Genomic DNA, 54,444 nt, shown 5'->3' with positions numbered 1-54,444 from the left:
TTGAGCCCCCACGGACGCCGCCCGCGGCGGGCGCTGAGACAGAACCCGCCTCAGCCTCAGCCAGTTCCCCACTGGAAGTTTTTTCCTGAAAAATTGTCTCCCCGCCTGCTCTGCAGTGCAGGAAGCTGCCCGCCTCTGGGTTTCCCGGCTGACGGCGCCATGCCTTTACAATCTATATTGTGGCAATTTGACGCTTTACATGGGGATTTACAGCTATATCAGTTTAACAGAAAGGTCTGTGAGCTTAAGCTCTACTGCGTCACCCAAGTAGTGATGCGTACCTACCTTTTGTGGCAATCCGCTTTTATCTCTCTATAAGAGGAGTTTCGCCTCCTACTTTTACAGATCATTTCTCTTCTTTATAATGGAGGGATAGTTTGCTAACTGCTTTACTATATCGCAACTTCTACTATCTCTTACCTTATCACAAGAAAGTGGCTTTAATTATTAGGTTGGATTCAGCTTCTCCCGCACGCTTGCAGAATGATGGTTCACTCTCTTTCTTCCGTCTGCTTCTTCTCTCTATATATTGAGCACACTACCTATATATATATATATATATATATAAGAGCGAGCCCTCATGCTTTACCAGGACACTACCTCTACTATTATATAGAGGTAGATTATATATAGAGAGGTAGACTAGTAATTCATCTACATATATAGACTACGGTGTTAGCGTTTCCTGTTTTTGAGCTGTTTTTCAAAAATCAGCTCAAAAACAGGAAACGCTATTCTTACGGCTAAGCTCCTTCTGCCAATTCATTTGCCCCACCACTCCTTATAAATAGAACAGCTCCGTTTTCTTTTGTAAATATTTTTTAGAAGCCCGTAGGGGAAACCTTGCTAAGCTCTGTCTGGAATACAGGGCAACGGCTACAGGTTGCAAATATAGAGGTATTCCTTCTGCTGTTTTCATAGCTGTACGCCCTACACAAACCATACTACTTCTGAACCCTTATTCTTTTCAGCTCACTCAACCTATGAAAAAATTAGCGATTCTGGTGGCAGCCATTTTCTCTGCCGCTTTGGCCCAAGCACAGTCAGGGGTACAGCTTGGTTTGAAAGCTGGTTTCAGCTATAGCACGTTCACCGGCGAAGAGTCTTCAGACGAAGAAGACATGGGGGTAGGCTTTAAGAAAAAGTATACGCCGGGCTTTCATGCTGGTGTTTATGCTAACTTCAAAATCACTGACAATTTCTTTATTCGGCCAGAGGCGCTGTACTCCATGAAAGGCTCCAGGTTATCTTTCATGTTTCCTGATCTTTCTACTATTGACTTAGGAGATTGGGGAGACCCTTCTGACTGGGAAAATGGAGGCTTTGGTTTCATATTCGAAATGAAGAAGTACCATGCAAAAATGACGCTGCACTACCTTGATGTTCCCGTAATGGCCCGCTACCAGTCTGGCAACTTGTTTGTAGAAGCCGGCCCCACTGTTTCTTACCTGGTCAAGTCTAAAATAGATATGCGTGAGTTTGAAGAGGCCATGGATTTCTGGGCCGAAGAAGAGGGAGATGTAAAAGAAGAAGTCATTAGCAGCGAAGATGACCTGAGAAAAATTGACCTAGGATATGCCCTGGGCGCCGGCTACCAGTTCAGCAATGGCCTGGAGTTAGGCTTACGATATAACGGCGGGTTTACCACCGTCTTCAAAGACGATGAGTCTAAGCTAAAGAACTCAGTTTTTCAGCTGTCATTGGCTTACAGTTTTGGTGCTAAATAAATTCACCTGGCCAAGGATGTTTATTTTAAACCTGTACTTAACTTACAACCATCAATCAAAAACAATTAACCAATTTTCTATTTTTTAAACCCTCAAAACCTTTATGAAAAAGCTATTATTATTTGTTGCCGCATTTTTCACTTTTTCTTTTGCCCAAGCACAAGATGGACTGAAACTAGGCTTGAAAGCTGGGGTGAACCTAAGCAATTTTGCCGGTGACGGTGCTGATGCAGATTATAAATTCGGTGGCCATGGTGGTCTGTTCGCCAATTTCGGGATTTCAGAAATGGTGTCAATTCAACCCGAGTTACTTTTCACTATGAAAGGTGCGCAGGAAAAGGAAGGTGACATTACTACTAAAGTAAAACTAAACTACATTGATGTACCAGTACTAGCACACATTAATGCTGATGGCCTATTTTTTGAATTAGGCCCAACTTTATCGTTTAACGTCTCTTCAAAAGTGACAATGAACGATGAAGACGGAAATGAAATTTCTGGAGATTTTGATGGAGTAAATTCAGTTGACTTTGGGTATGCCGCAGGTATAGGCTATCAGCTACAGAATGGCATCAGCATTGGCCTTCGTTACAATGGCGGGTTGTCTGATATTGCAGAAAATTCAAAAACCAGAAATTCTAACTTCTTATTATCTGTAGGTTACACATTTACCAGATAATCCGTCTTTTCTTATAAACAAAAAGGGCTCCCACACAAATGGGAGCCTTTTTTGTTACCCTCCAAGTAAGGGTATCTCCTTTACTTTAACAAGTAAAATAAATAGAAATTTATCTTTTTCTAAGTCAACACCTTATCTGAACAACATCTGTTTCTTAGCTGCAATACCTATGCAGAACAAGAACCTTTCTAGCTATAGCCGTATATAGGGTTGTTTTAAACGCCATATAATAAATGGCAATGTTTTACATTACCAAATGAAACAATGAAAAAGATTGTATTATTCATAGCAGCTGCTTTTTCTATCAGCTTTGCTCAAGCACAAAACGGGCCTAGAGTTGGGATCAAAGCCGGGGTAAGCTACTCTAATCTCTCAGGTGATCTGGACAACCAGGACATCTATGACAACAAGTTTGGGTTTACAGGTGGCCTTACCGCTAACTTTCCCCTCACCAGTGACGGCTTCCTGTCTATTCAGCCAGAGCTCCTTTATACTCAAAAGGGATATCAGTACAGTGATGAAAAGTTCAGTAGGGCTGGAGTTGATTATAAGTACAAAGGTGATGTAAACTTCAACTACCTGGAGCTCCCTGTGCTACTTAGAGTAAATGCCGGAGGTTTGTTCTTTGAAGGCGGGCCTCAGCTGTCTTACCTGTTAGGGGTAAGAAACAACACGGAGATCCAGGTTGGCGGCAATAAGTATGAAGATAAAGACGTAATTGACAAAGACGATCTTTCTGAGCTGGAAATTGGCTATGCGGCCGGTATTGGCTACCAGTTGCAGAATGGCCTCAGCATAGGCTTACGTTACAACGGCAGCATCAACAGTCTGGCCAAAGAAGATAAGGATGAGTTGACCAACGCTCGCCATTCAGCCTTCTTATTAACGGTTGGCTTCCTTCTTCCCAGCGGAAGATAAGGCACCGTTCATTTTGCACCCATTATTCTGGAGGCCGCTCATGGAGCGGCCTCTTTTTTTTAGCGGTGCAGTCAACCCCAGGGGCAGGCCGCTGTTTTCTGAAAAACAGCCCAAAAACAGCAAATTCCCAAAACCAGCTGTTCCCAAATAAGCCCCCCTCATATAGAGGCATTTACAAAAGAACAAAACCAAATAAATAGCAGCCACACCTCTCTTTTGTAAAAACAGGCACAGTCTTTGAAATAAAGTTCCCACCAATGGAACTAATTTAACTCATAACATTATGAAAAAGCTATTCATCTTAGTGGCCGCCGTAGTAGCGTCTTATGCCGCACAGGCGCAATCAAGTTTCGGGATAAAAGGAGGCGTGAATTACTCCAACCTTTCTGGTGATTTAAAAGAGGAGTCACGTTTTAACAATAAGCTGGGCTTTCATGCCGGCCTATACCTGAATGCGCCTATTGTGGGCGACTTCTTCTCTATTCAGCCCGAAGTGCTTTACTCAAACAAAGGGTTCAAGTATGATGACAAAGTCATTGCCACGCCGCTGGGCGAAACCCGCTATGAAGGCTCCGCCAACTTCAACTACATAGATATTCCGGTGTTGGCCCGTGTCAAAGCCGGCCCGCTTTTCTTTGAGGCGGGTCCGCAGGCATCTTACCTGCTCAGCATCAATGACAAGACCAAGAAATATATTGACGGCGAACTGGTCACCAGTGAAACCAGCACCAAGAGCAAAGACAACTACTCAGATTTTGAAATTGGTTATGCCGCAGGCGTGGGTTTTGCCACCTCCGGCGGAATCACCCTGGGCTTGCGCTACAACGGCGCCTTCACTGACTTCACAGAAAAAGTGAACATGAACAATGAAGACTTCAAAGACGCCCGCCATTCTTTGTTTCAGCTATCTGTGGGGTTCCCTATCAGCAGATAGAGCTGGCCCACGCCCACAGGTAATAAAAAACCCCGTTGCCCAAAGAGCAACGGGGTTTCTGTTTTAAGGCTGTTTTTCTGAAAACAGCCTTAAAACAGAAACTACGCCTGCGCCTGGTGCAGCTGCGCAAAGTGCTGGTAGAACCTGGGAATGGTTTCTATACCTTTCATGAAGTTGAAAATGCCATAGTGCTCATTGGGCGAGTGAATGGCATCAGAGTCCAGCCCGAAGCCCATCAGCACCGTATCCAGCCCCAGCTCAGACTTGAACATGGCCACAATAGGAATACTGCCCCCGCTGCGCACCGGCACCGGCTTTTTGCCAAACGTATCTTCCATGGCCTTGGCCGCCGCCTGGTATCCCGCCGACGTGGTAGGCGTCACCACCGGTTCTCCGCCATGGTGCGGTTTCACCACTACTTTCACGCTAGGCGGGGCAATAGACTCAAAATGCTTCTGAAACAATGCACTGATCTCCTCATGGCTCTGGTGCGGCACCAGGCGCATAGAAATCTTGGCATACGCTTTAGACGGAATCACCGTCTTGGCTCCCTCACCCGTGTACCCGCCCCAGATACCGTTCACATCCAGGGTTGGTCTAATAGAATTGCGCTCCATGGTCACATAGCCTTCCTCGCCGTGCACATCAGGCAAATCAAGGGCTTTTTTATAAGCCTCCAGGCTGAACGGCGCCCGCGCCATCTCGGCCCGCTCCTCCTGGCTCAGTTCCTCTACGTCATCATAGAAACCGGGAATGGTGATGTGGTTGTTCTCATCATGCAAGGAGGCAATCATCTTGCAGAGAATGTTGATGGGGTTGGCCACCGCCCCGCCGTACAGCCCGGAGTGCAGATCCCGGTTGGGCCCTGTCACCTCCACCTCATGGTAGCTGAGGCCACGCAGGCCGGTAGTGACAGACGGGATGTCATTGGCCAGCATACCCGTGTCTGAGATCACAATCACATCGGCTTTCAGCCGATCTTTGTTCTCTTTCACAAAAGTGGCCAGGTTCACAGAGCCTACTTCCTCTTCGCCCTCAATCATGAACTTCACGTTGCACGGCAGCGCCTGGTGCTGCATCATGGCCTCAAAAGCTTTCACGTGCATATAGGTCTGGCCTTTGTCATCACAGGCCCCGCGGGCATAGATTTTTTCATCTTTGATCACCGGCTCAAACGGCGGCGAGTCCCACAGTTCATAGGGGTCAGCGGGCTGCACGTCATAGTGGCCGTACACCAGAACCGTGGGCAGTGCGGGGTCTATGATTTTTTCGGCATACACAATGGGGTTGCCGGCGGTCTCAAACAACTGGGCGTTTTCAGCTCCGGCCTGCGCCAGCTTCTCCCTCAGGAAGTCAGCGGCTTTTAGTACATCGCCTTTAAAAGCGGGGTCAGCACTCACAGACGGGATACGCAGCAGGTCCAGCAGTTCCTGAATGAAACGGTCTTTATTCTCTTCTATGTAAGCGTTCATAGCAGATGGTTTGGTGAGAGGTGTGTAGAATAAAAAAGCCACCCTGAGCAGGAATGGCTTCTGTTGAAACATTTATTTTTTGCCGAAGAGGTAAATCTTGCTTTCCACGCCCTGCAGCAGACGGGTAATGTTCTTGCGGTGCGTCCAGATTACCATTAGGGCAATTAAGATAGCAAAGACAAAGAGCATGGGCTCCTCTGGCCTGAAAGAGGGCAGCAACAGAAGAAGAGGAAAGCAAACGGCCGCGGTCATAGAACTTAACGACACATAGTGGGTGATGAGCAGCACTACCAGAAAGATACCCAGGCAGATCAGGGCGGCCGTCAAATGCACGCCCAGCACCATGCCCATGAGCGTGGCCACGCCCTTGCCTCCTTTAAAACCCACGTACACCGGAAAGATATGCCCTACCACCGCCACCGCACCCAAGATAATCTTGAACAGGATCAACTGGTCAGGGGTGACAGCCCCCCACTGCACCAGCAGATATGCCAAGGAAGTAGCTGCCCAGCCTTTAAAGATATCTACAGCCATGACCAGCGCCCCGGGTTTTTTGCCCAGCACCCTAAACGTGTTGGTGGCCCCTGCGTTCCCGCTGCCGTGCTGGCGCACGTCAATACCGTAGAACTTTTTGCCTACCCACACGGCCGTAGGCACGGCCCCTATCAGGTAAGCCGCCAAGACAACTCCTGCAATGATCATCCACTCCATAGAACTCTTCTGGTTAACGGTTTGGTTTAGCGGCAGATGATACTGAAACAGCCCGCTGCGCCATAAAATGAGTTTTCAAATATAGGAAAAAGCCTCTACCTACGCCCCTCCTGCTTACGCAGATCCCTTAAAAAGAAAACCCGTTTTTGGCCTGTTTTCTGAAAAACAGGCCAAAAACGGGTTCCTCTGGCTTTCAGTGGAAAGACTAGCCACCAACGGGCGGTCAGTTCCCTACCTGAATATCTGGCGGGGTCTCTTCCTCCTCCTTTTTCTTCTTCTTTTTCTTCTCCTTCTTGCCCTCCTCCGGCTCTGCCACCGGAATGTCTGGGGCCGGGGCTACTTCCTCCTTCTTCTTTTTGTCTTTTTTGCTGTTCTTCTCAGAACCACCCTCAGTGGCCGGGGCAGCTACCGGAATGTCAGCGGCGGGCTGGGTCTCCTCTTTTTTCTTCTTCTCCTTCTTAGACTTTTCAGCCGGTGCTTCCTCTGCCGGAGGGGTGTCAAAGCCGGGAGGCATGGCGTCTGTTGCTTCGTCTTTCTTGTTCTTTTTGCTCTTCTTGGCTTTTTTACCAGAGGCCTCTTCCTCATCTGCTGAGGCAAAGGTGTCAATGGTAGGCTGCACCACTTCTTTTACCGGCCCTTTGCCCAGGTAGGTCTTCCGGAAGTAGTTCACAAACTCCATCTTCTCCACCTGCTCTACCGGGTAGAAGTTATACGAGCCGGAGCCCGGGCCACCTTTTGACTTGTTGGCAATAATGCTGTTGAAATCCCCATCGGCGGCAGTCAGGCCTAACCCTCCCTCATAGAAGTTCAGGTAGTACCAGGAGTAAGGCGTTGGCTCCAGGTACAGAGACACCACATCACCGCTGGCACCGCGCTTGATCTCTATGTACCCGTTCATTTTGGCGTTAATGTCTGTCTTGCCAATGCCCGCCACACTAAGCGGCCCCACGCTGTACCAGGCGTTGGTCTGCGGCGACCACTTCAGTTTCACATCATTGAGCACCAGGGAGTGCACCAGCTTAGATGAAACCTGCGCAAACGGCACATAGGTACTGGCCGTTTTGGCTTTGAAATCTTCTACCCCTTTGTCACCAATGAAGGCGGCCAGCTTGTACGGCAGCGTGGGGCTGTTCAAATCAACCGCCTCAGGTGCTCCCTCTGCGTTCTTAGCCACAATCTTGGCCATGCTCTCAACAGCCTGCGCCGGCACATCAAAGTTAAAGGCCATAAAGGTGTCTAGCTGGTACAGGCTGCTATCTGTACGCCCAGAGCCGCTCCCCGCCACCTGCAGGTCAAAGCCTTTTACCGGCTCAATCAACTTGAACTTGCCCTCATAGGTCACCTCTTTGGTGGCATCATTGTATTTGAGCACGTTACCGGTGTACGAATTGCCGTAGGCCCGGCCTTCATCTCCCAGCTTGAATTTCTTTTCTTCTTTGTTGAAAGAGAGCAAACCTTCTACCTCAAACACGTCCAGGTCAGTGTCATCTTGCTTCTTGGTCACAAAGGTGTTGTAGATCTTGCCGGTGGCGGTGCTTACGTGAATACCGGTTTTTAACGGGGTACCGTCTGCCAGCTTAGGATCTTTGATCTCCAACCGCACGTCTTCCGGGTTCAGGCCATCACGTTTGTACGGAAACCAGTCAGAGCTTTCATTGCCGCTGAACAGCAGCTTGGCGTGCCCGTCAAAGTTCAGCAGCTTCTGGTTAGACATCAATTTGATTTCACCGTAGTACCGCACGTTGGGCAAGATGAACAGGGTGTCTGTCTCTTTCACCGTGGCTGAGGCCAGGAAATACGGCGTGGCGGCCTCTCCTTTTTTCTCAGCTTTCTTGTCTTGCGCAGGCTGGTTCCAGGCAAAGTTGTCAAACTTGATGTTGTAGGCCTCTGAGGCTGAGTTGGTGAACTTGTAGATGGCGTTTCCGGTCAGGCCGAACGCATTGTCAAGATGCACTTCGCCGCGCACCATCTGGTGGTGCTTCTGCACGGAGTCCATGGCAATGCCCGCGTTCTGGAAGGTCTTTAGTTTGGCATCCTTTAAAATATGCACCTGGTTGCTGTCTGGGATTAGGTAGCTGTCCCCCACCGGAATATAAGGTACGCCTGAGGCTACCAGAGTGAAATCACTCAAATCATACACCGCCCCGGTAGCTTTGAACCGCAAGGAATCAGGCCCAGATTTCATGGAGTAGAAGTAGGAGGTGTTGAGGTCTTCGTTTCCGCTGGAAAGGGTAAGTTTCTTGGTTTTGAAATCCCAACGGCCACCCCCCAGCGAAGACTTGTACTGGGCCAGCGGGAAGACAGTGCTGGCAAAGCCTTTCCGCTCTGGCGCATACTGGGCATAGCCGTCATCCAGGTAAAAGTCCAGGAACACGTCATAGGTGGTGAGCGCCGGCACTTTTTTGTCTGAAGAATTCACCTCCATAGAAGCCCGGTTCCCGTGAATCAGCCCCTTCTTGAACATAAAGAGCGGTGATTTAATGGCCACCTCCTTGCTTTCGGCCACGCCGTCACCAAACAGCGCAGACGGGGTAAAGCCCAGCATCCCTTTATAGGTAAAGCGGTCATTGAACATGCTCATGAGCTCTTTGCCTTTAGAATGCACTTCCAGCGTATCACGGTACGGCCACCAGTCCATTCTGAAGCTCTTGAACGACCCGCTTGGATAGGACCCCTGCGCCACAGAACCTGCCTTGAAACTACCTTTGGTTCCCACCTCGGTCACGGCTGAGTCTACAAAGAACACAAACCCCGGCGAATGCATGGTGGCGGTTTGGTAGGTAAGAACCCCTTTGCCGCGCAGGCCTTTGGTGTTCATGGTAACAGTGTCATTGAAGTGGCCCTTGCCGCCATACACGGCAAAGCCATTCTTGGGCACCACATACTCAAAGCCCAGCGCACCGTCTGGCTGAATAGAAAGTTTAGTATCAAACGGGGGGAAGATACCGCCCGAATAGAAGGTACCGTTAAAGCCAATGGCACTTTTGGCGCTGGTGATGCTGTCAATCTTAAACGGCGGTATGCTGAAATACACACTGGTATCATACACGCCGCCCAGAATCTCAGGCTTGTTAAAGTAGACCGTAGCCCCAGAAACCGCATCTAATGAAGGGTATCCCGGCACTTTTTTACGCCCTGATTTATTGTCTGGCCTATTCAGGTACAATTTGGCCTTCCCTTGTCCGCCGCGGTTTACCAGGGTAAAAGGCGTTTCCTTTACTTTCCCGTCTTTGTCTTTTGACTGGGTGGTCAATACAGTTGAATCAATCTTAGCCAGGTCTACAAAGAAGCCGTCATAGTCAAACACGAACTCCTGCCCCTTAAAGGTGAAGTTGGCTGACTTGACCCGGCCGTTGAACAGGATATTCCGGTTCTTTTGGATCCTGACGATCTGGCTGTCTGGCTCAGCAATGACAGAGGAGTCACCAGTAAAGGCAAATTTCTTTACCCCTCTCAGCAGCAGCTCCCCGGTAGTCATGTCAAGGGTGGCGTTTTTACCGGCCGGCGACAAGGCGTTCAGGTGAATGTAGTCATAGTCTCTCTTGTCACGGGAGGCATCTACGTGGTGGTACGCCTTCTCTTTCAGGTACACGTAGCCCGTGCTGGGATCATAGTCTACATAGTTGCCCTGCACCAGGGTGGTGAGGGCGTTGTGCAGGGTCTCAGGCCTGATTTTAGTCTCTTCTGCCATCTCCAGCATGTAGAAAGAGCGCTTGCCCAATTTAGTGCCGTAGCCCACCACCGCATACAGCGGATGGAAGTTGGAGATGGTTTTGATCTGCTGGAAACGGGTCTCTGTAAAATATTCTTTAGAGTTCACCTGCGCCGGCACCTGGTTTTTAGCCGTTAGAATGGCAAAGTCAATCTGGGGCTTCTGAATGTTCCAGACTGCCATGTCAGTGGCCAACTCTACCTGGTTGTATGAGTGGTAATAGGGGGTAGTCTTGTAGACCCCGTCTGCGTTGAGCAGCACCAGGCGTTTGGCGTCTTTGTTGTACTTGAACTTAACGCCCGGGTGGGTGATGGAATCCTGCCCCTGCAGGAGGGTGATAGACGTCACGGGCGCGGTGATGAGGCTGTCACTGATGGTGTAGTTGCGGGAGGAGGCCCTGAATTTCTTCTCAGCACCGTCCAGCACCCAGATGGTAGACGGGCTTCCGTCTAAGGCGGCACTCATGAGCGTGCTCCCGCTCAAAGACATACCGCCCGTGTACTGAATGTCTGCGCCAAACCGCTTGATTTTGGCATCATTGGTATGGGAAATAAACCGCGGATACGCTTTCTCGCCTTTGGCATTGGGCCGAACCATCTTGTACTCCAGGTTTCCCCTGATGCTGTTGTCCAACACCGCCGGGAAAGTAAGGGTCACGTCTTCGGCTTTGAAGCCGGCTTTGCTCACATCAATGGCTAATCCTTTAAACTCTGCCGTGGCATCACCGCCTAACGTGTTCCAGACATATTTCCCGCCCTGGCCCACAAACAGTTTGCCGTCTAAAGACATGGCCCCGGAGGTACCTTTGATGGTCACCGAGTCAAACGGGGTGGTAAAAAACAGATCTGCCCCGTTTAACACCACCACCGGCCCCGCCAACACCGGTAGCGGATCTGCCATGTACTCAAACTTTGGCACCACTGGGGCCGCCTCTTCTTTGGGAATGGGCGTACCTGTGGGCTTGGCCGGTGCTTTCTCTTTTGTGGGCGTGGCAGCTTTGGCAGACTTGCTGGCCGTGGTCTTTTTAGGAACGGTTTTCTTCTTAGGCTTTTCCCACGCCGCCCACGGGTCGTCTTCGGCGGCTACTGCTTTGGGGGCTTCCCAGTCATCCCAAGGGTCGGCTTTTTTGGGAGCCGCTTTTTTGGGTGCTGTTTTAGCAGCCGCGGGTTTTGCAGCCGCAGGTTTCTCTGGGGCCGGCGCTTCTTTCGCAACCTCAGGCTCCTCGCCCCAGCCGGCACCGGCGGCCCCGGCAATAGCGGTCCCGTCGCGGTATTCAAAGGCAAAGCTGCCGCCCAGCACCCGCAACCCGTTGGTTGGACCCTTAAACAGGGTTTTGGAATCCAGGAACTGGTGGGCATTGGTCAGAAACTTCTCATACACTTTGGCATCCTGCTTTTGCAGGGTCTGCTCAGTCACGTTCAGGAACTGGTCCAAAGCACCTCCCGTGTACTGGTGCACATTTACGCCACTGGCCAGCGCCCCAAAGAAATGCTCAAAATGCGGACGGGACTTCAGTTTCCTCTTCAGCATTTGCTGAGTCAGGTCCATCACCTTGGCTTTCTGGGAGGCACTTACCTTGCCGCTGTTCCAGGCGGTTTCCAGACCGTTGGCTACCTGTATGGCGGCCTCATTCTTGGTGCCGGCCATCATGGCCTTCACGTCTGTAATAAACTGCTGCTGATCCTCTGCGGCTATCTTATAGCTCTGGGCAAACCCTGCACCCCAACCCAGCAAGAGAAATAAGAATAGAGTAAAGTGCTTCATATGTTGTAAGATACCGTTTATCAGGCGTTTTTTCTAAAAACCGCTGAAACCCAGTTGTTTTTGGTTCGCATGCTTTCAAACGCAAGCCCCTGCTCCTCGGCTTTCGCCTGAATGGCAGGGAGGTCTTCTGTGTAAAAGCCGCTCAGCACCAGGGGCCCTTGCGGCAGCAGCAGACGGCTGTACTCAGGCATGTCTTCCAGCAGCACATTGCGGTTGATGTTCGCCAGCACCAGGTCAAAGGGGGCTTCAGCGGCCAAGACCGCGGCATCACCTAATTTCACCTCCAGGGTAGAGCAGCCATTCCGCGCCGCGTTTTCTTTGGCGTTCTCTACCGTCCAGTCTTCAATGTCAACAGCCAAAACATTTTGCGCGCCCAGCTGTTCTGCCATGATGGCCAGGATACCTGTGCCGCACCCCATGTCTAATACGCGCTTGCCTACGTGATTCAGGGTTAATTGGTTCTCAATCATGAGCGTGGTGGTCTCATGGTGCCCGGTGCCGAAAGACATTTTTGGGGTAATTACCACGTCATAGGTGACTCCCTCTGGTTTAGGGTGAAAATCTGCCCGCACGCTCACCTGCCCTGAAATCAGCAACGGCTCAAAGTTCTTCTCCCACTCCTCGTTCCAGTTCTGCTTGGCAATGGTTTTCACCTCATAGGGGAACGCACCGGCAAACTTATACCGCTCCAGCACCTCCTGCACGGCTTCTTCTGAGAACTGGTCTTCATAAATGTAGGCCTGAAACCCGGTGTCAGTCTCCTGAAAGGTGTCAAACCCCAGCTCGCCCAGTTCTGCAATGAGAATGTCTGCGTAGTCTGGGGCGGCGGTAACGGTAACTTCAATAAAATCCATAGGTGAAAGAATGAAGAAGCCACCTGGTCTGGCAGATGGCTCCAAGTTTAAATTGAACGAAATTACAGAAGAAGAAGTACGTTTTAGGCCTATTTTCTGAAAAAGAGGCCTAAAACGTAAGTGCATGGCGGGAGATGGCAATAGATTCAGCAGAAATCAGGGGGAGCGTATGCTGGAAAAAACTCTCAGGGGGAGAGTATTGCCGTTTAGGCAACTGTGAATTCTTAGACCCTGTGTCCATTTGTCTTTTGCGCTGCAAACGGGCCTCAATAGAACCTGCCCTCGCGGTTGCCTCGCCCCATAACGCTGCTACGCCGCACTAAAAACGGGATAGAAGAACCTTTTGCTCCCCGTTCTCGCCTGCAAAAGCAAAAAGTAAAGAAGCTCTTAAATGAAAGCTGTTTTAGGCCTGTTTTTCAGAAAACAGGTCCAAAACAGCTTTCATCACTTACTCACCGTCTTCATCTGGCAGAATCTCCACGTCCTGTACCAGCACCAGCTTCTCTATTTCCCTACCTCTGGGGGTGTTGGCAAGTCCGCCCAGGGCGGTTTCTTTGTACTTGGTTTCCATGCTCTGGCCCACTTCACCCAAGGCCAGCACACACTGGTCTACCGGAATCACCGGGTTCACCCCGGCAATGGCAATCTGGGCGCTGGAGAAGGCAATGGCGGCGGCACTGGCGTTGCGCACAATGCACGGCACCTCCACCAGTCCCGCCACCGGGTCACAGATCAAACCCAGCATGCACTGAATGGTAATGGCCACGGCGGCAAAAGTCTGCTCAACCGTACCGCCCAGGCAATAGACAATGGCCCCGGCCCCCATGGCAGCCGCACTGCCGGTTTCGGCCTGGCAACCGCCCACGGCTCCGGCCAAAGAAGCGTTCTGCTCAATGATCAAAGCAATACCGGCGGCTACCAGCAGACCTTCATGAATTTTCCGGTCATCCAGTGTATGCAGGTCCTGAATGGTGGTGAGGATACCGGGCAGAATGCCTGAAGCCCCCGCGGTAGGCGCCGCTACCACCCGGCCCATGCAGGAATTCACCTCCTTGGCCCCCAGGGCGCGGCTGATCAACTGCTGAAACTCTGGTGACAGCACGGTCACCGGGGCCGCGGCTACTTTCTTGGCGCCGTTGTTCACCATGCCGGAGCGGGAGGTCATGTCTTGGGTGAGGCCGGTTTGCACGGCGTCACGCATAACTTCATAGGCGCGGGCCAGGCCAGCCCATATTTCTTCCTCCGTGCGCCCCTTCTGTTCTATCTCATAGCCCAGCACGGGGCGGTACAGCGGTTCCCCCGTTGCGGTGCAGTGCTGTTCCCAGCTCCTGAAATCATTAAAGAGCAATGCCATCTTGTTTATACGAATGTTAGTTTTAGCAATAGGCGCACCAAGGTGCCCCTCTGGTTCTTCCTTACGCGTTTAAGGTTGCGCAGGAGCAATTAACCTTTAAATTTACAGGAAAGATCTGGGCTTCTGCTACACCCTCTCCCCCACCTGATAAAGAAAAAAAACCGGGGTTAGTACCAGCGCCTGTTTCTGGCTTACTTTTCTGAAAACAGCTCCAAAATGCAACCCATGCTGGCGTCACTGCTTCAACAAGTGCCCTATTTCACCCCAGATGACATTGCCGCCTTTGTGCCGCTGTGGCATAAAAAGGTGACGGTGAGCCGGGGCGATTTCCTGGTCAGGGAGGGGCAGGTGGAGCAGCACCTGTACTTTGTGCTGAGCGGCGCCTTCTGGCTCTATTACCCCACCCCGGCAGAGAACATCTGCGTGGGTTTTGCCTACCCCAACACGCTGGTCACGGCGTTCCCTTCACTGGTGACGCAGCAGCCGTCTACGTACTGCATTCAGGCGCTACGCAAGGCTGAGCTGCTGGCCATCACTAAATCTGATTTTGACACAATTCAGGAAAAACGGCCGGTATTTGGCAAATTCTGGCGGCTGGAGCTGGAGAAGGCACTCATGGGAAAGATGGAGCGCGAGATTGACCTGCAGCTCCTTACTCCTGAGCAGCGGCTGCAACGCTTACTGGCCCGAAGCCCGCACATCTTTCAGCTGGTGCCCCGCAAGTACATTGCCTCGTACCTGCGCATGACCCCAGAGACGCTGAGCCGTATTCTGTAAATCTTGATTCTGGTCAAGGTTTGCCGTTGCCCCGCCCGCTACCTTTGCCCGCAAGAAAACGACAAGCACATATGGACACCTCTACCCTTCTCTCACAGCTCCAGACGCAGGTACAGGCGCTACAAGGCACTGTTTCAACAGAGTTCCTGACATTGGAAGACGCCGCACTCCACTTCAAGCCCCACGCCACCGGCTGGAGCATCTTGGAGTGCCTGGAGCACCTGAACCGCTACAGCCGCTTTTACCTTCCGTATTTAGAAAAAGCCGTGGCGGCCGCTCCCGCGCTTTCTGAGCCCCAGCCCGTGCGGTATTCCTGGCTGGGCAGGAAGTCGCTGGATTTGGTCAACCCCGGCAACGTGAAGAAGCACAAGACGCTTCAACACATGAACCCGCGCCACAGCACTCTTTCCCCAGAGGTCCTTCCTGAGTTTCTGCAACACCAGGAAAAGCTGCTATATCTATTAACCGCTGCAGCCAAAGCCGATCTCAATCAGAAAACCATACCGGTAGAGTTCTTCCGGCTCCTGAAGCTGCGCACCGGCGAGGCTTTCGCGTTTGTGGTTCTGCACCAGCAGCGCCACGTACGGCAGGCCCAGCGGGCACTGGCACAGGTGCCTGTTGGTTTGGTGGCGTGATGGTGTTACAGAACCGCGGTTAAAACCATCACCAAATTTCTCCTTTCAGGGGAACAGGCTCTTCGTATGCAGAAGCCTCTCTGCTTTTAACAGCGGGGCAGCCACTCAGCGTCGGGTAGGTTGGCCGTAGCAGGGAACGCGGTTCTGGGATAACTCCGTCACTGCCGCAAGCGTCTGTTTGTACCTGTTATCAGCTCAGGTCCTGTTTTGGAGCTGTTTTTCTTAAAACAGCTCCAAAACGCAAAACTTATCTGCTCAAGATCACAGAGGCAACCGCACGTCTACCACTTCCCGCTCCCAGGTCTCCAGGTGCACCCGCCAGAGTTCATGGGCGTTGGTGTTGGTAATCCAGAGATACCCTTGGTGCACCAGCACATCATTGGGTTCCTCCAGCCCGGAGACTATGGTTTTGATGCGTTGCCTTTCCAGGTCCAGAAACTTAATCTTCCCGTTGTAAGTGTCTGCCAGAAATAAATTCCCGGCATGCGCGGCAATGCCCAGACAGTGCTGCAGGTAAGCCTCATCAAAATCGCCGTCTTCATCTCCAAACTCAAACAGGCCGCGGCCTATGAGGGTGGTCACGGTGCCTTGGCACAGGTCAACGGCCCGCACGGCGCTGGCCTCTGGGTCTGCCACATAGAGCGTGTGGTTGATAAGGGCGAGCCCGCTGGGTTGATTAAAAGCGGCATCAGGGAGGGGGCCGTCTGCGAGGGCTTCGCGGCCGGTGCCCGCAAAGCGGAAGACTTTCTCAGTGGCCAGGTCCAGACGCAGGAGCTGGTGGTTGCCGGCGCTGGCAATGTAGAGCTGGTCTTCTACCACGGCCAGGTCCCAGGGGCTGTTGGGGTTCACCGGCACACCCACCTGCTCATAGAAGAAATAATAGCTCAACTCCCCGGTTCCGGCAACGGTGGTTACTTGCCGGGTGGCAAGGTTTACTTTTCTGATGGCATTGTTCTTGGCATCTGCCACGTACAGAAACTGGCCGTGCAGCGCCAACCCGTGCGGCTCATTAAATTGGGCTTCGGCGTAGCCGCCGTTGGTGAACCCCTGCCGACCGCTGCCAATGACCGCCACCACCTGCCCCTGAGGTGTGAGCCTGAGCAGGCGGTGGTGCCCGCTGTCTGCGAGGTACAGGTGGCCGGTGTCATCTGCCATGAGTTTAGAGGGAAAGCGTAAAGGGGCTTCTACTGGTTTTTCTTTGATGAAAGGCAGCGGGTCCCGGTTCAAACGATCTCCAAACGTCTGGATCAGTTCCTCCAGATACGGTTTGATAATGTCATAGATCCCTTCGCCTGACTTCTGCCCCACCACCTTGCCGTTGGGGTCAATGAGCACCACCGTTGGCCACGCGTTGACCGCGTACTGCTTCCAGACCTCAAAGTCGGCGTCATTGACCACGGGGTGGGAAATCCCAAATTTAAGGATGGCCTGCCGTATGGCAGCCGTTCGTTTTTCAGCGTCAAACTTGGCTGAGTGCACGCCAATGACCACCAGTTCAGTGGGGTACTCCTGCTCCAGGCGCTTCAGGTCTGGCAGCAGGTGCTGGCAGTTAATACACCCAAAGGTCCAGAAATCCAGCAGTACAACCTTCCCCCTGAAGTCTTTGAGCGTGTAGTCCCGATCTGTGTTGAGCCAGCCGTGGCGGGTGTTGATCTCAGGGGCATTGACGCGTCCGGTAAGCATGCGTTTAAAGTGGTATATGTGTATTCAATTAATCTTTTCAGAAACCAGATAACTAGCAGAATTCTGTCTACCAACTATTGCGTTGAAACCTTATTTTTGTACGGTCCCTTCTTCTATCAAAAACATTCTTTCAGATTTCCTGATTTAATACTCATTTTATATCCTATATGTTCCTGAGCAGGCATTTCATAAGGTTTTCAAAGCAGATTCTTCTAGGGCTGGCTTTCCCATTCCTGCCGTTCTTACCGTGTTGGGGCCAGGAAACTACGGCCAAAGATGATTATACCGTCTCTTACAGACAATTGGGGCCAGACAGTGTGGTGTTCTATTATGAGGCAGGGTGGCACTTAGTGAAACCGCAGTGCGCTGTGACGTACCGCTACACCAGGTTAACCCCAGACGGCTTTTTCACCGGTGCCGTGAAAGACCTCTCCAGAGACAGTGTGGTTACGTTCACCGGCAACTATGAAAACAGGAAGAAAGAGGGCCTGTTTTCAGGTTACCACCATAGAACCGGCCTCCCGGCCTTTAGCGGCCACTATGCAGACAATAAGAGGCAAGGGCTTTGGTATTACTGGTATGAAAACGGGAAGCCACAGATCACCCTAAGGTTTTCCCAGGACTCCCTCTATGTCTTAGAAGCCTGGGACCGGGACGGAAAGCAAACAGTAGCCAATGGAAACGGGACAGTAAAGATTGAGAACTTTGATATCATAGAAGGCAAGGTCAAGAACGGGTTAATGGAGGGCAATTGGCTATACCACAGAAGAGACGGGTACGTCTACTTTCAGGAAAAATTCAAAGAGGGTAAATTTACCAAAGGCACCTCCCCCAGAGACACCTACCAGGACAAGACCCGGTTCAGGTTTTTGCAAGAGCCAGATCAGGTGCTCAAAGGCGAAACATTTCTATTCAGCCCCAATTGTGTAGTGGTCAAGCCCAGGGACAAGCGTGCCATCAAGGTTCCTTGGTATAGGGGCGGGAATGAAAATCTCAACAAAGAAATAGTTGCCCAGATCAGAAACCGGCCCCGCAGTGCAGAAGAAACTCTTTTCACGGGCATTGTCAACATCAATTTTGAGGTGAATACGCAAGGCGAGGTAGTCAACATTCACCCCTCCAACTCCTTTGGCACCCCACCGCCTTCTCTGGTTGAACACCTTAAAAAAATAGTGGCCAGCACTGGAAAATGGCAGCCTGCCCTGGTAGACCAACAGCCCAGCCGGTATTCTATGCAGCTGCATGTCTCCTTTAAAGAAAACAGCTTTTATGCGGAGACAAGGTTTTTCGCCCCACTTGAAGAGGGAAAATAGCATTCTGTTTTAGGGCTACTTTTAGGAAAACAGCCCCAAAACAGCACCTTCCGCAATAGCCCCAGGCAAAACTGCCACACCCGCCGGCAAGCCACCGCCTCTCCCGTAAGAACCGCTCGGCTGTACAACATGCCCGGCCCCGGCGCTTTGTTCCCAAGGCAATGGACCGGCCGCGGGCGGAAGGGGGGGAATCTGCAAAATATGGTGAAGGATAACTAGACCACTGTTTGCGCGTACAAACGGAAGTTCTACTCACCAGACCACGTTTGTTATGACACAGATTCCTACCTTCAATCTCCTTGAGTCACTGCGCCACCTAGCGCTAGTGCCTTGCCTATGGTTCGCCTTACTGCCAGCCCCGGCCCTGGCGCAGGTGACGTCAGACACGCTGCAGACCACGGTGACGTTAACGGAACCAGATACCACCAAGGCCGGGGTGCCTGTCTCTACGCTTGACCCTGCCTTACAGAAAGGGGCGCTGCGCAAAAGGCTTATTGCCCCCGCCATCTTTGTTGGGGTGGGCCTGCTTATGATTGACAACGGCCTGTATGACCGGCAAGACTTCAGATATGACTTCAGAACCAAGCCGTTCCCTAATTTTAAATCAGATGTTGATGACTTCCTGATCTTCGCACCGGCGGCCGGGCTGTTGGTGTTTGATATTTTCTCGTCTCAGAACCGGCACGATGTCACGCGCCAGGTGGGGCTGCTGGCGGGATCAGCGGCGCTGGCCTCTGCCCTGCTGTGGCCTCTGAAAAAAGTGACGGCAGTGCCCCGCCCCAACGAGGAGAACAGCTACTCCTTTCCTTCCGGCCACACTACGTACGCCTTTGTGGTAGCCACCATGGTGAGCCGCGAGTTCAGGGGGAAAAGCAAATGGATTGGCATTGCCAGTTACACCACCGCCGGGGTTACCGGTATGATGCGGGTGCTCAATGACGCCCACTGGTTCTCAGATGTACTGGCGGGTGCCGGCGTAGGCATACTGTCTACCAACCTGGTGTACCTGGCGCATGACCGCTGGTTCAAGAACAGAGGCTTCAACGCACAAGTGGTGCCAACTGTGATGTTTAACGGCACGCCGGGGGTGGCCATGGTGATTCCGTTGAACTAACATATACACTGTTTCCTGTTTTAGGGCTACTTTTGGGAAAACAGCCCTAAAACAGGCAATCAACTTAAGGGCATGTTTACATGTTGTCATTATTGTTGAAGCGGGGCAAAGGGAGGTTCTCCAGATGAGTTTTTTTGCCTGGGAGCAGTGCTACCAGGCAAAAAATGCGGCAAGGCAGGTTCCTGGCGGGACCCTTGGCAGCACGAAAGACTTATTTTAAACAGGCTCTACGCACAAAACCGGTTACAGTAACCCGGGTTCCCCTATTTTGATGATGCTCCTAACCGACGCAGCTACCCTATAACAAAGAAGACCGTGGCGCTAACCAAGTTTATCACAACGCATCTCCTCTGGGTTTCTTTCACCTTGGGGGCCGTGGCCCAGAACCAGGCCACAGACACCTCTGCAGTTGTTGCCGCCAGAGAGGTGACGGCTACACCCGCCGCCCAAGACAGTCAGTCTAAGACGGGGAGGTTTATAAAAAGGGCGGTAGTTCCCTCTGTTATTCTCATTGCAGCCGGTATCTCCACCATAAGAGACAACGGGTTTTACAGCAGCTATGACGCCAGCCGTGATGCACGCCGGGCATTCCCCAACTTCCAGACCAAGGCAGACGATTATCTGTTTTTTGTGCCCATTGTTGGCTTGTACAGCTTTAACCTCTTCTCGTCACAGAACAAGCATGACATCAGAAGGCAAACGGGGTTGCTGCTGGCTTCGGGGTTGTTGACTACGGCCATGACCTATCCTATCAAGATCTCAACGGGGGTTGAGCGGCCTAACGGCGAACCAAGGGCCTTCCCTTCGGGCCATACCTCGTATGCCTTTACCATTGCCACCATTGTAGACAAAGAGTTCAGAGACAAGAGCCCCTGGATCAGCGTGGGGAGCTACACCATTGCCTCGGCCACGGGGGTCATGCGCGTTCTGAACAATGAACACTGGATGTCTGATGTGCTGGCCGGTGCCGGCATAGGCATTCTCTCTGTCAATGCCGTATATTTTGTGCATGACCGTATCATGCGGAACAAAGGCCTGAACGCCACCCTCGCCCCCACCGTTCTCCCCAACGGCGAACTGGGAATGGGATTCGCCCTTCAGTTTTAGATTGTTAGTTGTGAATGCGCAATTTTTGCTGTAGTCTGCGTGTTCACCGCAATGCCCGCCAGGTGCCTATGTGCCTGCCGCCTTTGCCGGTCAAAGCAAGCAAGTATTTACCTTCATCACTTAATGCTTTTGCAGTGCTGTTCACAAGCTCAAGCCGAACACGGTAGAACCTTACACTGCCAGTTGAGTTTACCACCTTAAAAAGAAAAACCAGCTCTACGCAAGAGGAAAAGCGGCAAAGCCGAAACTACTCCCAGAAAGGCACCATTTACGATAAACCAGTTCCCATGAAAATTCTCTCTGCCGCCCAAACCCGAGACGCTGATGCCTACACCATTGCCCAGGAACCCATCTCCTCCCTGGACTTGATGGAGCGGGCGGCTACGGCGCTGGTGCAGTGGCTGGAGCAGCATTTCCAGCGGGAGCGGCCTTTCTATATTTTCTGCGGCCCCGGCAACAACGGCGGCGATGGCTTGGCTGCTGCCCGTTTGCTGCACCAGCGGGCGTATGATGTCTATGTTTTCCTAACCGGTCCGGAGCAAAAGCGCTCTGCAGACTTTACCCAAAACTTAGAGCGGCTCCCAGAAGAAATCTCACAAGCCAACCTTCAGTCTCCAGAAGATTTCCCTGCCTTGTCTACCCAGGCAGTGGTGCTAGACGCCCTATTTGGCTCTAGGCTGACACGGCCCTTAGAGGGAATCTACGCGCAGTTGGTTGCGCACCTCAACTCAGGCAGTGCCACGGTAGTGGCCGTTGACATTCCTTCAGGTCTGTTTGCAGATGAACCTACCCCACCCGGGAGCCAGGTGGTGCAGGCTGCGTACACCGTTTCCTTTGAACAGCCTAAGCTGGCGTTTCTGCTCCCAGCCTCTGGCACCTATGTGGGGGAGTGGCAGGTGGTTCCTATTGGGCTGCACCCGGGCTTCTTACAGCAAGTGCCCTCTCCTTATGCCTTGGTGACCCTCCATAAGATAAAACAGCTCCTACGCCCCCGGCTAAAGTTCTCCCACAAGGGCACCTTTGGCCATGCCTTGTTAATTGGCGGAAGCTATGGCAAGATGGGGGCCGCCACCTTGGCCGCACAGGCTGCCCTGCGGGCGGGGCTGGGGCTGCTGACAGTACAAGTACCTCAGGCGGGATACTCCATTCTACAGACGGCGGTGCCCGAAGCCATGGCCCTCATTGACGCCCATGAATTTCACTTTTCTACCTTTCCTTCAGATCTGAAGAAATATGACTGCCTGGGCATTGGCCCGGGCCTAGGGCAGGCAGAGGAGTCAAGGGTGGCCATGGAGCAGCTGTTCAGAAACCCGTTGCCGCCATTGGTTCTGGATGCCGACGCGCTCAACCTGCTGGCCGCAGACAGAATGCTGTTAACAAACCTTCCCGCAGACAGTATTCTCACACCGCACCCCAAAGAGTTTGAGCGGTTGGTGGGGCCCGCCAAAAATGATTTCCACCGGCTGCAGCTGCTGCACAGCTTCTGCCGGGAACACCAGTGTTTTGTAGTGCTCAAAGGCGCCCACACATGTATTGGCACGCCCAGCGGCGAATTCTACTTTAACAGCACCGGCAATGCGGGCATGGCCACCGGCGGTACAGGAGATGTGCTCACGGGAATTTTGACGGGGCTGCGGGCGCAGGGATATTCAGCGCTGGAGACGTGTCTGCTGGGTGTGTACCTGCACGGCCTGGCAGGTGATGTGGCCGCTGAGAAAGAGGGCCAGATTTCGCTGATCGCCTCAGATCTTTACAGATATTTGGGGGCAGCCTTCCAGCGGGTGCTGCAGCAGGAAAAGTAGTATTCCTGTTTTCGGCCTGTTTTCAGAAAAACAGGCCAGAAACGCCTTTTGGTTACAGTACCAGCCACACCAGCAGGAACTGGACAAGCATCATGCCATCAGCTAGAATGAGGAAGTAGTAAGGTGAACGGGTTTCATGGGCATACCAAACCACCAGTGCCGCCCCAACCCCAGAAAGCCCCAAGGCCAGCCGCTCCGGAACAGACAGCCCGGCGGGCAGCAACAGCGCGAACAAGAACAGTGACAGCAATGCCAGTCGCTTGGTCTGTTCTATCCCAAATTTTACCGGGAAAGTCACAGTACCGGTGAGCGCGTCTTTTTGCACGTCTCTGATATCAAATACCAGCGTCAGCGCGAAGATGAACAGAAAGCGGCGTGCAAACAACACCAAACTGTTAGTGGAGAACAGATCCTGCCCTGCTTCCATGAGGGGCAGTTGCACCGTGATGGCTGACCATACATAAGCAATCAGGAATACTTTCAGGAGCGGGATGTCTCTCAGGGGAATGTAGTTTTCCCGGTCTGGGATAACAGGTACAGAATAAAGCCCCGCCACTACCACCAGGTGCAGGAGGAACCAGAAGTTGAGGTCAAAGAGGCTGGTCCAATACAGGGTAAAGGTACAAAGGGCGCTGGCCAGGGCCACAGACATCAAGACCAGCCGGTTGCTCTGAATCCACTCGGTACGGGGCGTGAGCGGCACGTCCTGGTTGAACTTGTAAGGCAACAGGCTGTCTATGTTATAGACGAACAAGGTGGCGAAGAAGACAATGCCCCCCATGCGCAGTGAGATGGGCATCTGGTTCAGCAGATAGGTCTCCCACACCAGCCCCGTTGCGCAAACAGAGATGAACACGTTACTGTACAGAATAAAATTAAGGGTGTTCAGGGCAAACCGCATGCAAATCTTCTGTCTGGAGAGAACGCCTCTACCTAGGCAAAATACGGCTGTAAACTATATAGGTGCAACAATATTTTAAACAAGGGGTATTTTTCTTGCGTCTCCAATAAAAAACGCCGCCCCTTTGCAGGAGAGCGGCGTTTCTGTTATTCTGTTCTCTACAGCTTAGCTGTTGGCTCTGAACGTGGTGTTGTACAGCTCAATGCTTTGCTCAATAATGCGGTAGGCATCTTCCCTACCCAGGAAGTTTTCTACAATCACTTCTTTGTTCTCCAGCTTCTTATAGTCTTCAAAGAAACGCTGGATCTCCAACAGGGTGTGTGGAGGCAACTCAGAGATGTCATTGATGTGTTTCACAGACATATCATTGGCAGCAACCGCAATGATTTTATCATCTTCCTCGTTGTTGTCAATCATCTGCATCACCCCAATCACTTTGGCGTCAATGAGGCACATAGGGGCCACATCAATAGAGCAGAGCACCAGGATATCAAGCGGGTCTTTGTCATCACAGTAGGTCTGCGGAATAAAACCATAGTTGGCGGGGTAATGTACCGCTGAAAACAACACGCGGTCTAATTTAAGCAGGCCGCTGTCTTTATCTAACTCATATTTTGCTTTAGACCCTTTGGGGATCTCAATAATACCGGTCACCACTTTTGGCGCATCTTCGCCGTAATGTACATCATGCCAAGGATTGCTGGCGGTTTGTGAAGTTTCTAACATCTTACTTTTTTATCTAATCTATCCTCTCGCCCAGAAACCCTTATTTCCGGACGTACTCTACTAATGAACGGCCCATGGTGCCATTAGGCTCCTGAATGCGCAGCCAGGCGGCTAAACTTGGGGCTATATCTGTAATGTGGGTCCTTACGGTTGTTTCACCGGCTGGTATTTGCCAGCCATACCAGAGCAGCGGCACATGGGTGTCATAGCCATAGGAGCTCCCGTGGCTGGTGCCTTTAACTACGGCCCGGCCGTAGTTGTCATACCACCCGGGCTGCAGAACCACCATCACATCTCCGGAGCGGGCGTACATGAAGCCTTTCTCCACCATCATACCCAGGCCGGCCGTCCAATTACTACGGAGCAGGTTATCTGCCGTAAACACACGGGCCACTCCCGGCAAGCGCATCATAATTCTGGCAACCTCCTCCTGTACCTCTATCAGGTTTACTTTTTTGCTCTCTATTACGTTATGGTTGAGGTAGACCTGCTGGTTCATAAACTTACTCACCCAATCAGCTTTTCCAAACTTTTGGTTCAGCCTTTTCTCCAGGGTGTCAGCCATGACTATGTTATTGGTGGTACCAGCCGGAATACGCAATTGCTGCAAGTAGGTTGGGTTATGGGCACCGCCATGGTCAGACGTCAGGAAGACAAGAACGTTTTCTTTCCCCAGATGGCCGTCAATAAACTTCAGGAAATCAGCCAGATCCTGGTCAAGGCGCAAGTAAGTATCTTCTACCTCAATAGAATTTGGGCCGAACTGATGCCCCACATAATCTGTGGTGGAGAAGCTAACAGCCAGGAAATCTGTTACAGCCCCTTTCCCCATGCTCTCTGCCTTGATGGCCTCAACGGCAAATTCTTTTGTATAGGTGTTGCCTGCCGGGATAGCGCGCAGCATGTCAAAGGTTTTACCCCGGTAAGCCGGAATATTATGGGGGAAAACAGGTTTCTGCTCCCCAGCAAAGGTTCCTTCAAACGGCTGATCATCTGCGGTACTGGCGGTGTACTGCTCCAGGGGGCGCAGCGTGGTCCATGGCTGGCTCAGGTATTGATCTGCCAGGTTACGTTTATTAAAAGCTTTCACCCACTCAGGTAAATCCTGCATGTAATATGTACTGCTGATCATGCTGCCATTGCTACCGTCATACCAGTAAGCGGCATTGGCGGCATGGCCCGCAGGAAGAATAGAGCCTCTGTCCTTTAAGCTTAACCCAATCACTTTGCTCTTTTGGTTGGTAGCCAGCTTCAACTCATCTGTAATGGTAGAGGCAATCATGTTGACCGGTGACATCTCACCTGCCTTACTTGAACTACCCACCGTTTTAACACTTTTGTCTTCGGCACAGTACGTATTGCGCCCGGTTTCACGGTTGTACCAGTCATTGCCCACTATTCCATGAAAGGCAGGCGTGGTACCCGTATAGATAGAGGCATGCCCTGGCCCCGTATAGGTGGGAACGTAGTTATAGTGGTTATCCCGGAAGTTAAACCCTTCCCGGAGCAGGCGCTTAAAGCCCTCATTGGAGTATTTGTCCCAATAGCGGTAGAGATAATCATACCGCATCTGGTCTACCACAATCCCCACCACCAGCTTTGGCTGCTCAGGCACGCGGCTCCCAGACTTCTTCTTTTTCTGTGCCTCTGCCGGAAGCCCCCCTAACAAGATGGCTATGAAGAAAATCCAAAGTTTCTTTGTTCCTTTTCCCATTTTGGTTGTTTTGGCCTGCGTTTATTAGCTATTTTTCTGAAAACGGCTCAAAAACGTAAATATATCTTTGCTTTGCCAGACCTCCACCCATTTTAGCAAACATCTCCAAATTTAATATGGAGGTAACATGGGATAGGTATAAAAGCAAAGCGCCCATTTCATCAATGGGCGCTGCTGTATGAGGTATAGGTTAAACTTATCTTCCGGCTGCAAGCGCCTCTGCACCACCCACAATCTCCAGGATCTCAGTGGTAATGGCCGCTTGGCGCGTTCGGTTATAGGTAAGTTTCAATTGTTTCAGGAGTTCACCGGCATTCTCAGTGGCTTTGTCCATGGCAGTCATACGGGCACCGTGCTCAGAGGCGTTAGACTCTAACACAGCTTTATACACCTGAATCTTTAATGATTTAGGAATCAACTGCTCCAGAATCTCCTCTTTAGAAGGCTCAAAGATATAGTCAGACTCGGCTTGAGCCGTCCCCTGCTCCTCCACACTCTCCTGAATAGGCAGGAACTGCTCTGTCCGGATGATTTGGGTAGCCACGTTTTTGAACTCGTTGTAGACAATGTCTACCTGGTCATAGTACCCGGTTCTGAACCCTTCCATGGCTTCTTCAGCGGCAACCCGTACGGTTTCAAAAGACAGCTTCCCAAACACGCCGGTATAATCACCGGGCATGGTGAAGTTACGCTTCTGGAAATACTCGTGCCCTTTCTTCCCGATAGCCATGATCTCTACATTCCCTGCCGCTTGCAGGTCTCTGTAGCGCTCATTGATCAGGTTGTTGACCGCTTTCATAACGTTGCTGTTGAAGGCACCGCACAACCCTCTGTCTGAGGTAACGGCAATGATCAACACCCGCTGCACGTCACGTTTCTGCGCATACACATTCTGCCCCGCCTCTCCCTGTACGCTGGAAAGGTTAGTCAAAATATTGTTCAGCCGCTGGGCGTATGGGCGCATACGAATGATGTTATCCTGAGCCCGGCGCAATTTAGCCGCCGCCACCATTTTCATGGCTTTGGTGATCTGCTGCGTGGAGCCTACAGAAACGATTCGGTTACGTACTTCTTTTAAACTAGCCATTAATAGTTAGTCAAGTATGAACAGAGAAAGAAGAGCACGGCTCTTACCAATGCTCTCCTCCTGTTGATTTTAATTATTTACGGTATCTCGCCGTTAAATCACGAGCTACTGATTTCAACACATCAGTGATGGAATCATCAAATTTACCAGCTCTCAACGCATCTAACACTGGACGGTGCTGCGCGTTTAAGGTCATGGTGAAATCTTTCTCAAAAGTACGCACCTCGTTAACCGGAACATCATCAATCAGACCGTTGGTACAGCAGTAGATCATAGCTACCTGATCTTCTACCGCCACTGGAGCAAACTGAGGCTGCTTCAGAACCTCTAGGTTTCTGCGGCCACGCTCAATGGTCAATTTGGTAGCGGCATCAAGGTCAGAACCAAATTTAGCGAAGGCTTCCAACTCACGGAACTGCGCCTGATCCAGCTTCAAGGTACCGGCCACTTTCTTCATTGATTTGATCTGGGCAGAACCACCCACGCGGGACACCGAGATACCTACGTTGATAGCAGGACGGATACCAGAGTTGAAGAGATTGGTTTCCAAGAAGATCTGACCGTCTGTGATAGAAATCACGTTGGTTGGGATATAGGCAGAAACGTCACCAGCCTGGGTCTCAATGATGGGAAGAGCGGTCAAAGACCCGCCACCTTTCACCAAGTGCTTGATAGACTCTGGCAAGTCGTTCATGTCTTGCGCAATAGAGTCAGAGGCGTTGATCTTAGCGGCACGCTCCAGTAAACGGGAGTGAAGGTAGAATACGTCACCTGGGTACGCCTCACGCCCTGGCGGACGACGAAGCAACAGAGACACTTCACGGTAAGCAACGGCCTGCTTAGACAAGTCATCATATACTACCAGCGCAGGACGGCCGGTATCACGGAAGAACTCACCAATAGCAGCACCCGTGAACGGTGCGTAGAACTGCATTGGGGCTGGGTCAGCAGCCGGAGCGGCTACTACCACGGTGTAACGCATAGCGCCACCTGCTTCCAACGCGTTTACAATCTGCGCTACGGTAGAGGCTTTCTGGCCAATGGCTACGTAGATACAGAAGACAGGCTCGCCTCTTTCAAAGAACTCGCCCTGGTTGATGATGGTATCAATGGCCACGGCGGTTTTACCAGTCTGGCGGTCACCAATGATCAACTCCCGCTGGCCACGGCCAATCGGAATCATAGAGTCAATGGCTTTGATACCGGTTTGCATAGGCTCATTTACCGGCTGGCGGTAGATAACGCCTGGTGCTTTTCTTTCAATGGGCATTTCATACAGCTCACCCACTAATGGGCCTTTGCCGTCAATTGGTTGACCAAGGGTGTTCACCACGCGGCCTACCATGCCATCACCTACTCTTACAGAGGCAATTTTATTTGTTTTTTTAACTGTATCGCCTTCTTTAACGTCGCTCCAGTCACCCAACAATACCGCACCCACATTGTCTTCCTCTAAGTTAAGAACAAGGGCTTGCAGACCATTTTCGAACTCTAACAACTCACCAGACTGCGCCTTAGATAAGCCGTAGATACGAGCAACACCGTCACCCACTTGCAGCACCGTACCAACTTCTTCCAGTTCAGCTTCGGTTCTGAAGTTTGACAGCTGTTCTCTTAAAATCGCTGATACTTCATCAGGTCTAACTTCTGCCATGATTATAGTTTAGTAATGTATGGATTTTCTTTAAACTTATTTTTCAATTTCTGCACGTTGCTGCGAACCGAGTTGTCTAGTTGCAGATCGCCAATGCGCAGTACGTACCCGCCCACTACAGCCGGGTCTACCACTTCTTGTAACTCTACCGTTTTTCCGGTACGGTCTACCACCATCTTCTGGAAGGTAGCCCGCAACTCTGGGGTGAGAGGCACGGCAGTGGTTACCGTTGCTTTTTGGATGCCTTTGATATTATTGTACTGTTTCACAAACTCTGTTGCCACAGACTCCAGAATCTCTTCGCGGTTCTTCTGGGTTACAATTCTAAAGAAGGCCATGGTAAGCTCAGTCATGCTATTCCCAAAGAGGGAAGTGAGGATGGCAAGCTTCTTATCATGTTTTATAATCGGGTTGCGCAGTACTAGGCTCAAGTCACGGCTTCCGCTCAAGGTCTTGGTGAAGGAAAGCATATCTTGGTATACTTTCTCCAGTGACCCTTTTTCCTGGGCTAGTTCTAGCAGAGACTTGGCGTACCGGGAGGCAACTCTTTCGTCTGACATTTCTTTCTCTTGCGTGGGTTAAAACGATTTGCTTCCACTTTTGGGGCGGGAAGCCGCTCGCCTGTTCTTACGTCTTAGCCTAAGTTAGCCTCCTGCAAGTAGCTCTGAACCAACGCGCGTTGCGCCTGCTCATCTTGCAGCTCACGCTTGATCAGTTTCTCTGCAATATCAATTGACAAAGTAGCCGCCAGGTTTTTCACCTCAGTCAACGCTGCTTTCTTCTCATTTTCAATTGACAGACGCGCATTTTCAATCATGCGCTGGCCTTCTTCATTGGCTTTGGCCCGCGCACCTTCCACCAGGTGGTTAGCCGCTTCAGTAGCTTCTTTCAAGATGCGCTCGCGTTCTGCACGGGCTTCATTTAACAGACGCTCATTGTCTGCTTTCAGAGACTGCATTTCCAGCTTGGCTTTTTCAGCCATGCTCAACGCATGGTCAATGTTCGCTTCGCGCTCGCGCAGGGCTGCCATGATAGGCTTCCAGGCGAACTTAGACAACAGGAACAGCACCAGCAAGAAGGTAACCACTTGCCAAAAAAGTAAACCAATACCTGGGGTTACTAACGGATTCATCTTACAATGTTTATTTTTCCAGAGAAACGCTTCTCTCAACTATTGACTCTACTACACTTTTTTTATCGCGTCTCCCGGTCCAGACCAATCGTCAGGACGGGAGATGCGATAAAACTCATTCTTAGCGAATGAAAGAAATCAGAAGGCAAACAACCACGCCAAAAAGGGCCACACCTTCAATAAGAGCAGAAGCAATGATCATTGCAGTCTGGATCTTACCACCAGCTTCTGGTTGTCTTGCGATAGATTCCATGGCAGAGCCACCGATTCTACCGATACCCAGACCAGCGCCAAGAGCAACTAAACCAGCACCGATACCGGCACCCATGATAGCTAAACCAGCACCTTCTGAAAAAGCTTGAAGCAATAATGCTAACAACATAGTAGTAGATATATATAGTTAAAAAAAGGAATTCAAATATTAATGATGGGCGTCTACCGCATACGGGGCGTCGCCGTGGCCCATATCATCATGGTGGTCATGCTCTTCTACCGCCCCGCCAAAGTACATGGCAGACAGCAGGGTAAAGATATACGCTTGCAGTAAAGCCACAAACAGCTCCAAAAAGTTCATAAAGGTAGCAAATGCCACACTCACAGGACCAATGGCTACGCTTTCAAAAATAAAGATTAGGCTGAACAAGCTAAGAATAATGATGTGTCCGGCCGTAATGTTGGCAAAAAGACGCACCATGAGAGAGAAAGGCTTGGTGAAAATACCAATCACCTCTACCAATGGCATAATAGGAATACCCCATTTCAGCCACCACGGAACACCCGGCGTATTGAAAATATGCCCCCAGTAGGATTTGTTCCCACTAAACACAGTGATCAACAAAGTCATCAACGCAAGCACCAACGTCACGGCAATATTACCGGTCAAGTTAGCACCGCCCGGGATCAAGCCCAACAGGTTATTGAACCAGATAAAGAAGAAGATGGTGAGCAAGTAGGGCATAAACCGCTCATACTTAGGCCCAATGTTGGTTTTTGCAATCTCATCGCGAATAAAGATGATGATAGGCTCAAAGAAAGACTGAACCCCTCTTGGCCCCTGCCCTCTGCGTTTTTTGTACGCCCCGGCTATAGAGAAGAACACCAGGAACAACAGCAGCACGCTCACAAACATGGAAGCCACGTTTTTGGTGATAGACAAATCTAAAGGGGCCGCGTGTTTTTCTTCACCGTTCTCCCCCTCTACCACCTTTGGCTCACCTTCTTCATTGGCATAGTAAATATGCCCGTGCTCCATCACATAGCCTTTGTAGGGCTTCAACTGATGATGTTCATCATAAAAGTTAGATGACATAAAAACATCCAACTTGCCCTCGCCATATAATATTACCGGCAACGGCAACACAACACCATCAGCGAAATGCCAGGTATAATCATCCCCCACGTGGTGCATGATCATATCACCGGGGCTGAATTTCTCACCTTCGGCTGATTCTGCCGCTTGGGCAGAAAAAGTAAACAAAGCAAACAGGAAAACGAGTATCTTCTTCATTAAGAGCGATTTAAAAGCAACACATTTTATGTAAACGCATTGCCCTAGGCATGCTTTTTTGAATTTCGGCGCAAGTTACTCAACAATGCGTAGATTTCAAATGCGGTATAAATAAAATAAAGGGCGAAAAAGTTTAACACAAATTGCACCAGCCGTTCCTCATGGAAATATCTATATACAAAAATTGCTATTATTGAGAACAGCATGCGCACCCCCATAGAGGTGTAATAGAACGCAGCCAGGTGCTCTGCGTCAAACTTCAGCCCCATATTGGCCAGGTAGTGGGCAAAGCCGGTCACAAACACAAAGAACGCCAGCAGCCACCAGATGTACGGGTGCACCACCTCAAACCCGGTAAACGCCTGCAGTGCGCTTGCCACCAATACCAGCACACCGGTCACCACTACCATTCCCCGTATAAACTTCACGCTTACTTCTTCTTGGTGAGAGATACTATTACTGAGTACATGGAGGCAAACACCGCAACCACCAGCAGCGCCAGCGTCCACCAGGGTGTCTGGTTCTGGAAATAGGCGTCTAGTTTCCGGCCGCCAAACGCCGCCACCCCCATGATGGCAATCATCTGAAAAGCCAATCCAGAATACTTCAGGTAGGGCTTCACGTTTGATTCTTCCTCTTCCTTCAAAGGCTTCTGGTTAGGTTCCATGGCAGTAGGGTTTTGGAATACAGAGGACAAAGCTACGCACACCGCGCCGATTTCCAATTTTCTGTTTTCGGCCTGTTTTGGCCAAAACAGGCCGAAAACGCACCAAGCTGCGGGCATAAGCGTGTAAGCCACTTCTTTAATGCGTCATTATATTTTCTGTTTCTGGCCTGTTTTTCAGAAAACAGGCCAGAAACAGCTTTTTTTTACAGGAGTTGGCCAACCTTACTTTATCTGCAGCGCAGCTATTTACGTATGGTAGCAAGAGCCTAAAAAATTGTAAATTTGCTTCTTATGTCTTTTACAGTACGGGCAGAGCAGGGTAAAGCGTTGTGCTACAGGCTGAAATAGAAGGTGTTCTTTAAAATAAATCTTGCAGCGTACAGTTCTACTGTTGATCCATATTCCTTTTACGTTGAAGCAGACACGTTTTCTTCTTTTTATTTTCTTAGTTCCCCTTCTGGCTGGCTGTTCCCCTGACAGCACCGGCTTTTTGGGGCGGCGGTTCCATAACCTCAATGCCCGGTACAACGGGTACTTTCTGGCGCGGGAGAAAATGAAGGAAGTAGAGGCCAAAATAGAGGCGGCCCACGTGAATGACTACAACCGCATTCTAGACATTCTTCCGCCGCTGGACACCACGGTCCTGAAAACGCTGCAGCCAGACCTGGAGGAAGTTATCAAACGCGCGTCCTTTCCTATTGCCCGCCACCCTAAATCTAAATGGGTAGATGACTGCTACGTGCTTATTGGCAAAGCCCGTTACTATCAGGGCGAAGAAATAGAAGCCATTAAAGCGTTCCGGTTTGTGCAGACCACTGGCAAAGACCGCCATGCCAGGCATGAGGCCCTGGTCTGGCTGATGCGCACCTACCTGCGGCAGAAAGACTATGATGCGGCCATCTCGGTCTCTGAACTGTTCAGAAAGGAACGCATGAATGAGGAGAATGGCCTGGCGCTTCTGCTGACCAGGGCGCAACTTGCCAGTGAGCAGAATACCCTGCCGGTGGTGATTGAAAACCTGGAAAGGGCCGTCCCGTTTGCGAAGGCGAAAGACCAGGAGTCCAGAATCAGGTTTATACTGGGGCAGCTGTACCAGGCCACCAACCAGGATGACAAGGCGTACCCACACTATGCCCGCATCCTTAAAAAGAACCCGCCCTATGAGCTGGGCTTCTACGCGCAGCTGAACCTGGCGCAGGTCACAGAGCTGAAAGACGTCAAAGCCAAAGAAGAAATTGAGTCTTTCCTGTTCAAACTGGCCAAAGACGAAAAAAACAAAGAGTACCTGGATAAAATCTACTATGACCTGGCAAAGCTTCAGCTGCGCCAGAACGAGTACCAGGACGCGTTAGGCTATCTCAAGCAGTCTACCGCCGCCTCTACCACCAACAGAAACCAGAAGGCGTATTCTTACCTGCTCACGGCCCAGATTCATTATGAGCATCTGGAGCAATACAAGTTGGCGCAGGCATACTATGACAGCACCCTTCAGCTATTGCCCTCTACCGCTCTGGGCTATGAAGAATTAACTGACCGGAAAACCGTCTTAACGGCTTTTGTGCAGCAACTGGACATCATCAGAACCGAAGACAGTCTGCAGGCCCTGGCCCGTTTAGGAACAGAGGAGCGGGCGCAGCGTGTAGCCCAGCAGATTGCCAATGAGCAGGAAGCGCAGCGCCTGGCCGCTCAGGCCGCCGCAGCCCCTGGCGCCACCGGCACCGCCGCCTCCAGAGGACCTGCCGTCGGCTTTGGCACGCAAGGCGGCACCTGGTACTATGACAACCCGGTAGTCATAGCCAACGCCCGCAACGATTTCCTCCGCACCTGGGGTGAACGGCCACTCCAGGACAACTGGCGCCGCATGGCCGCCCTCTCTGGCAGCATAGGGTTGACAGCTGGCGTACAGACCGGAGCCGGAGTTGACAGTGTGGCCCTGGCCGAAGCAAATGCTCAAAAACAGGCTGAGTACCTAGCGGCGATTCCGCTTACCCCGGCACAGCAGCAGGCGTCTAACACCCGTCTGGAAGAAGCCTATTTCACACTGGGCAATATTTACCAGCAGCGGCTCAGGGAGCCTGAAGAGGCTATTAGCACTTTTGAAACCCTGCTGCGCCGTTTTCCCGCTTCGTCACATGCCTCAGAGGTGTATTACAGCCTGTACGTGATGGCCAATGCCCTGCAACAAACAGAGGCTGCCCAGAAATATGCCGCCGCGCTGCGGGAGCGTTTTCCTACGTCTAAGTATACCAAGCTCATTGATCAGCCTGACTTCCTGCGCACCTATTCTGCAGAGAATGCGGCCGCCCATGCCCTTTATGACTCTGCGTTTGTGCTGTATAACACAGAGGCGTATGCCCCGGCCAATGCTGTTTTAGAACAACTTTCAGAAAAATACCCCGGAAACGACATTCCGGACCAGGTAGCCTTTCTGCGAACAATGATAGTGGGCCGCACCCAACCCGCAGACACGTTCAAGGCTGGTCTGGAGCAGTTTATCCAACAATACCCAGAGAGCAAGCTTCTGCCTAAAGCCAAAGAGTTTCTAACCCTGCACCAGCGCTATGAGAGCGGCGAACTGGCAAAGGCTCCAGAACCCGCGGCCCCTGCCGCACCAGTGGCCGTTCTGCCCCAATACAAAGCTGATCTCACCGCTCGGCACTCGTTTGTAGTAGCCCATTCAGCAGATACCCTTGCCCTGAGTCAGCTCATCAAAGGGTTTGAACAGTACAACAGCAGGTTTCACCCTCGTAAGAACCTTACAATAACTACGCTGCCCTTTAATGAGGGTACGGTCTTGCTTGTGATAACCCCCTTCCCAGATTTCAAAGGCAGTCAGCAGTACGCTAAATTACAAACGGCCCGCAGCTCCCCGCTTGCTTCTATAAAAGGCCCGAAATTTGCTACCTTTGTTATCTCAGATGCCAACCTCGCGGCGCTTCAGCAATTGCGGGATATTGAGCAGTATGTAGCCTTCTTTGAAAAAAATTACCAATAAGATGTCATCATCGCCTTCAAATAAGTACCGGAAGATCATTTCGGGGCTTTGGATCCTCTTTGCCGGAGGGTTTGTGTTCTTTCTGCTGTACATTTTTGCCGTCAGCATTAACTTCCTGAACCTTTTTGGCGACCTGCCAGACTTGAAAACACTGGAGAACCCTAAAAGTGAGCTAGCCTCTGAGGTGTATTCAGAAGACGGCCAGCTGCTGGGCAAATACTTCCGGGAGAACCGTAGCCCTGTTACTTATGAGCAATTGCCCAAACACCTGGTTGACGCCCTCATTGCCACAGAAGACATCCGGTTTGAGGAACACTCCGGCATAGACTTTAAGGGCACCCTGGCGGTACCCTACTATCAGCTCACGGGCAAGCAGGACCGTGGCTCCAGTACCCTCACCCAGCAATTGGCCCGCAACCTCTTCCGGACCCGTGAAGACCTGAATCATGGTTTGCTCAGCGGGGTGCCAGGTCTGCGCATGCTGATCATCAAGACCAAAGAATGGATCATGTCTATTAAGCTGGAGCGGTCTTATACCAAGCGGGAGATCCTGCTCATGTACCTGAACACCGTAGATTTTGGCAGCAACGCATTTGGGATAAAAGTAGCCGCCAAAACCTTCTTTAATAAGAGCCCGGAAGATTTAACCGTGGAAGAGGCCGCCACCTTGGTGGGAGTATTAAAAGGCCCCTCCTACTATAGCCCAGTTTCCCGCCCAGAACGGTCCCTGAGCCGCCGCAATACGGTTCTGGACCAGATGCACAAATATAATTTCATTGACGAGCCCACCTATACGGCAGCCACAGCCAAACCTATTGCTCTTAACCTGAATGTTGAAAACCAGAACAAAGGCTTAGCCCCCTATTTCAGGACAGAGATGGGCAAGTTCCTGGTAAAGTGGGCCAAGGAGAACGGCTATGACCTGTATTCAGACGGCCTTAAAATCTACACCACCATCAATGCCCGCATGCAGCAGCACGCAGAGGCGGCGGTAGAGCAGCACATGAAAGTGATGCAAAAAGAATTCTTCCGGCAGTTTAAAGGCAAAAGCCCCTGGATTGATGAGAACGGGCGGGAAATTAAAGGATTCCTTCAGGATCAGATTAAACGCACCGCCCGCTATAAGAGCCTGGTAGAACAGTATGACGGAAATGAAGATTCTATCAAGTTCTATCTGAATGAGAAAGTGCCCATGAAGGTCTTTTCCTGGAGTGGTGAGCGTGACACGCTCATGAGCCCTATGGATTCCCTGCGTTACTACAAACATTACCTGCAGGCGGGCTTTATGGCCATGGATCCTTTAACCGGTCACATCAAGGCCTGGGTAGGGGGTACTAATTACAAGTACTTTAAATATGACCACGTGAAACAAGGCGCGCGCCAGCCCGGTTCTACGTTTAAACCATTTGTCTACACCACTGCCATTGAAAAGGGCTATTCACCTTGCTATGAAGTGGTAGATGCCCCTGTCACCATCATTAATGAAGACGGCGTTCCCTGGACTCCCAAAAACAGCGAAGGAACATATTCTGGCAAAAAACTTACTTTGCGTCAGGCACTGGCCTTTTCTGTGAACTCCATTACCGCGTTCTTAATGAAGAAACTGGGCCCTGAGGAAGTGGTGAGCACGGCCAAGCGTCTGGGAATAACCACTAAGCTGAACCCCTACGCCTCTTTAGCCCTGGGTTCTGATGATGTGACGCTTTATGACATGGTGGGCGCTTACGGTACTTTTGTAAACAAAGGTGTCTGGACAGAGCCACAGTACCTGCTTCGCATTGAAGATAAAAATGGCAACGTGTTACAGGAATTTGCCCCTAAAACCGTAGAGGCTTTAAATGAGGAGACCGCCTACCTCATGGTACACATGCTGCAAGCGGGGGCTGACATACGGGGTGGTACCTCCTATTACGGTTTGCGCCACAGGTATGGTTTGAAAAATGAGATTGGGGCTAAAACCGGAACCACGTCTAACCAATCAGATGCCTGGTTTATGGGCATTACCCCAGATTTAGCAGCCGGGGTTTGGGTAGGCGGTGAAGACCGCAGTATCCACTTCCGGAGTGCGGCCTATGGCCAGGGTAATAAATTAGCGTTGCCTATTTATGCGTATTTCATGCAGAAAGTGTATGCAGATAAAAACCTGAATGTCTCTAAGGCACCCTTTCCTAAACCCGCCTCGCTTTCAGTAGAAATCAACTGCAATACCTATAACAATGGCCCTGCCCCTGCTGATTCCGTACAACAAGAGCAAATCTTAACGTTGCCAGAAAACGTTGACGAGCAGAAATTTTAAGGGAAGCAGAAGCATATGGCTGTTGAGGAAACACCTAAGGAGCAGTTAAAACACTTGCCGCACCGGCCGGGTATCTACAAGTTCTATGATGACAAAGGCATTATCTATGTGGGTAAAGCAGTTGACATCAGAAAACGGGTGAGCAGCTACTTCAACCGTTCTAACCAGCACAACAAGAAGACGCTCAAGCTCATCTCCCAGATCAAACGGGTAGAGTTTACCATTGTAGACAGTGAGGCAGATGCTTTCCTCCTGGAGAACAACCTTATCAAGCAGCATCAGCCCAAATACAATATTCTGCTGAAGGATGGTAAGACATACCCGTACCTGTGTATTACCAATGAGCGCTTTCCCCGCGTTCTGAGCACGCGCAACAAGATCAATGACGGCTCCCGTTATTTTGGTCCCTACCCCAGTGTGACCAGTATGTATGTGGTGCTGGAACTGATCAGGTCTCTGTACCCCTTACGTACCTGCAGCTATAACCTCAGCCCGGCCAATATTCAGGGGGGTAAGTTCAAGGTTTGCCTGGAGTACCACATTGGCAACTGCAAAGGCCCCTGTGAAGGATTGTATGAGGAGGAAGAATACAACCAGCACATACAGCAGATCAAGAACATTCTCTCTGGTAATATGGCCGTAGCCAAGAATTACTTCAAAGAGAAGATGTCTGCAGCTGCGGCAGAGTACCAGTATGAACTGGCGCACCAGTATAAGCAGAAACTTGACCTGTTGGATGATTTCCAATCTAAGTCTACTGTAGTCAGCAATACCCTTACCAACATTGATGTCTTCACCATTACTTCAAATGAGAAATGCGCATTTCTCAATTACCTGAAGGTGATGAACGGCTCTATTATCTCTACCCAGTCGCTGGAGCTGCAGAAAAAACTGGAAGAAACAGATCAGGATATTCTGGCATCTATGATTATGCAGCTGCGCGCAGACTATGAGAGTACAGCCAAGGAGATACTGGTAAACATAGATGACCTGCAGTTGCCGCTTGATAGCATCACCATTACGGTACCCCAGATAGGCGATAAGCGCAAACTGCTGAACCTCTCGCTTAAAAATGCCTTGTACTTGCGCAAAGAGCGCGAAAGCATGCAAGACAAGAGTAAAGACAGCAGTGAGGTGCGCATCATGGAGACCATGAAACGGGACCTTCGCCTCACAGAGCTTCCTAAGCATATTGAGTGCTTTGACAACTCCAACTTTCAGGGAGATAACCCGGTGGCCTCTATGGTATGCTTCAGGAACGCCAAGCCCTCTAAAAAGGATTACCGTCACTTCCACATCAAAACGGTAGTTGGGCCAGATGACTTTGCCTCAATGTATGAGGTGGTCACTCGCCGGTACCGTCGGCTTTTGGAAGAAGGGGCTTCTCTGCCCCAGCTTGTCATCATTGATGGTGGAAAAGGACAACTGGGCATGGCCGTGAAAGCCCTGAAAGACCTGGGCATCTATGGGCAGGTAGCCATAGTGGGTATTGCCAAAAGGCTGGAGGAAATCTTTTACCCCGGCGATTCCTTCCCTCTCTACATAGATAAGAAATCTGAATCTTTAAAACTGATTCAACGCCTCCGGAATGAAGCGCACCGCTTTGCCATTACCTTCCACCGCTCAAGACGTGACGCCGGCACTTTACAGACTGAACTTACCCAGATTAAAGGCCTGGGGCCCGCTACGGCAGAAAAGCTCTTAAGTAAATTTAAATCTGTAAAGAAAATAGCAAGTCTTTCGCAAGAAGAGTTAGAGGTGGAAGTAGGGAAGAGCAAAGCCCAGATCTTACGCAACTATTTCAGCCAAAGCAAATAAACGTATCTTTTTCGTTCTTCTGTTTTAGGGCTGTTTTTCAGAAAACAGCCCTAAAACAGAAAATTAAATGTAGTTTCTGCTGATGTGTAGATTCTGCTGCTCTTTTAGAAGTTGCTCCTGCTGTTAAAATGTGCGGTTTGGGGCTCTTATGGTAAGAAGAGCGGCAAGTATGTGTAGTCCACTGTTTCTTTTGGCGGTGAATAGTCTGCTGTTTCCCCTGGCTTTGGCGTTTGACGCGGTGGTTTAATAGCTGTGTTGTTTCATCTTTACCGGTAAGCGCTCACGGCCGCGGGGCCCCGTCCTGGCGCTCACACTGCTGTTAAAACTACGCCTTCGGCACCGTAGTAACAGAGGCGCTCACCACCGCCAGAATCAGTTTGGGTTCCTCTTCTGATCAGCTTCTCTTCTTTTGTCTGTCTCTGCAGGTAACCGCTGCTGTTCCGCTGGCCTGTGGCGAGCCCGTGCTGCGCAATCAGCCAGAGACAGAAGTGCTAATTAACAGAGGTGCCAGCAGCAGAAATAAGTAGAATCTGTCCCATACATGTCTGATTAAAGTGCTAGGTTTTGCACGGGTAGGGTGACCTCTGTTTTTGGCCTGTTTTCCTGAAAACAGGCCAAAAACAGAACAGATATTTCAAGCTTTCTAATTATGAGATAGCTTCTGACAGAAGTGAGGATTAATAGGGAGTAGCAACAGCAGGAGTGGTAAAAGAAGATACAGGTTAAAGATATTTAAACTGTATCTATCATGGCAACAGTTTGCAACTACCATAAGTCGGCTTCCCCGCATCTCTTTTGTCCTCTATGGCGCGGAAGTTGCTTCCGTGCTACTAACGCTACCTTTCCCATGGAAGGGGGCAAAGGGGAAATCTCACTTAAGAGGCACCCAAACTAGTATTAAGGTAGCGGGAGAAGCTCATAAAGACGGGTATTTACCTGCCGGTGCACGCATGGCTGAGGTACAATAATTTCCTTTGCCCCACCCATTCCATATTATACCTCTATCAGTGAGAAAGGACTTTACATTTGCTGCGGCTGTTCGCCCAAACTTGGGTTTGCGGGGTTTACAACCTGCGGCACTTGTAGAGCAATAGTGCCGCAGCGGTATTCATGTATTCCCGGAAGTCATCTGCTTGGTCAATTGTAAAGTAGGGAGCGCGGGTTCTTTTTTTTGAACCTAGTAGCCGATGTAGCCAGCAGAATGGAAGGTTTATAAAATAAGAAAGGAGGCGTTAGGCCTCCTTTCTTTCAAGATATCATACTAACAGGTTAGTAGCTCCACAGGCTATATTCCCACTCAATCATTTCTTCCATTGCTTGCTGAGCAGCTAGGAGACCTTTTTTGCCAGTTCCGTATACCTCATCTAAGCGAGCATCATTTACGTTAGAAACTTTAGTGATATAAGAGCTGAACAACCATAGATCAAAAGCATCTGCCAGGTTCTTATGCTGCGAATTATTTTGTTCATTGAACCATACCGCTTCTTCAGGGTGTGCTCTGAACACTCTCACCAGGTCACTGAACTTGAAAGAGGCTATAGGTTTCTCAAAACCTAAGCTGTTGTACTTTGCAGGCATGATAAGCGTTAAAGCTTGAATATCATGGTACAGACGGGAGCGTTTTTTATCAAACACAACGTCTTCCTTCAACTCCATCTTGTACAGCTCATTAGGAAGAAGCTCATTTGAAACAACAGGAGCTGGTGCTGCAGCAGCTGTTGATTTACCACCCTTCTTAGGAGCTGGAGCTCCCCACCCGTCATCAGCGGCAGGTGCATCAAAACCAGCAGCCTTTTCAGCCTCAGTTAATCCCCCTCCAGATTCAGCAGGCGTCATGTTGGCCAGAAATTCCTGAGCAGAAATGGGAGTCACCAGTGTATCTGAACGGTAAGCCTGCAGCTCTCCACGTTTAACAGCATCTACAATTAATTTAGAAATCTGTTTGCCGTTAGAGAACATGGGTTTGTTCTGCTTCTCTCTCAAGTCAATGGCACGCCATACCGTCTTCTTAAACATGACGTCTGAAGGAGAAATAGGACGGGCAGAAGGGTTCGCCGCCGCAGAAGTAGTCATCAGGAGCTGCGCCTGCTCAGATTGCTTCTGAGCTTCTTGCTGACGTGCCAACTCCTCCTGACGAGCCTTCTCTTGCGCCGCTTGGGCCGCAGCATTAGACTGGGTTTTTGACTGCGTTGTGGTAGCTTTCTTTGTAGTACGTTTTTGCGCCGTACCTACCATTGGAATGCTAAGCAATCCAGCCAATCCCAAAACAACTAACTTCTTCATGGTACTATGTAATTACTTTCTTAATTAAGCTGAATGCTGATGCTTGATCCATCAGAAGGAACAACCTCCTGCTGATCACGGAAGTTCATTCGGCGTACCTCTCTTACATCAATGGCAAGACGATCTCCCGGACGAGCCTGGGCAGCCAGTGATGAGATGTTTACTGTAGGTCCATTTCCTGGCACCTGACCGGCAGGGCGGTTCCCCCGCACCAGGTACACCACATACTCGGTTACTCTGTAACGCGCATCTTTAGGTAATTGGTTCTTAAAGCTTTCATCAGCAATAGCTCTGATTTCCAAAACCCTTGGGCCTGGGGCTGCCATACCCTTTACAATGTCAACTGGTCTGCCATTGGCATACGCTACTACCTGCGGTCTTGGTACTAGTTTCACAGTAAAATCCTGGGAACCAATAGAATTCCCCCCGCTGCTCACGTTCAGTTTTACCTGTCTGCTGGTAGGGATAATAGTCAGGAAGCCTTTTTTAGCTCCTTTTACCACTGTTGCCCCAGAAGCTGAGAAAGCTGGATCATACGTCGCTCCCAAAGCAGGCACCTGAACACTGAGTTCGTTTCCGCAGTTGAAGTACAAAGAGTTGATAGAGGCTGACTGAATTTGCATTACAGGCTTGGCCACTACATATTCTTGAGTCACAGTAAAGACTGTATCTTTTCCACTTGGTTGACGGAAACGTACCTGACCTTTCCAGGTTTTCTTAGCATTGCCTTCTGCATCATAATTACCGGCAGTGGCCGTAAATTCAATCTGACCTTTCCCAGCTTTTACCGGAATTGAACGTCCATCTACCGACATGGTAGGTGATACGGCATCAGAAGAAGCCGCTAAGAACATTTCAGCTTTGTATTTAGTACCAGCCGCTACAGTCTTAGACTCGGCACTTGCCATGGCGAAGATATTTTCAAACTTGATTATATCTGCACCCACTTTTTGGGCTAATTGAGAAAGAGTCTCCGCTTCATACTTCAAAACCTCAGATTCCTTTTGCGCTAGCGTAGCCAAGGCTGCTACCATTGGGGTTTCTTCAAAGTTCAGTTGGGCAAAGTCTTTCTTCCGCTGATCCTGGTTGTTTTTCACTCTAGGGTCTTGCGCCCCGCTCATTGCTATTCTCTCTGGAACACCGGTATTGAACTGACGCAGAAAGGAAGCATATCCGTTTAGTTTCTGCTCCAGTTCATAGCCTTTCCCTTTCTTGGTGCCGCCAATCATCACTTCATTGACAATCTCGTTAGCCTCAGGGTTAATGTAGTTGCCGGTTTCAGCGTCTTTTCCACCTGATGCTTTTTCCAATTCATCTCTCAAGCCACGCAGGTAGCTCACCATTTCAGCCGTTTGCTTCCGAACCTGATCAGCCTGCTCTACCACTTTGGCATCGGCGGGTCTGTTCCCAGCTTTTGCGACAGATGATGCGATGCTTTTCACTACGTTGCTGTTGTCAGAAACCGTGTTACGGTTTACTTCCATCAGGCTTTCATCAATAAATTGGAATTTTAGAAGTATCGCAGAGCTTACGTTCAAGGCCAGCAGCGCAGTCAGAACGAGATACATCATCCCGATCATCTTCTGCCGTGGCGTTTCTTTTCCTCCAGCCATAGTATCCTTATAGGGTTTACTTTGTAGTTAAACTTATATTGTATAGGGAAGGACAGAGGTTACCCTCTCATGGCATTCAACATGTTACCGTACACGTTATTCAAAGAATGCAGGTTCTTGGTAAGATTTGCTACCTCTTCTTTGAATTGCTCTGTATCACGGCTGGCGTCTGTCAAGTTCTCCATAGCCATGGTCAGGCTACCGTAGAACTTATTCATTGACTTCAGGTGGCTGTTCGCATCCTGTAACTCCATTTCATATACAGCGTTCAAGGCACCCAGATTTTTAGTAATGTTCTGAACCTGGGCATGGTAGGCTTGGGCATCTTTCGTGGCGTTTGCCATGTGAGACACCGCCTCAACGGTAGCACCGTACGCTTCGTTGATTCTGTCTAAAGAACCAGCCGCAGCTCTTACACGGGTAGTGTACTCATTGGTAGCCACAGTGGCATCTGCAATATCAGACATTTTAGCGGCTGTATCGCTCAGACGGTTCAACCCTTGACCTAATGACCCAATGGTGGCCGGGGTTACATTAGCGTCACGCAGCATCTTATCAAGATCTCCGGTTAAAGAGGCGTTGTTCGTAGCAGCGGGCACTGTAGGAAGCGGGCCGTCATAATCATCTCTCAATTGAGGATACACACGCTCCCACTCTGGCTCATGCGGATTTGGCTGAAAGGCACTTAAAAAGAAAATAGCCGCTTCTGTTCCCAACCCTACAATCAACATTTCATTGGCTCCGTCTAAGTGAAGAATTTTAAACAAGGCACCAACAATTACTACCGCAGCCCCGATACCGTAGATTTTTGGCATCACTTTATCATAGAAGAAGTTGCCTTTCGATTTGCTCATTGTTTTGACAGATTTAGATTAGTTCAGGAATTATTTTTAAATAGCAGTTGAAGGTTCAAAAAAGAATATTAGTTCCCAAAGCCGAACTCACGGCCTGAAGAACGGCCAATGTAGATCATGGCACTTCTGAAGCCAATGTAAGAACGGGCAGAGTCCTGGTATTCAAAATTACGGACACCCGTCTCTAAGAAATAGGCAATGTCTTTCCAGGAACCACCGCGCACAATCTTGCGGGGCTCATCATCTTTATAATAGGTTGGGTTCAAATCCCACACCACTGGCACAGATGCTTCAGAGTATGCGTCTTCACACCACTCAGCCACATTACCAGACATGTCATACAGACCGAAATCGTTAGGATAATACTGGCCTACCGGAGCGGTGTAAGTGAAACCATCGCTGTAATAGTCACCGCGGCCCGGCTTGAAATTTGCCAACATACAGCCTCTGGCGTTACGCAGGTAAGGACCACCCCAAGGATAGGTAGCCAAATCACGGCCACCGCGTGCCGCATACTCCCACTCTGCCTCAGAAGGCAGACGGAAGTTTGGCATTGGCGCCTGACCGTTGTCTGTGTTGTAAGCATTTTTCAACTTGGTTCTCCAGTTGTTGAAATATTTTGCAGCAAACCAGTCTACCCCTACCACAGGATAATCATCAAATGCCGGGTGGGTGAAATAATATTCCATCAAAGGATCCCCCATATGATACGTAAAGTCCCGCACCCATACGGTGGTATCTGGATACAGCTGGGTCATCACATACTCTTCCCCCAACACATCTAATGAGTCCTGCCGAATAGCGTCAATAAACTGACGGTACTCATTGTTGGTGATTTCAGTCTCATCCATATAAAAACCACCAATTGTCACCTGCTTGTTCAGGTTAGACATACTGGCGGCAATATCCTGATCTGTTTGCCCCATGTGAAATGTTCCACCAGGGCAGGCAATCATTCCATATGGCACCTCCTGCGGATTGAACTCAGGACGGTCTGCCGCCCCAATCACATCCCCCTCAGAGCTTCTCCCCATACCACACCCCGCCATCAACACAACGCTCAACGCAATGGCAGAAGACTGTAAAAACTTATTCATATTCTTGGACTTGTAAAAAGATAGCGCTACCACTCTGCGTATTAGGTTTTAAAGATAGCAAATATATACAACAGAATTAAAAAACAAAATTATTGTTTTTTCTTGAAAGTCAACTCTCTAACGTTGTTAAAAAAATATTATTTTATTTCAGCAGTAAACACAACTCCATCAGTTCATTGCCTGCCTCCCATCTGCTTGTACTCAAAAATTATATCTGGGGGTTCTCACAGGAGGTTTTGTAGTATTCTTAGATTTAGGCAACCTATACCCAAGCATTACCTCATGAGAGGTGGGGCTTTTGGCGTTTGCATCTACCACAGTATAGTCAAAGGCATACCCAAAACTCAAGGCATTGTCTTTCAAAAGATAAATACCTAACATTGCCGTAGCAGCCTCTTCAAACCTATACCCAAGCCCTCCCCAAAACTTATTATTAAAAGTTGCTCTTGCACCTGCTTCAATTGAGTTTGTATTCGCTTGCAAATCTTGCTTTAAAATAGCAGTAGGTGTTACGGTAACGGCATCAGAAAGTTCCCAGTGGTACCCACCGGTTACCATTAGATGCTTCTCACCGGTTACGGTTCCCCGCACCGTGGCAGGCTCTGCCCCCGTATCAGCAGCGCGGCCCTCAAACTCATAGGTGGCACCCAGCAGGTTTACCAGCCCCGCCCCCACGTACCATTTCGCATGCTGGTACCACACACCAGCCCCCATATCAAACTTTCTGTCTGAGCTGTTAAAGGGCACCTTTGGGTCATTCTCATTATTTGGTCGGTACCCGCCTTTGCTCATGTTGGTCATACCTCCCTGCACGCCCAGGCTCAGGGTGCCGGTTCCAACAGACACATGATACGCATAAGAAAGTTGAGCCTGAAACACATCTACCGCTCCAATCTCATCTTTCATCACAATAACCCCTACCCCACTCTTTAAAGTTGGCAAAGGGGCAGAGAGTGTAAACAACGCTGTCTTGGGAGAACCGCCGGCATCAAAAGCACCATCATACCCTAACCACTGGTAGCGGTAAAGTACATTCAACTCAGTCTGCCCGCTCACACCTGAATAAGCTGGACTAATAAACTGACCATTGAACCCGTAGTGACTAAACTGGGGAACTTGCTGCGCTTTGGCAAGCACAGAAGCTAAAAGGCACAAGATGGTAAGTGATAGACAGATTCTGCGCATTGTAAGTCGTTTATAAAGACTGGACCATCATTAAAGTAGTCTTTTGGCTTAATCTAGCAAATTGCTAACGATCCACCAAAAGACCACCTCATTTTAAGCCTTAGCCAATGCTACGCACAATCTCATGAAAAGTAACAACATATTTACTTTTTCCCAGAATTCTGTTGTATATAAACCTCAATGGCCCCTGTCATAGAAGGCGCATTGGGCATAGGGGCTTCAATATCAAGTTCTAAACCTGCATCACGCACAGCCTGGGCTGTAGTAGGTCCAAACGCAGCTATTCTGGTATTATTCTGTTTGAAGTCAGGGAAATTCACAAAAAGGGAATGAATTCCTGAAGGGCTGAAGAAGGCAATACAGTCATACTTCACTTCTGCCAGATCAGAAAGATCTGCTGCCACGGTCTTATACATGGTAGCCTCTGTGAAGTTAAACCCGTTTTCCCGCATAAACTCAGGAATATCTTCTTTCCTGATGTTAGAGCAAGGATACAGGAACTTCTCGTTCTTATGCTTCTTCAGCACATCAAACAGGTCAGTGGCTGTTTTGCCGCCAATAAACAATTTACGCTTACGCAGCACAATGTACTTCTGCAGGTAATAGGCCGTCTGGTCAGAGATACAGAAATATTTCATCTCTGCAGGCACCTCTATTTTACCTTCGGCACAGATCCTGAAGAAATGGTCAACAGCATTACGGCTGGTAAAGATAACGGCAGTATGATCAAGTATATTGATCTTCTCCTTCCGGAAATCCTTATAGGAGACAGGCTCAATCTCTATAAAAGCCCTGAAGTCAACTTTAATGCCATATTTTTCGGCAATACCCAAATAAGGCGAGTTATCATTTGCCGGCTTTGGCTGCGTGACTAGTATACTGGAGATTTTCTTTGAATGTCTGTCCGCACCCAACGCTTCTTTACCGTCAGCCATGTTAGAAGTAGTTAAACAACTTGTATCTGAGATTAGTGATACCCCTTACATTTACCAGGATCTACTACACAAACACAATCAGTTTGAGCAAAATCATTAATGGTATCACTTCTGTGGCGCAAAGGTACGAAAATAAATGTAGATTTTGGAGGGAATATTTTTTACTTACCGTTAGAAAAGTCCTGACGGCTGTCAAGACAAGCAGAATGGTAACGCTCACATTTGCAATCCAATACACCAGCTGCGGCACAGAAGAAGACGTGCCTAAGTACAGCAACATGATTACGGGCAGGAAAGCCCCCATAGAAAGCAGGGTGCGCAAGAATTCCCGGTACTGGGTAAGCACAATTTCTGCCACACCAAAAATAAAGCCCATCAACTTCAGAAACAGGTACTTAAACACCACAAACAAAAAGATTATCAGGGCATAGAGCAGTATTTTGGAGACTAGATCAGCCTGGGTGGCAGTGAACAGCTGGTTGAGCAGCGCCAGGTCTTCAATGTCAGTGTGAATGGCTACAATCAGCAAGGCAAAAGACAGGGAGAAAGCGATCACAAACAGAATACTGGACCAGTTGCCAATAGGCTTGGTCAGGAGCCCTTCCTCTAAAGTTGAAAGTTTCAAGAAATTACTGACTCTGAAGATGCTGGCAAAATCAGAGTAAAATGTAAGCCGAAGCCCCCCATACACCAGCCCCACCACAAGCATCACCAGCACCAACGTGCTCCTATGCGAAGAAGGCTGCCTCACCTTCACCTGCAGCACCTTCTTTTGCACCGGGTTACTGGCAGTCATGGGCTCCTGCGGAACCCTGAAGGAAAGATAATTGGGCTGCTGCTCTGGGTGCCAGACAGTAAGCAGGTACCGTCTACCAGGCACCATTCTCCCAGTAAAATCAACGGTAAACCGGGCCGTGGAGTCTGCTGAGAAAACCAGTTGGTTGTCCAGAAAAAGACACAGCTGCTTACGGGCTGCAAACTCAATTTTAGGGTTCGTAAACTGGTCAAGCGAAACCCATTGATACAGCGCCTGGCGCTCATCATGGTAACCGGGTAAATACGGCACTAATGAGTTGTCTGCCGCTTTGTAGATTAGCCAGTCAGATGAAAGTAGCGGCTTAAGATAAGGCTCTTCTGCCCGCACCCCCACACCTGCCAACCAGAAACTGAAAAGCAAAAGCCAAAACCGCATACCTTATGCCGTAGTGGTAGGCCTGGCCTTATACTGCCCCAACACAAAGCTCAAGAGAATAGAAAACCCTAAGAGGCAGAGCAGAAGGTTCAGATTACCCCAGTGGGAGAAGTTAAACACAAAAACAATGACCAGAATATTCAACATGGCCAAAATCAATACGGTGGCCACCTGACTGAAACCCATGGCCAGAATGCGGTGGTGAATGTGGTTTTTATCTGGCGAAAACGGCGACACCCCTTTCATCACCCTGATCAAAGAAACCCTGATGGTGTCAAACAGCGGGACAAACAGCACCCCCAGGGCCACGGCAGGCGCAGCGTATATCTGGTACACCTCACTGCTGTACAGAGGCCCCATGCGGTGCATTTCTATAAACTGAATAGCCATCACAGAAACCACAAACCCACACAAGAGCGAGCCGGTGTCTCCCATGAATATACGCGCCTTGTAAAAATTATACCTCAAAAAGCCCAAAAGCCCGCCAATCAGACACACAGCCACCCCTGCGTAGTTTGAATAGTTGGCCAAATGCGCGTACCAGAAGTAAAACCCGAACGTGGACACAATGATGGTGACAATGGTCCCTGCCAAACCATCAAGCCCGTCAATCAAGTTAATGGCATTGGTGACCCCAACAATGGTGAAAAAGGTAAACGCATAACTTAACCCAATGGGCAGCTCATTGATCCCGAAGATTCCCTGAAAACTGGTAATCCTGATGTCTGCCATGAACATCACCACCCCCGTGGCCAGAACCTGCATAAAGAACTTTTTAAAGGCCGAGATAGACACCAGGTCATCTTTCAAACCGCCAAAGAACAGGATGATACACCCCGCCAGCACCTGCTGCACCCCGTTAGACAGATCCCCAAAGATGGTCAGTGCTGACATGAAACCGGCAAACACCCCCAGACCACCCAGGCGGGGCGTAAGGGAAACGTGCACCGTGCGCTTGTTAGGCTGATCCAGAATATTTTTAAGGTGTGCCACATACACAATAGAGGGTATGGCAAACAGGGTTATGAAAAAAGACCAGCTAAAGGAAAGCAGGTAGGTAAAAAACTTCATGCAGGGTCATTGATTAGTAACGTTCTTCGCAAAGCGGCACTTATTGGGCAAAAGCCTCTTGGCTGGGCCTATGAGTGCAGTACTCCTTGCTTCTCCAATATGGAAATCTGGATTAAATTATCTTCTACAATACTTCCCGGCACAAACAGGAAGCGCTTATCATGTATCTTATTGCCTATATAATAGCTCACCCAGAACTCATTGGTCAGGTGAAACAACGCCGGGTCAATAGGCTCCACCTGCTGAGAACTCTTGCCAGGCACCTGCTCAAACATGTGCCGCAGCACTGACGTCTTCACTTCCTGCCCCTCATGCTCGCCATAGCCTTTAGAGGCAACCAGCACATTGTCTATAGTGAAGGCATTGCTGTTGATGAGGTACACGTTCCACTCCTCCAGCCCCAGCTCGTTTGTCTCACGGGCAACAGCCACTGAAACGCCCTCTACCTGATGAAAATCAATATCTTTCTTCATGCTGCTCCAACAACGTGGCTTCAAATAATTGTTCAAAATGGACCAGTAGCCGTCTTTCTACCTCCTCCAGCGCCACATTGCGCCCTAGCTCCAGCGCCATGGAAGTCACGGCTTTGTCAGAGATCCCGCAGGGAACAATGTTCCCAAAGTAGCTGAGGTCTGTGTTCACGTTCAAGGCCAGCCCGTGCATAGTCACCCAGCGGCTGCACTTCACGCCCATGGCACAGATCTTTCTGGGGTTTTCCTGTTCCTCAAAGTCCAGCCAGACCCCGGTCAGGCCCTCAATACGGCCCGCTAATATGCCAAAATCAGCCAGCGTTAGCATCACGGCCTCCTCCAGAAACCTGAGGTACTTATGGATATCAGTAAAATAATTCTCCAGGTCCAGGATAGGGTAAGCCACCAGCTGCCCCGGCCCGTGGTAAGTAATATCCCCTCCACGGTTAATCTTGTAAAAGGTTGCCTCCTTCTGCTGCAATCCCTGCTCATCTAGCAGCAGGTGCTCCAGGTGCCCGCTTTTGCCCAGCGTGTACACGTGCGGGTGCTGGCAGAGAAGCAGGTAATTAGAGGTGGCCTGCTGCTCTTCTGGCGGCAGCTGCCGGTTGCCTGCCTTTATCTCCAGCACACTCTTCAGCAACTGCTCCTGGTAATCCCAGGCCTGCTGGTAATCTACCAGCCCCAGTTTCTCAACCAATATCTCTTTGTTGCGCTCCACTTATTTCAGGCTGCTTTCGTACAAAATCAAGGGGCCGTGCCACCCAACCGCCGTTTCTGCCCCTGTATAAGCCATACGTGACAGAAACTCTGCAAATTACTCATTAAACCAAGAAGGAACAAAAATGGGACATAATACCCACATGGGCAGGCAAGGCGAAGCCGCCGCAGAGGCGTTCCTTTTACAGAAAGGTTACCTGATCCTGGCCAGAAACTTCCGGTTTAAGCGCGCAGAGGTAGACTTGATAGCCACCAAAGAAAAAGTGCTGGTGCTGGTAGAGGTAAAAACCCGGAGCAGCCAGGCATTTGGTTTCCCAGAGGCGGCCGTCTCGGCCAGAAAAGAGCAAATGCTGCACCTGGCGGCCGAACACTATATAGAAGCAATGAACTGGCAGCACGACGTCCGCTTTGACGTCATCTCCATTATCTGGCACCCAGACCGCCCGGAGATTCTGCACATTGAAGACGCCTTCCACTAAAAGCAGCAAGGCCCTACATCCTGTTTTAGGGCTACTTTTCAGAAAACAGCCCTAAAACGGAAAACAGCCCCGCCGGCCGCGCGGCCGCCCTGCCTCTCGCAAAGAACCCGCCACACAGCCGCCCATAGCAGTTTCACCAAACCAGGGGAACAGTGTCTTTTATGAATGGAATCCGAAATAAAAATTGAATCTTACAAAATTACATCCTGGGGAAACAGATGGCGAACCAGAGAAGGCCCTGTTGACCGCTACTGCCGTTGCCACCTGTTCCCTCAGCCCTTTCAGGATGACAGGGAGGACAAAATGTATTGTTCCTTCTACCCCGGCACATAGAGCAGAAAGGCCATAAAAAACTGTCTGTTTTGGGGCTGTTTTCTCCAAAACAGCCCCAAAACAGACAGCGGCAGACTCAAACTGCAGAAGCGGTTATTTCTTTTCCTTATTCTCAAACACCAGTTCCCCGCTTCGGTTGTACTGTTTTACCAGCACAGGTTCAGCTGGGGCGTCAAAACCGGTTTCAGGGTACATGAACTCGTACTGGCGCCGCCCCCTGAAATCATAGAAGTTGATCCAGGTGCCCACTTTCCGGCCTTTGTCATAGGTACCCTGCCATTCTAACTGGCCGTTCTCGTAGAACTTATAATAATCACCCTGCACTTGCCCGTATTGGTACGGGATCACCTCTTTGATCTTGGTTTTGGCGGCATCATAGTATGAGATCTCTGAGTCTCTCAGAAACCCTTTGTAGTAGTGTATTTTTTGGGTCAGGGTACTGTCTGGCCTGAAGGTCTCCCACCGCAGGTGCTTCGCCCCCACAAAAAAGTAACCCTGCTCAATCACCACATCGCCACGCTTTTTGGTGTAAGGCCCGTGCAGAATCAGCATGGGGGTTTTCTTGGGGTCCAGCGCTTTCGCCCTGAAGATCTTGCGCTTCTTTACGTCAAAATAATGCTTGTCCTGCACATACGGGTTGGGGTCTTTGTATTCGCGCAGGTAGTGAAAGGTTTCTACAATCTGGTTTTTGCCCTTGCCCTGCCGGGCGAAGCCCCGTTTCACCCGCATACCAAAGTAGGCCTTCTTCTTTTTCTTTGATTTCTTTTTGCCGCCGTCTTCGTCAACGCTGTCTTGCTGGGCTACCGCCAAAGAAGGCATGTCCAGGGAGTCAACCACGGCCCCAGAATCAACGGGGTTCAGGTCAACCGGCTTCCTGGCTTTCTTCCAGAAAAAGATTTTTTTCTTCTCCTTCCCTATGGTCTGCGCCTGCGCCTCCTGCGGCACTGCCGCCAGGAGCAGCACACCCAAAACCACCAGCCACGCATGTACAATTCTCATAGCACTACTTCTTTCACTTTTCAATGCCTTAAACGTGTTTACGCCCTCTATGGTATACGCTTTACCCCAAGGTGCCGCTACCTGCCTGCTGAGAGCTTGTTTAAAGGAACAAAAATCTACACAGAAAATTCAGTTTTCCTGTTTTGGGGCTGTTTTTCTGAAAACGGCTCCAAAACAGGAAAGCCAAGCCTGCAGGGCAGACTTGGCAGTAAACCTAAATAAAACAATGGACTCTTACAGCGTGCTGGCAATAGGGGCAGGCTCTGCCATCACCTTTACCAGTCCCTGAACACCTTTTTGCGCAAAATCTTTGCGGGCTTGCTCAGCGGTCAGGCGGCTGTTGAAGCGGCCGGCAATTATGCGGTGCACTTTTTTACCGTTCACGGTCTCCTCTACCAATGAGATGGGCAGTTTCTGGTAAATCTTGCGTAATTTCTCTGCCTGCGCCTCTGCGTTGGCCTGGTTCCCGAAGGCACCGGCCTGCACTACAAACAGTTGCTGCTGAACCGGGGCCGCCGCCACTACAAGGGGCGTGGTCTCAGCGGTGACAGGTTCAGCGGTGGCGGTGAGATCAGGATTCTCAGCCTCTGCCTTTTTAGCGCGGGCGGCCAGGAAAGCCTCCGGCAGTTCCAGCACTTCTACTTTTACCTCAGTAAGACCGCTGCTGCGGTAATGAATTCTCTTGGCGGCGGCTTCAGACAGGTCAATGATGCGGCGGCCTCTGAACGGACCGCGGTCATTTATCTTTACCACCACACTCTCCCCGTTAGTGAGGTTGGTTACTTTAACTTTAGTGCCTAAAGGAAGCCCGTTATGGGCGGCAGTCAATTTGTGGCGGTTGTACACCTCTCCACTGCTGGTGCGGCGACCGTGGTATTTTGATCCATACCATGATGCGGTTCCGCTTTGAGTCTCACCTACTTCCTGTGCAGAAGCAAGTGGTGCAATCCCAAAGAATAAGATGAAAAGAACGGCAATTGCATAGTAAATTTTCAGTTTCCCCATTTTAGGTTTTGTTGGTGGAACATCAATTTCAAGGCGACAAAATTAGGAATATTTTTTTCAATACAACCCTTCCCCCTCCCTGACACCTGCTTTTGTCGCTGCCTCAACCTAATAAATTAATACATTTCTTGTAAAATGTTCAATTTTTTATTTTTGAAATATAATTAAATTCACAAAATGTGGTATGCCAAACTTCAAGCTTTACTTTAACAGATTTTCAGGCTTTAAGAAGGCTCCAGCGCAATTTTAACCGCCACCCCAGCCTGCCTCGTCATCTTAAAAAGACTTGGAAAAGTAAAATCAGGTAAAAAAAAATGTAATTATTCTAAAAAAATTAGTGGAACCCCTCTTTTTTTAGTCGATTGCTCACCCTTTTGACACGTATATAGACCTAAAACGATATTAGCACAAATGGATTTTGGTAGACTTCCCAACCTCAATCAGGTAGACTTCACCCTGCCGCCAGACCACCCCGCCACCCCGCAGGTGCTGGCCCGTTCGCAGCGGCCTACCAGGCCCGGCCTGTATCTGGGCTGCCCCACCTGGACAAACAAAACCTGGCAGGGAATTTACTATCCTGCCGGTGCCCAGGACACGCAACTGCTGCACTTCTACGCCCGCCAATTCAACACGCTGGAGATGAATACCACCCACTACCGTATTCCAGATGCCAGGGCCATTCATAAGTGGCGCCAAGCCGTGCCGCCGGGGTTTGTGTTCTGCCCAAAAATTCCGCAGGTGATAAGCCATGACCAGTTGCTGCACCACGTGGGCGAACCCACCAAACTGTTCTGCGACGCCATTTTAGGCCTGGGCGACGCACTGGGCATGGCCTTTCTGCAGTTGCCGCCGTTCTTTGGGCCAGAGGACTGGCCGGTGCTGGAGCAGTTTCTGTTGCAGTTCCCGCAGGAGGTGCCGCTGGCCGTAGAGTTCAGGCATGAGAACTGGTTCAAAGAATCAGCGGTTACGCAGGGGGCGTTTCAGTTTCTGGAGGAGCGGAACATTACCACCGTCATCACAGACGTGGCGGGCAGGCGTGATGTGCTGCACATGCGCCTCACCACCCCCGTGGCCATGATCAGGTTCAACGGACACGCCAAACACCCCACTGACTTTACCCGCCTGAACGACTGGGCAGACCGCCTTCACCAGTGGCTG

Annotated in this window: 44 protein-coding genes (1 of these 44 running past the window's edge); 15 read left to right on the top strand and 29 right to left on the bottom strand. The window is 50.2% G+C overall.

The window, feature by feature from the left end:
• Positions 1-983: 983 nt before the first annotated feature.
• The 4 genes from FHS90_RS04390 to FHS90_RS04375 all read left to right on the top strand — a co-directional run bounded on the left by FHS90_RS04390 (position 984) and on the right by FHS90_RS04375 (position 4,258).
• A complete protein-coding gene (locus tag FHS90_RS04390; RefSeq protein WP_066839861.1) occupies positions 984-1,727 on the top strand; it encodes a porin family protein in 744 nt (247 codons plus the stop codon).
• Positions 1,728-1,830: 103 nt separating this feature from the next.
• Positions 1,831-2,406, top strand: a complete 576-nt coding sequence (locus FHS90_RS04385) for a porin family protein (protein ID WP_066835401.1) — start codon at positions 1,831-1,833, stop codon at positions 2,404-2,406.
• A gap of 264 nt (positions 2,407-2,670) precedes the next feature.
• Positions 2,671-3,324: a porin family protein gene (locus tag FHS90_RS04380; protein WP_182512000.1), complete on the top strand. Its 654-nt coding sequence runs from the start codon at positions 2,671-2,673 to the stop codon at positions 3,322-3,324.
• A gap of 283 nt (positions 3,325-3,607) precedes the next feature.
• Positions 3,608-4,258: a porin family protein gene (locus FHS90_RS04375; RefSeq protein ID WP_220482976.1), complete on the top strand. Its 651-nt coding sequence runs from the start codon at positions 3,608-3,610 to the stop codon at positions 4,256-4,258.
• A 101-nt stretch (positions 4,259-4,359) separates the two neighbouring features.
• Here FHS90_RS04375 and FHS90_RS04370 read toward each other — a convergent pair whose 3' ends face one another.
• From FHS90_RS04370 to sdaAA, 5 genes are all read right to left on the bottom strand, one after another.
• Entirely contained in the window at positions 4,360-5,730 is a 1,371-nt protein-coding gene (locus tag FHS90_RS04370; protein ID WP_066835411.1) for a dipeptidase, read from the bottom strand.
• Positions 5,731-5,802: 72 nt separating this feature from the next.
• Complete coding sequence (gene plsY / locus FHS90_RS04365) at positions 5,803-6,441, bottom strand: glycerol-3-phosphate 1-O-acyltransferase PlsY (protein ID WP_066835397.1); 639 nt, start codon at positions 6,439-6,441, stop codon at positions 5,803-5,805.
• Positions 6,442-6,664: 223 nt separating this feature from the next.
• Positions 6,665-11,917, bottom strand: a complete 5,253-nt coding sequence (locus FHS90_RS04360; protein ID WP_182511998.1) for a hypothetical protein — start codon at positions 11,915-11,917, stop codon at positions 6,665-6,667.
• A gap of 20 nt (positions 11,918-11,937) precedes the next feature.
• Complete coding sequence (gene prmA, locus FHS90_RS04355) at positions 11,938-12,771, bottom strand: 50S ribosomal protein L11 methyltransferase (RefSeq protein ID WP_182511996.1); 834 nt, start codon at positions 12,769-12,771, stop codon at positions 11,938-11,940.
• 448 nt (positions 12,772-13,219) lie between these two features.
• Positions 13,220-14,125: an L-serine ammonia-lyase, iron-sulfur-dependent, subunit alpha gene (gene sdaAA, locus FHS90_RS04350; protein WP_066835391.1), complete on the bottom strand. Its 906-nt coding sequence runs from the start codon at positions 14,123-14,125 to the stop codon at positions 13,220-13,222.
• A gap of 216 nt (positions 14,126-14,341) precedes the next feature.
• On the opposite strand from sdaAA, the gene FHS90_RS04345 reads away from it, so the two are divergent.
• Positions 14,342-14,902 carry a Crp/Fnr family transcriptional regulator gene (locus FHS90_RS04345; protein WP_182511994.1) on the top strand — a complete coding sequence of 187 codons (561 nt, stop codon included), beginning with the start codon at positions 14,342-14,344 and terminating at the stop codon, positions 14,900-14,902.
• Positions 14,903-14,973: 71 nt separating this feature from the next.
• Entirely contained in the window at positions 14,974-15,537 is a 564-nt protein-coding gene (locus FHS90_RS04340) for a DinB family protein (RefSeq protein WP_066835389.1), read from the top strand.
• 261 nt (positions 15,538-15,798) lie between these two features.
• On the opposite strand, the gene FHS90_RS04335 is transcribed toward FHS90_RS04340, so the two are convergent.
• On the bottom strand, positions 15,799-17,220 hold the full coding sequence (locus FHS90_RS04335; protein ID WP_182511992.1) for a thioredoxin-like domain-containing protein: 1,422 nt from the start codon (positions 17,218-17,220) through the stop codon (positions 15,799-15,801).
• A gap of 368 nt (positions 17,221-17,588) precedes the next feature.
• Between FHS90_RS04335 and FHS90_RS04330 the strand changes: the two genes are divergently transcribed.
• The 4 genes from FHS90_RS04330 (at position 17,589) to FHS90_RS04315 (ending at position 22,556) form a co-directional block, all read left to right on the top strand.
• Positions 17,589-18,533, top strand: coding sequence for a hypothetical protein (locus FHS90_RS04330; protein ID WP_182511990.1), 945 nt, complete (start codon positions 17,589-17,591; stop codon positions 18,531-18,533).
• A 271-nt stretch (positions 18,534-18,804) separates the two neighbouring features.
• Entirely contained in the window at positions 18,805-19,647 is an 843-nt protein-coding gene (locus FHS90_RS04325; protein ID WP_066835384.1) for a phosphatase PAP2 family protein, read from the top strand.
• 315 nt (positions 19,648-19,962) lie between these two features.
• Entirely contained in the window at positions 19,963-20,754 is a 792-nt protein-coding gene (locus tag FHS90_RS04320; protein ID WP_066835382.1) for a phosphatase PAP2 family protein, read from the top strand.
• A 287-nt stretch (positions 20,755-21,041) separates the two neighbouring features.
• Entirely contained in the window at positions 21,042-22,556 is a 1,515-nt protein-coding gene (locus FHS90_RS04315; protein ID WP_182511988.1) for an NAD(P)H-hydrate dehydratase, read from the top strand.
• Between the two features lie 52 nt (positions 22,557-22,608).
• Here FHS90_RS04315 and FHS90_RS04310 read toward each other — a convergent pair whose 3' ends face one another.
• The 11 genes from FHS90_RS04310 to FHS90_RS04260 all read right to left on the bottom strand — a co-directional run bounded on the left by FHS90_RS04310 (position 22,609) and on the right by FHS90_RS04260 (position 31,944).
• Entirely contained in the window at positions 22,609-23,457 is an 849-nt protein-coding gene (locus FHS90_RS04310) for a UbiA family prenyltransferase (RefSeq protein ID WP_066835378.1), read from the bottom strand.
• Positions 23,458-23,622: 165 nt separating this feature from the next.
• A complete protein-coding gene (locus tag FHS90_RS04305; protein WP_066835376.1) occupies positions 23,623-24,183 on the bottom strand; it encodes an inorganic diphosphatase in 561 nt (186 codons plus the stop codon).
• Positions 24,184-24,223: 40 nt separating this feature from the next.
• Positions 24,224-25,897 carry an alkaline phosphatase PafA gene (gene pafA, locus FHS90_RS04300; protein ID WP_182511986.1) on the bottom strand — a complete coding sequence of 558 codons (1,674 nt, stop codon included), beginning with the start codon at positions 25,895-25,897 and terminating at the stop codon, positions 24,224-24,226.
• Positions 25,898-26,093: 196 nt separating this feature from the next.
• A complete protein-coding gene (gene atpG / locus FHS90_RS04295) occupies positions 26,094-26,984 on the bottom strand; it encodes an ATP synthase F1 subunit gamma (protein ID WP_066835372.1) in 891 nt (296 codons plus the stop codon).
• Between the two features lie 73 nt (positions 26,985-27,057).
• Complete coding sequence (atpA, locus tag FHS90_RS04290) at positions 27,058-28,638, bottom strand: F0F1 ATP synthase subunit alpha (RefSeq protein WP_066835370.1); 1,581 nt, start codon at positions 28,636-28,638, stop codon at positions 27,058-27,060.
• A 2-nt stretch (positions 28,639-28,640) separates the two neighbouring features.
• The gene (atpH, locus tag FHS90_RS04285; RefSeq protein WP_066835368.1) at positions 28,641-29,198 is read right to left on the bottom strand and encodes an ATP synthase F1 subunit delta; all 558 of its coding nucleotides are present in this window, start codon (positions 29,196-29,198) and stop codon (positions 28,641-28,643) included.
• Between the two features lie 74 nt (positions 29,199-29,272).
• Complete coding sequence (locus FHS90_RS04280) at positions 29,273-29,770, bottom strand: F0F1 ATP synthase subunit B (RefSeq protein ID WP_066835366.1); 498 nt, start codon at positions 29,768-29,770, stop codon at positions 29,273-29,275.
• Positions 29,771-29,891: 121 nt separating this feature from the next.
• The gene (gene atpE / locus FHS90_RS04275; protein WP_066835364.1) at positions 29,892-30,152 is read right to left on the bottom strand and encodes an ATP synthase F0 subunit C; all 261 of its coding nucleotides are present in this window, start codon (positions 30,150-30,152) and stop codon (positions 29,892-29,894) included.
• A gap of 39 nt (positions 30,153-30,191) precedes the next feature.
• Positions 30,192-31,277 carry a F0F1 ATP synthase subunit A gene (atpB, locus tag FHS90_RS04270; RefSeq protein WP_066835362.1) on the bottom strand — a complete coding sequence of 362 codons (1,086 nt, stop codon included), beginning with the start codon at positions 31,275-31,277 and terminating at the stop codon, positions 30,192-30,194.
• A 44-nt stretch (positions 31,278-31,321) separates the two neighbouring features.
• Positions 31,322-31,705 (bottom strand): hypothetical protein, encoded by a 384-nt coding sequence (locus FHS90_RS04265; RefSeq protein WP_066835361.1) that lies wholly within the window; start codon positions 31,703-31,705, stop codon positions 31,322-31,324.
• A gap of 2 nt (positions 31,706-31,707) precedes the next feature.
• A complete protein-coding gene (locus tag FHS90_RS04260; RefSeq protein ID WP_066835359.1) occupies positions 31,708-31,944 on the bottom strand; it encodes an AtpZ/AtpI family protein in 237 nt (78 codons plus the stop codon).
• A 370-nt stretch (positions 31,945-32,314) separates the two neighbouring features.
• Between FHS90_RS04260 and porW the strand changes: the two genes are divergently transcribed.
• Genes porW through uvrC form a run of 3 tightly spaced genes read left to right on the top strand, consistent with a single transcriptional unit; the run spans position 32,315 to position 39,053 of the window.
• Positions 32,315-34,939 (top strand): type IX secretion system periplasmic lipoprotein PorW/SprE, encoded by a 2,625-nt coding sequence (porW, locus tag FHS90_RS04255; RefSeq protein ID WP_446692748.1) that lies wholly within the window; start codon positions 32,315-32,317, stop codon positions 34,937-34,939.
• Between the two features lies 1 nt (position 34,940).
• Complete coding sequence (locus FHS90_RS04250; protein ID WP_182511983.1) at positions 34,941-37,235, top strand: penicillin-binding protein 1A; 2,295 nt, start codon at positions 34,941-34,943, stop codon at positions 37,233-37,235.
• Positions 37,236-37,250: 15 nt separating this feature from the next.
• Positions 37,251-39,053, top strand: a complete 1,803-nt coding sequence (gene uvrC, locus FHS90_RS04245) for an excinuclease ABC subunit UvrC (RefSeq protein ID WP_182511981.1) — start codon at positions 37,251-37,253, stop codon at positions 39,051-39,053.
• 1,269 nt (positions 39,054-40,322) lie between these two features.
• Here uvrC and porN read toward each other — a convergent pair.
• From porN to lipB, 10 genes are all read right to left on the bottom strand, one after another.
• Positions 40,323-41,336 (bottom strand): type IX secretion system ring subunit PorN/GldN, encoded by a 1,014-nt coding sequence (gene porN / locus FHS90_RS04240; RefSeq protein ID WP_241499017.1) that lies wholly within the window; start codon positions 41,334-41,336, stop codon positions 40,323-40,325.
• 20 nt (positions 41,337-41,356) lie between these two features.
• On the bottom strand, positions 41,357-42,949 hold the full coding sequence (gene porM / locus FHS90_RS04235) for a type IX secretion system motor protein PorM/GldM (RefSeq protein WP_066835351.1): 1,593 nt from the start codon (positions 42,947-42,949) through the stop codon (positions 41,357-41,359).
• 59 nt (positions 42,950-43,008) lie between these two features.
• Positions 43,009-43,803, bottom strand: coding sequence for a type IX secretion system motor protein PorL/GldL (porL, locus tag FHS90_RS04230; RefSeq protein ID WP_066835349.1), 795 nt, complete (start codon positions 43,801-43,803; stop codon positions 43,009-43,011).
• Between the two features lie 68 nt (positions 43,804-43,871).
• Positions 43,872-44,900, bottom strand: coding sequence for a T9SS ring complex lipoprotein PorK/GldK (porK, locus tag FHS90_RS04225; RefSeq protein WP_182511979.1), 1,029 nt, complete (start codon positions 44,898-44,900; stop codon positions 43,872-43,874).
• A gap of 201 nt (positions 44,901-45,101) precedes the next feature.
• Positions 45,102-46,085, bottom strand: coding sequence for a PorP/SprF family type IX secretion system membrane protein (locus FHS90_RS04220; protein WP_066835347.1), 984 nt, complete (start codon positions 46,083-46,085; stop codon positions 45,102-45,104).
• Positions 46,086-46,228: 143 nt separating this feature from the next.
• Positions 46,229-47,020 (bottom strand): uroporphyrinogen-III synthase, encoded by a 792-nt coding sequence (locus tag FHS90_RS04215; protein ID WP_066835345.1) that lies wholly within the window; start codon positions 47,018-47,020, stop codon positions 46,229-46,231.
• Between the two features lie 64 nt (positions 47,021-47,084).
• Positions 47,085-48,212, bottom strand: a complete 1,128-nt coding sequence (locus FHS90_RS04210; protein ID WP_182511977.1) for a DUF4271 domain-containing protein — start codon at positions 48,210-48,212, stop codon at positions 47,085-47,087.
• Positions 48,213-48,215: 3 nt separating this feature from the next.
• A complete protein-coding gene (locus FHS90_RS04205; RefSeq protein WP_066835341.1) occupies positions 48,216-49,283 on the bottom strand; it encodes a glycosyltransferase family 4 protein in 1,068 nt (355 codons plus the stop codon).
• Positions 49,284-49,351: 68 nt separating this feature from the next.
• A complete protein-coding gene (locus tag FHS90_RS04200) occupies positions 49,352-49,756 on the bottom strand; it encodes a hypothetical protein (RefSeq protein WP_066835339.1) in 405 nt (134 codons plus the stop codon).
• A complete protein-coding gene (lipB, locus tag FHS90_RS04195) occupies positions 49,740-50,471 on the bottom strand; it encodes a lipoyl(octanoyl) transferase LipB (protein ID WP_066835337.1) in 732 nt (243 codons plus the stop codon). Before lipB ends, FHS90_RS04200 begins: the two co-directional genes overlap by 17 nt.
• Positions 50,472-50,595: 124 nt before the next feature.
• Between lipB and FHS90_RS04190 the strand changes: the two genes are divergently transcribed.
• Complete coding sequence (locus FHS90_RS04190; RefSeq protein ID WP_066835336.1) at positions 50,596-50,949, top strand: YraN family protein; 354 nt, start codon at positions 50,596-50,598, stop codon at positions 50,947-50,949.
• A 426-nt stretch (positions 50,950-51,375) separates the two neighbouring features.
• Here the strand turns inward: FHS90_RS04190 and FHS90_RS04185 are convergent, their stop codons facing one another.
• Both FHS90_RS04185 and FHS90_RS04180 read right to left on the bottom strand, forming a co-directional pair.
• Positions 51,376-52,281, bottom strand: a complete 906-nt coding sequence (locus FHS90_RS04185; RefSeq protein WP_066835335.1) for a toxin-antitoxin system YwqK family antitoxin — start codon at positions 52,279-52,281, stop codon at positions 51,376-51,378.
• Positions 52,282-52,515: 234 nt separating this feature from the next.
• Entirely contained in the window at positions 52,516-53,286 is a 771-nt protein-coding gene (locus tag FHS90_RS04180; protein WP_066835334.1) for a septal ring lytic transglycosylase RlpA family protein, read from the bottom strand.
• Positions 53,287-53,697: 411 nt separating this feature from the next.
• On the opposite strand from FHS90_RS04180, the gene FHS90_RS04175 reads away from it, so the two are divergent.
• Positions 53,698-54,444, top strand: the 5' portion of a protein-coding gene (locus FHS90_RS04175; protein ID WP_182511975.1) for a DUF72 domain-containing protein. 162 nt of this gene lie beyond the right edge of the window; only the first 747 of its 909 coding nucleotides appear in the window; it begins with the start codon at positions 53,698-53,700; its stop codon lies off the right edge, out of view.

Origin of the sequence: Rufibacter ruber (assembly GCF_014138425.1) — a bacterium.
In the GTDB taxonomy this organism is placed as follows: domain Bacteria; phylum Bacteroidota; class Bacteroidia; order Cytophagales; family Hymenobacteraceae; genus Nibribacter; species Nibribacter ruber_C.
The sequence above is the reverse complement of the archived record's forward strand: the minus strand, read 5'-3'. Positions and strand labels throughout refer to the sequence as shown.

What these genes read in the sequence shown, in the direction of transcription:
- FHS90_RS04315 (WP_182511988.1), top strand. Translation starts at nt 21,042, where the DNA reads ATGAAAATTCTCTCTGCCGCCCAAACCCGAGACGCTGATGCCTACACC.
- FHS90_RS04385 (WP_066835401.1), top strand. Translation starts at nt 1,831, where the DNA reads ATGAAAAAGCTATTATTATTTGTTGCCGCATTTTTCACTTTTTCTTTT.
- FHS90_RS04360 (WP_182511998.1), bottom strand. Translation starts at nt 11,917, where the DNA reads ATGAAGCACTTTACTCTATTCTTATTTCTCTTGCTGGGTTGGGGTGCA.
- FHS90_RS04390 (WP_066839861.1), top strand. Translation starts at nt 984, where the DNA reads ATGAAAAAATTAGCGATTCTGGTGGCAGCCATTTTCTCTGCCGCTTTG.
- FHS90_RS04370 (WP_066835411.1), bottom strand. Translation starts at nt 5,730, where the DNA reads ATGAACGCTTACATAGAAGAGAATAAAGACCGTTTCATTCAGGAACTG.
- FHS90_RS04210 (WP_182511977.1), bottom strand. Translation starts at nt 48,212, where the DNA reads ATGCGGTTTTGGCTTTTGCTTTTCAGTTTCTGGTTGGCAGGTGTGGGG.
- FHS90_RS04345 (WP_182511994.1), top strand. Translation starts at nt 14,342, where the DNA reads ATGCAACCCATGCTGGCGTCACTGCTTCAACAAGTGCCCTATTTCACC.
- prmA (WP_182511996.1), bottom strand. Translation starts at nt 12,771, where the DNA reads ATGGATTTTATTGAAGTTACCGTTACCGCCGCCCCAGACTACGCAGAC.
- FHS90_RS04325 (WP_066835384.1), top strand. Translation starts at nt 18,805, where the DNA reads ATGACACAGATTCCTACCTTCAATCTCCTTGAGTCACTGCGCCACCTA.
- FHS90_RS04250 (WP_182511983.1), top strand. Translation starts at nt 34,941, where the DNA reads ATGTCATCATCGCCTTCAAATAAGTACCGGAAGATCATTTCGGGGCTT.
- plsY (WP_066835397.1), bottom strand. Translation starts at nt 6,441, where the DNA reads ATGGAGTGGATGATCATTGCAGGAGTTGTCTTGGCGGCTTACCTGATA.
- porL (WP_066835349.1), bottom strand. Translation starts at nt 43,803, where the DNA reads ATGAGCAAATCGAAAGGCAACTTCTTCTATGATAAAGTGATGCCAAAA.
- FHS90_RS04215 (WP_066835345.1), bottom strand. Translation starts at nt 47,020, where the DNA reads ATGGCTGACGGTAAAGAAGCGTTGGGTGCGGACAGACATTCAAAGAAA.
- FHS90_RS04260 (WP_066835359.1), bottom strand. Translation starts at nt 31,944, where the DNA reads ATGGAACCTAACCAGAAGCCTTTGAAGGAAGAGGAAGAATCAAACGTG.
- FHS90_RS04280 (WP_066835366.1), bottom strand. Translation starts at nt 29,770, where the DNA reads ATGAATCCGTTAGTAACCCCAGGTATTGGTTTACTTTTTTGGCAAGTG.
- porN (WP_241499017.1), bottom strand. Translation starts at nt 41,336, where the DNA reads ATGAAGAAGTTAGTTGTTTTGGGATTGGCTGGATTGCTTAGCATTCCA.
- FHS90_RS04380 (WP_182512000.1), top strand. Translation starts at nt 2,671, where the DNA reads ATGAAAAAGATTGTATTATTCATAGCAGCTGCTTTTTCTATCAGCTTT.
- FHS90_RS04180 (WP_066835334.1), bottom strand. Translation starts at nt 53,286, where the DNA reads ATGGGGAAACTGAAAATTTACTATGCAATTGCCGTTCTTTTCATCTTA.
- FHS90_RS04305 (WP_066835376.1), bottom strand. Translation starts at nt 24,183, where the DNA reads ATGTTAGAAACTTCACAAACCGCCAGCAATCCTTGGCATGATGTACAT.
- FHS90_RS04310 (WP_066835378.1), bottom strand. Translation starts at nt 23,457, where the DNA reads ATGCGGTTTGCCCTGAACACCCTTAATTTTATTCTGTACAGTAACGTG.
- pafA (WP_182511986.1), bottom strand. Translation starts at nt 25,897, where the DNA reads ATGGGAAAAGGAACAAAGAAACTTTGGATTTTCTTCATAGCCATCTTG.
- FHS90_RS04220 (WP_066835347.1), bottom strand. Translation starts at nt 46,085, where the DNA reads ATGCGCAGAATCTGTCTATCACTTACCATCTTGTGCCTTTTAGCTTCT.
- FHS90_RS04340 (WP_066835389.1), top strand. Translation starts at nt 14,974, where the DNA reads ATGGACACCTCTACCCTTCTCTCACAGCTCCAGACGCAGGTACAGGCG.
- atpB (WP_066835362.1), bottom strand. Translation starts at nt 31,277, where the DNA reads ATGAAGAAGATACTCGTTTTCCTGTTTGCTTTGTTTACTTTTTCTGCC.
- FHS90_RS04200 (WP_066835339.1), bottom strand. Translation starts at nt 49,756, where the DNA reads ATGAAGAAAGATATTGATTTTCATCAGGTAGAGGGCGTTTCAGTGGCT.
- FHS90_RS04335 (WP_182511992.1), bottom strand. Translation starts at nt 17,220, where the DNA reads ATGCTTACCGGACGCGTCAATGCCCCTGAGATCAACACCCGCCACGGC.
- sdaAA (WP_066835391.1), bottom strand. Translation starts at nt 14,125, where the DNA reads ATGGCATTGCTCTTTAATGATTTCAGGAGCTGGGAACAGCACTGCACC.
- porK (WP_182511979.1), bottom strand. Translation starts at nt 44,900, where the DNA reads ATGAATAAGTTTTTACAGTCTTCTGCCATTGCGTTGAGCGTTGTGTTG.
- atpG (WP_066835372.1), bottom strand. Translation starts at nt 26,984, where the DNA reads ATGGCTAGTTTAAAAGAAGTACGTAACCGAATCGTTTCTGTAGGCTCC.
- uvrC (WP_182511981.1), top strand. Translation starts at nt 37,251, where the DNA reads ATGGCTGTTGAGGAAACACCTAAGGAGCAGTTAAAACACTTGCCGCAC.
- FHS90_RS04205 (WP_066835341.1), bottom strand. Translation starts at nt 49,283, where the DNA reads ATGAAGTTTTTTACCTACCTGCTTTCCTTTAGCTGGTCTTTTTTCATA.
- atpE (WP_066835364.1), bottom strand. Translation starts at nt 30,152, where the DNA reads ATGTTGTTAGCATTATTGCTTCAAGCTTTTTCAGAAGGTGCTGGTTTA.
- atpA (WP_066835370.1), bottom strand. Translation starts at nt 28,638, where the DNA reads ATGGCAGAAGTTAGACCTGATGAAGTATCAGCGATTTTAAGAGAACAG.
- FHS90_RS04375 (WP_220482976.1), top strand. Translation starts at nt 3,608, where the DNA reads ATGAAAAAGCTATTCATCTTAGTGGCCGCCGTAGTAGCGTCTTATGCC.
- FHS90_RS04190 (WP_066835336.1), top strand. Translation starts at nt 50,596, where the DNA reads ATGGGACATAATACCCACATGGGCAGGCAAGGCGAAGCCGCCGCAGAG.
- porM (WP_066835351.1), bottom strand. Translation starts at nt 42,949, where the DNA reads ATGGCTGGAGGAAAAGAAACGCCACGGCAGAAGATGATCGGGATGATG.
- FHS90_RS04185 (WP_066835335.1), bottom strand. Translation starts at nt 52,281, where the DNA reads ATGAGAATTGTACATGCGTGGCTGGTGGTTTTGGGTGTGCTGCTCCTG.
- atpH (WP_066835368.1), bottom strand. Translation starts at nt 29,198, where the DNA reads ATGTCAGACGAAAGAGTTGCCTCCCGGTACGCCAAGTCTCTGCTAGAA.